This window comes from Chitinibacter fontanus (assembly GCF_013423785.1).
Taxonomy (GTDB): Bacteria; Pseudomonadota; Gammaproteobacteria; order Burkholderiales; family Chitinibacteraceae; genus Chitinibacter; species Chitinibacter fontanus.
Genome location: NZ_CP058952.1, coordinates 1 through 57,671, shown reverse-complemented (window position 1 = coordinate 57,671; position 57,671 = coordinate 1). Strand labels below are relative to the sequence as shown.

Here is a 57,671-nt window from a genome sequence, read left to right as displayed (position 1 = left end):
GAACTAACTGCGGAGTTGCAACAAACTAGGCAAAAAGTCGATTTGCTGCTCACGCGAGCTGATGGATTGTTGGATCGCGAAGCCAGACAAACCCTCACGAGTGCCGACCGGTTGCTAAATCGTGCCGATGTAATTGCTAGTGAAGTGAGTCGCCAATTGCCACCGATGCTCAATGCCGCAGCATCCTCGCTGCAGAGCGCTCAAGCAATCAGTGCTGATGCAAGTATCACTATGCATGTGTTGCGTAACTCGGTTGAGCAAGCTGCTCCGCAAATCCCCGGAATGTTGCGAAACGGCGATGAATTAATCCGTCGCAGTAACGAGACGGTTGAGGCTGTTCAGCACATTTGGCCGCTGAGCCGACAATTGGATCGTGCACCCTTGGCCGCCCCAAGTGTGGAGAGTCGCTGATGAAATCCTCGTTGGTCTTGATTGTTTTGGGGTTTATGTTACTAACTGGGTGTGCAAATTCGACAAAACAAGATGCACCTGCTTTGCGTATTTCTGCTGAGGCTAGTCACGGCAAGGCTTTGAAGGCGATACATGCTGGTGATGTTGAGGGCGCTGCCCTGTGGTGGTCGCAAGCGTTGCTGCAGTATCAGGCCTTGGATGATTGGCCTGGGCAGGGGATGGCGCGTTTGGGGTTGGCGCAGGCTCAGCACAAAGCGGGGCAAGTTGATCGAGCTATCCAAACCTTAAAACCGATGGTGGCGCAAAGTGGCTTTATGGTTGCACAACGTGCACAGGCGCATTTGCAATTGGCACAGTTATGGCTAAGCGATGATCAAAATGCAGGTGTGGCAGCGATGCATCTGGCGCAATCGGAGCAGTTGTGCGCAGCCCCTTGTCAAATGCGCTGGGCACAAATCAATATGGCCGCAAAGATTGCGTTGTTAAATAAGGACTGGCCTCGGGTAATGCAATTGACCGTCAGTGTGCTAGCTGGGGCTGCCGAGGGTGAGGAGAAGGAAGTCGCACATAGCCATCAATTACAGGCTCAGGCTCAGCTGGCGCAGCTGCAGCTTGCCGGTGCGCTGTATTCAATCGATCAAGCCCTAGCCTTGGATCGAAAATTGGCACGCCCAGATTGGTTGCTGGCTGATTATCGAGTGCGATTGCAGATCGTCCAGTTGTTGTCGGATAGTGAGCAAATTACTCTAACAGAGCAAAAAATCAGCAGTTTGTGTGAAGCATTGCGCTGTAATCGCTAAATGTACTTTTGCTTCGTGGCAAAGTTCGGCTTGAAGTTTGCATTATTTCGCGGTTATAATCGTCGACTAGCTGTGCAAATGGTTTGCGCAGTAATTTTCCCGTCCGTATCTCAAGGGTGCTTTGATTAGTTCCTACGGGCGGAAGACCTTAACCCCTGAGACTTTGGAGAAATCAATGTCTGTTAGCATGCGCGATATGCTGGAAGCCGGCGTACACTTCGGCCACCAAACCCGTTACTGGAACCCGAAAATGGGCAAATACATTTTCGGTGCTCGCAACAAGATTCACATTATCAACCTCGAAAAAACACTGCCAATGTTTGAAGATGCACTGAAATTTGTGCGTCAATTGTCTGCAAACAAAGGTAACGTATTGTTCGTAGGTACTAAACGCGCTGCTCGCGAAATCATTGCTGAAGAAGCTACTCGCGCAAATTCACCATTCGTTGATCACCGCTGGTTGGGTGGTATGCTGACTAACTACAAAACAGTTAAGCAATCGATCAAACGCATGAACGACATGAAAGCTGTGTTGGAAAATGCTGAAGGTACTGGCTACGGCAAGAAAGAATTGCTGGACATGAAGCGCGAAGTTGAAAAACTCGAGCGTTCATTGGGCGGTATCAACGAGATGGGCGGCTTGCCAGATGCGATTTTCGTAATCGACACTGGTTACCAAGCTGGTACTATCGTTGAAGCTCGCAAGCTCGGTATTCCTGTAATTGGCGTTGTTGATACTAACAACAACCCAGAAGGTATCGACTATGTAATTCCTGGTAACGATGACTCTTCTCGCGCTATCCGCCTGTACGCACGTGCAGTTGCTGATGCGGTGCTGGAAGGCCGTAACCAAGCAACTCAAGCTTTGGTTGCTGCAGTTAGCGAAGCTGCTGCAGAGTAATCAAAACGCTGAAGTGAATACATCTAAAAAAGGGGCGTTTCGCCCCTTTTTTGTAACATTGACCTAATAGACTGAAGTCCTATATTCAGGAGAAATTCATGGCTGCAATTACTGCAAAAATGGTTGCCGAGCTGCGCGAACTGACTGGCCTTGGCATGATGGAGTGCAAAAAAGCGCTGGTTGAAGCTGATGGCGACATCAAAAAAGCTGAAGAAGTACTGCGCATTAAATCTGGCAACAAAGCTTCTAAAATGGCTGGCCGTACCGCCGCTGAAGGTACTGTGGTTGCTTTCATTTCTGATGACAAGAAAGTTGGCGCGATCATTGAAGTAAACTGCGAAACCGACTTCGTAGGTAAAGATGAGAACTTCGTTGCATTCGCTAAAGCTTGTGCTAAAGCCGTTGCTGTAGCAAATCCAGCTGATGTTGCTGCTTTGGGTGAAGTGAAAACTGACTCTGGCGAAACTGTTGAAGAAGCTCGTAACGCAATCATCGCTAAATTGGGTGAAAACATGACTTTGCGTCGTTTCGTGCGTTACGAAACTGCTGGTCAGTTGGCTGCTTACCTGCACGGTGCCAAAATTGGTGTGTTGGTTGATGTTACTGGTGGTGATGAGCAGTTGGGTCGTGATTTGGCGATGCACATTGCTGCAAGCAAACCAAAAGCATTGGATGCTTCTGGTGTTGATGCTGAGTTGGTTGAGACTGAGCGTCGTGTAGCGATTGAGCGTGCTAAAGAAGCGGGCAAATCTGGTGATATGCTGGAAAAAATCGCAGAAGGTACTGTTAACAAGTTCCTGAAAGAAGTGACTTTGCTGAACCAAGTGTTCATCAAGGCCGAAGATGGCAAACAAACCATCGAACAACTGGTTAAATCTAAAGGTGCAACAATCAACGCATTCACAATGTTCACTGTTGGTGAAGGCATTGAGAAGAAAGTGGTTGATTACGCCGCTGAAGTTGCTGCAGCAGCACAACTTTAAGTCTATATTAGACTGAATAAACGCCGCGCCCTTGGTGCGGCGTTTGCACGACCACGCCCGAGTAAACTGAAAAGGAAAATGCGAATGAGCCAAGTGAAAAAATATAACCGTATTCTGTTAAAACTCTCCGGCGAAGCTTTGATGGGGGATGATAGTTACGGGATTAATCGGGCTACTATTGACCGGATCGTGCAAGAGATTAAAGAAGTAGTTGACCTTGGTGTGCAAGTGGCCGTGGTTATTGGTGGCGGTAATATTTTCCGTGGCGTAGCGCCAGCAGCTTCTGGTATGGATCGCGCTACTGCAGACTATATGGGTATGCTTGCAACGGTAATGAATGCACTTGCTTTGCAAGATGCAATGCGCCATGCGGGTATTGTTTCCCGTGTGCAATCAGCGCTTACGATTCAGCAGGTTGCTGAGCCATATATTCGTGGTAAGGCAATTCGCTACTTGGAAGAAGGTAAAGTGGTAATTTTTGGTGCTGGTACCGGCAATCCTTTCTTCACAACTGATACCGCTGCAGCGTTGCGTGGTATGGAAGTTGGCGCGGATATCGTACTGAAAGCCACAAAGGTGGACGGTGTTTACACTGATGATCCTAAGAAAAATCCTGATGCAGTGCGTTATCAGACTGTGACGTTTGATGAAGCAATTGGCCGTAATTTGAAAGTGATGGATGCGACTGCATTTGCACTGTGTCGTGACCAGAAGATGAATATTTGTGTGCTTAGTATCTTCAAATCAGGCGCTTTAAAGCGTGTGGTGCTTGGGGAAGATGAGGGTACGCTGGTACACTGCTAAGATTGTATCGAACTCATTGCAGCGGGCGGGTATAATCCCGCCTGTTTTTTATTGCGGATGCCATTGCGCAGCCGTCATTATTGCTGAAGTGTTGTGGGGGTTACCAAATGATTGCGGATATCAAAAAAGCAACTGAAGAAAAGATGGTGAAAACTGCCGAGAAGTTGAAAACTGACTTGGCTAAAATTCGTACTGGACGTGCGCATACCGGTTTGCTTGATCATGTGCAAGTTGAATATTACGGCAGTATGGTGCCAGTGAATCAAGTGGCTAATATTACGCTGATCGATTCGCGTACGATTGGTGCACAGCCGTACGAAAAAAATATGGTTGGCAAGGTAGAAAAAGCGATCCGTGATTGTGATTTGGGCTTAAATCCTGCCGCGCAAGGCGATTTGATTCGTGTTCCGATGCCGATGTTGACCGAAGAACGTCGTAAGGATTTGATTAAAGTGGTGCGTGGCGAAACAGAAGATGCTCGTGTGGCAGTACGCAATGTGCGTCGCGATGCGAATGATCAACTTAAACGTGCGCTGAAAGATAAAGAAATTTCTGAGGATGATGAGCGTCGCGGTCAGGATGATATCCAGAAACTCACCGATAAATATATCGCTGATCTGGACCGCCAGTTGGCAGAGAAAGAAAAAGAATTGCTGACGGTTTAATTGATAAAGGCGGTAAAGCGTGGCTTTGTTTAATCGCGGCGGCGAGCAGGATGTTGACCTCTCTAAAGGCGCATTGCCGCAACACATTGCTGTCATTATGGATGGTAATGGGCGCTGGGCTAAAAAGCGTATGATGCCCCGCATCTACGGTCATAAAAAGGGCGTAGATGCACTTCGGGATGTTATACGTGCCTGTGATGAGCTCAATGTGGCTTATTTAACCGTATTTGCTTTTTCTAGTGAGAACTGGCGCCGCCCCGCCGAGGAAGTGTCTTTTTTAATGGGATTATTTCTGCAGGTGCTCGATAGCGAGATCGAGCGCATGATGCGAAATAATATCCGATTGAAAATTATTGGTTGTCGCGAAAAATTTTCTGCGGAGTTGGTTGAGTTGATTATGTCCGCAGAGGCTAAAACGGCTAGTAATACCGGCCTGTGTTTGACGATTGCCGCGGATTATGGCGGTCACTGGGATATCCTTAATGCGACTAGGGCATTGCTGCAGGCTCAGCCAGAATTAGTCGCTGGTTTTGACGAGGACGCAATCAAGCCTTATCTGGCAATGGCATACGCCCCCGATCCTGATTTATTCATTCGCACGGGCGGTGAGCAGCGAATCAGTAACTTTCTGCTTTGGCAATTGGCTTATACCGAACTCTATTTTACTGATCTAGCTTGGCCGGAATTTGGCCGTACACAACTACGTGAATCAATTGCATGGTATCAGCAACGAGAACGCCGTTTTGGTCGAATCAGCGAGCAGCTAAGCGAATAAGCCATGTTAAAAACTAGAATCATGACAGCCGCAGCCTTGCTGCCTATTGTATTGGCGGCACTTTTTTTCTTGCCAGCCAATGGGTGGATATTTTTTTGTGCAGGGCTCTTGGCTTTTGCTGGGTGGGAGTGGCAGCGCCTATCCGCAATGAATGGGGTTTGGGCGCTTTTTTACCCTCTAGTGGTGCCGATGGCCTTTCTTGCGGTTTGGTATTTCTGCCCGCTGGAGATCCGAATTGGACTTATCTTTGCATCAGCAATTTTTTGGTCAATTGGGGTTCCTATCTGGCTTAAATCAAAGTGGTGTCTAAGTCAGGCTGGGAATTTAAATGGTCTGTTAGGCCTTGCCCTTTTAGTGCCTGCTGCAATGGCAATGGTGATTTTGCACCCAGATGGTAAAACCCTGCTGTCGATTATGATGATTGCGTGGATTGCTGACACGTTTGCCTATTTTAGTGGCAAAGCGTTTGGCCGTCATAAGTTGGCTCCAAGTATCAGTCCTGGTAAAAGCTGGGAGGGCGTGTACGGTGGTACGCTAGCCGTAATCGTTTATGTGCAGTGGTTGCCTAAACCATTTCTCCTGTTTCCAAATACGGCATTGGCTACGCCAATTGGCCAAGCTGCAATTTGGTTGCTAATTGCTTTATTGCTTACCGCCGTTAGTGTAATGGGGGATTTGCTGGAGTCGCTCTTTAAGCGGCAAATTAATATCAAAGACAGTAGCAATTTATTGCCTGGTCATGGGGGTGTTCTTGACCGGATTGATAGCCTACTTGCAATTTTGCCAGTGAGTGCTGCAATTTATTTGTCACAATTGCTCTAAATGGCATGTATCCAGGAAGTGGGTCAAAAGTATGCAGCACGCTAAGCAAGTAATCACTATCCTTGGGGCAACAGGGAGTATTGGGCAAAGTACTTTAGATGTAATCGCTCGCCACCCCGAGCGCTACGAGGTTTTTGCTGTATCTGGGGCTACGCAGCTTGAACGGCTGGTTCAAATTGCAGCACAGTTTCTTCCGCGGTATATCGTTGTGTTGGAAGAGGCGAATGCAGCTTTAATAAGGGCACAATTAAAAGATCGAGCACTAAAATCTGAGGTGCTAGTGGGGCAGGATGCTCTCATAGCTATCGCCACAGCGCCCGAGGTCGATGCTGTGATGGCCGCAATAGTAGGAGCGGCAGGTATGCCTGCAACTTTGGCGGCGGCGCAGGCAGGTAAAAAAGTGCTGCTTGCCAATAAAGAAACCTTGGTGTTGGCTGGCCAATTGTTCATGGATGCCGTGAAAGCTTCCGGGGCTCAGCTTTTGCCAATTGATAGTGAACACAATGCTATTTTTCAGTCGCTGCCAGCCATATACCGCGAGCAGCCTTATGCCAGTAGTTTCGATTCGGCTGGAATTGAAAAACTGCTGCTAACTGCATCGGGTGGGCCTTTTCGGACTCGACCGTTTGATACGTTGGCATCCATTACGCCAGCTGAAGCGATCAAACATCCAAACTGGTCAATGGGGCGTAAAATATCGGTCGACTCAGCTAGCCTGATGAATAAGGGCTTGGAGGTGATTGAGGCGTTCTGGCTATTTAATGCTCCGATCGATCGTATTGAAGTGGTGGTGCACCCACAGAGCGTCATCCATTCCATGGTGCAATATCGCGATGGCTCAGTGATTGCTCAGCTAGGCTCGCCTGATATGCGAACCCCTATTGCATATGGTCTAGCTTATCCCGAGCGTATCGAGGCTGGAGTCAAGCCGCTTGATCTCTTCAGTATTGCTCGTTTGGATTTTGAAGCGCCAGACTTGCAGCGTTTTCCATGTTTGGCTTTGGCGTACAGTGCTATCCGTCAGGGGGGGGCGGCACCGGCGGTCTTGAATGCAGCTAATGAAATTGCGGTTGATCGATTCTTAGCGGCTGAGCTGAAGTTCACCCAAATTCCACAGGTGATTGAAGCTTGTCTTGGGCAATTGGCGCATCGTCAAGTTACGTGCTTGCAGAGTTTGCTGGAGATTGATGCGGATACTCGATTGCTTGCCCAGCAGCTTGCTGCTGAGCTTAGGTAAAAAATGATGTTGACTCTTTTTGCATTTGCGTTTGCAATCGCCTTGCTGGTATTTGTTCATGAGTACGGTCATTACTGGGTTGCGAAGCGATGCGGGGTGGGGGTATTGACCTTCTCGATCGGCTTTGGCCGCCCTCTGTGTCAATGGAAGCGGGGTGAGACAACGTGGCAGTTGGCTGCAGTGCCATTGGGGGGCTTCGTGCGCATGATGGATGAAACCGAGGCGCCTGTGGCAGTACAAGCTAAAAATAAAGCATTCAACAATAAGCACCCATTGCAAAAAATGGCAGTGGTGTTTGCTGGGCCTTTAGCTAATTTGGTGTTTGCTGTTTTTGCCTTTTCGCTGTGCTTTGTTATTGGAATACAGGCACTTAAGCCGCAGGTTGCTTCTGTACAGCCTTTCAGTGCCGCATATCAGGCTGGGATTAAAAAAGGCGACCAAATTTTAGCGGTGGGCGATACCACAATCGATAGCTGGGATCAGTTGCAGGTCGAGCTGTTTGATTTTGCTGGCGAATCGGTTGCAGATCTCCGTGTTCAAGATCAAGCGGGTAATGTGAAGCAAATTGCTTTACCGCTTAGCCAATTGTCTTCGGAGCAATTTGATCAACATTTATTAGGGCGACTGGGTTTGTCCCCTTTTGCGAGCTCCCGCAAGATTGGTGCGGTACAAGCACAGAGCCCTGCTGCGCTAGCTGGCTTGCGCGCAGGTGATGAGGTCGAGCAAATAAATGGCAATGTTGTTAGCGATTGGTCCGATGTTCAAAAAGTGGTATTAGCCAGTGATCATCAATCTTTGCAGTTGGTCATCAAGCGCAACGGTCAATTGCAAAATTTGTCGATCACGCCGCGCATTGAGCTTGTCGAAGGCAAACAAGTTCCACGTCTCGGTATTTCACCGCAGGCCGATGACAATCAGAATGCGCAACAGGTCATGACTCAGCAGTATGATCCCGTTTCTGCTGTGGTCATGGGTGTGAAAAAAACCTACCAAATGTCGGTGATGACATTAAGGATGTTTGGCAAAATGCTGATCGGTGCTTTGTCACCCAAGCAAGTGAGCGGCCCATTGGGAATTGCTGAATATGCCGGGCAAAGTGCCGCTATGGGATGGCAGGCGTATTTACAATTTCTTGCCTTGATTAGCATTAGCTTGGGTGTGTTGAATCTGCTGCCTGTTCCAATTTTGGATGGCGGTCATTTGCTGTATCATAGCTACGAACTAATTACTGGAAAGACTGTATCTTTGTGGGTGACTCAATTGCTGCAAAAGATTGGTCTTGCCCTCCTGCTCATGTTGATGGCGCTGGCTTTGTTTAACGATGCCAGTCGTTTGTTGCTGGGTTAATCTATTACTTCCTCTATGCCGATAAAAATGAAATTTAAGCCTATGTACCTGCTGCTGAGTGCAGCACTTGCAAGTCTGAGCGTGAATGCTTTGGCTTTTGATTCATTCACTGTGCGCGATATTCGCGTTGAAGGTCTGCAACGGACAGATGCTGGTACGGTCTTCAATTATCTCGGAGTGAAGGTAGGTGAGCCATTTGATGACGCCAAGGCAAGTCAGGCGATTCGCAACTTATTTGCCACCGGCTTTTTTGATGATGTCCGGATTGAAGCAGATAAAGATGTCATTGTTGTAACCGTTGATGAGCGACCAACGGTGGCGCAGATCAATATCAATGGTTCAAAGCTAATTGAAAAAGACCAAATTAAAGCAGCACTCAAAGCACAGAGTTTAGCTGAGAGCCAAATTTTCCAGCAGGAAACGCTTGATTTAGCGATTAATGAACTCAAGCAGCAATACTATTCGCGCGGACGCTACTCAGTTGAAATTAAGCCAACTGTAACCAAGCTTGATCGCAATCGGGTCGGCATCCAGATTGATATTTCCGAAGGGGATGTTGCGCAAATTAAGAGTATCAATTTCGTTGGCAATAAAGTGTATAGCGAAGATGATCTGCGCGCTGCAATGTCGCTGACGACTAGTAACTGGATGACTTGGTATACCAAGACCGATCAATACTCTAAGCAAAAATTTGGGGCCGATCTGGAAGGAATTAAATCCCTCTACATGGATAACGGTTATATCAAGTTTTCTATTGAGTCGACTACAGTTGCTTTGTCTGAAGATAAAAGCGAAATGTATTTGACGGTCAATATTCGTGAGGGCGAGCAATATAAATTTGCTTCAGTAGATTTGGCGACTACTTTGCCAGAATATAAGGAGCCTTTGCTTGCTTTGGCTTTAATTAAAGCGGGCAATATCTACTCACGCGAAGAGGTGAATAAATCTACCGCTGCAATCTCAAATTATTTGGGTGAGCATGGGTATGCATTTGTCAATGTTAATCCATTGCCTGAAATTGATGAAGACAAAAAGTTAGTCTCAATTAACTTCATGGTTGATCCTGGTAAAAAGACCAGTGTGCGCCGTATTAATATTGATGGAAATAATCTAACTCGTGATGAAGTTGTGCGTCGTGAGTTGCGGCAAATGGAATCAGCTGAATATGATCTATCAAAAATCAAACGATCAAAAGAGCGTTTGCAGCAGCTAGGTTATTTTTCCGAAGTAAATATTGAAACACCAATTGTTCCAGATGCACTGGATCAAGTAGATATGAATGTCTCTGTAGTTGAGCAAAAAACAGGTAATTTCAATTTTGGCGTTGGCTATGGTCAAGGCGAGGGTGTTTTGTTTCAGGCATCGGTTTCTCAGGCTAACTTTTTGGGTACCGGTAAGCGCTTTTCTGCAGAATTGAATACTAGTTCATCGGCCAAAACCTATGCGCTTTCAATGAGAAATCCATATGCGACAGCAGATGGCGTAATGTTTGGTTGGAGTGTCTATGTCCGCTCAACAGATCCGAGTCAAATGGAGTTGGGTGAGTACTCTACCAACTCCAAGGGTGTCAATTTCAATTTTGGCATGCCTACTAGTGATTTTAATAATATCGGCTTGGGTTTGAATTATGAAAATCTCAAAATTACCACTAACTCTTCTTCTCCAAGCTATGTAATCGATCATGTAAAACAATATGGGGATGTGTCAGACACGTTCTCGTTATTGGCAAATTGGGATGCAGATGATAGAGACTCTGCGACATTTCCAACTAAAGGGTGGTATCGCAAATTAAATGCAGAGGTTGCTGTTCCGCCATCTGATTTAACATACTATAAGCTTTCAGCTCAGAGTCAGTTCTTCTATTCATTCAGAGAAAAGTCGCCAATCACTTTTGCGTGGAATATTGAGCTGGGATATGGTTCTGGCTATTCCGGAGATGACTTACCTTTTTACAAGAATTACTTTGCAGGTGGTGTGAATTCTGTTCGCGGCTATAAATCTGGCTCGTTGGGGCCTAAGGATGAAAATGGCGATGCGATTGGTGGTACAACACGATTTGTTAATAATCTTGAGTTGTACATGCCTCCCCCTGGTATGAAAGACGATAAATCGATGCGATTTAGTGTGTTTGCGGATGCAGGTAATATCTGGACTAAAGGTGAAACACCAGATTTTGGCTCATTACGTTATTCGGCAGGCGTTGGTTTTACCTGGATTTCTCCTATTGGGCCACTGAAACTGATTTGGGCAAAACCATTTAATAACAAAGATGGCGACAAAACAGAGAGTATTCAATTTCAGTTAGGACAGGTGTTTTGATTTAAAGGTGGCTTAAATGAAAGCAAAGATACTTGTTAGCGCATTGATTGCTTTTTCTTTACTCGCAGGCAAGGCGGGTGCTGATACGAAAATTGGGTTCGTCGATACGCAGAGAATTCTTCGTGAAGCAGGACCAGCTGTAAAAGCAGCAAAAAAACTTGAAAAGGAATTTGAGCCTCGCCGAATAGAGCTGCAAAAGGTCTCTGTGCAAGGCAAGGCATTACAGCAGCTGCTTGATAAAGGCTCGCTGTCTGAGGCTGATCGACGCGTGAAAGAGCGTGAATTATTAAAGTTGAATCAAGATTTTCAAAGAATGCAGCGTGAAATCAATGAGGATCTAAATTCACGAAGAAATGAAGAGTTGTCAGGTTTACAGGAGCGTGTGAATACTGCGATTCGAAGTATTGCGGATCAAGAAAAATTAGATATTATCTTGCAGGATGCAGTATATCGTAATCCTAAATTGGATATTACCGATAAGGTGTTACGCCAGTTGGTGGATAAATAATGATGCAGAGTATTGATGTTAGATTGTCTGACTTAGCTGAGAAGTTTGGCTGTGAATTGATTGGTGAAAACATCTGCGTTGCAGGCGTAGCATCGCTTTCCTCTGCGGCACACAGTGATTTAGTCTTTCTAAATAATGAAAAATTCATTGATCAACTGATTCACTCTAAGGCAAAGGCTGTTATTGCCAAAAGCAATGAAAAACTACCACTTGATCGTTCGTATCTAATTTGCCGGGATCCGGTGCTACTGTTTGCGTTAATCGCTGATTATTTTAATCCTCGTCCGCTCTCACAAGCGTCTATACATCCAACGGCTGTGATTGCAAGTGATGCCGTGATTGCCCCAGATGTTGAAGTTGGCCCGCATGTAACCATTGAGACCGGTGTAATCTTAAGCAGCGGTGTTCAAATTAAGGCTGGATGTTTTATTGGCGCCAACAGTGTAATTGGAGCTAATTCAATTCTTATGCCGCGAGTGGTGGTTTATTCAGATTCGATGGTTGGGGAGCGATGTGTCATCCATTCCGGGTGCGTTATTGGCTCTGATGGTTTTGGGAATGCATGGGCACGAGATCATTGGGTTCGTATTCCACAGTTAGGTCGTGCCATTATTGAGAATGATGTTGAAATCGGGGCAAACACTACAATAGATCGTGGTGCCTTGGATGATACGGTAATTGGTTCAGGTGCGCGTTTGGATAACTTAATCCAAATTGCGCATAACGTGAAAATAGGGTCAAACACCGCTATTGCAGCATGCACTGGTATAGCAGGGTCTGCGGAGATTGGTGCAAATTGTCTAATTGGGGGTGGTGCTTTAATAGCAGGTCATTTGAAGATCGCAGATAAAGTAACCATTTTGGCTGGCAGCGCCGTACCATCTAGCCTTTCAGAGGCTGGAGTTTACGCTTCAGGTGTGCCAGTAGTACCTCATGGAACTTGGCTTAAGAATATGGTTCATTTTAGAAAACTTGATGAACTTGCTAAGAAAGTGAAGCACATAGAAAAAATGCAAGTTGCGCAACAAACAACACAGGGAGAAAGCAGTGACACCAATTGATATTGTCGGCATTATGGAGCATTTACCACATCGTTATCCGTTTCTCTTAGTAGATCGCGTGCTGGAGTTAGAAGCTGGAAAATCGGTGAAGGCAATTAAAAATGTCACAATGAATGAGCCTTTTTTTCAGGGACATTTCCCTGGGTATCCAGTAATGCCTGGAGTGCTGATTCTTGAAGCTTTGGCTCAGGCTGCTGGGGTGTTAACATTTAAAAGTATTAACCCTCCACCATCAAAAAATACGATCCTGTTCTATGCCGGGATTGATAATGCACGTTTCAAGCGTCAGGTAGTTCCTGGAGATCAATTGATCCTAACCGCTGAAATTACTGCCTCTAAGCGTGGCATTTGGAAATATTCGGCTAAAGCCTATGTTGGTGATGATTTAGCTTGTGAAGCAGACTTGATGTGTGCTCAGCGTGAAGTGTAATTGGGGTTATTAATGGTCGATATTCATCCAACTGCTGTTGTTGACGCTACCGCAACCATTGCGGATGGCGTCACTATCGGGCCTTTCTCTATTGTTGGGCCCAATGTGAGTATTGGCCGAGATACAGTGATTGAATCTCACTGTGTGATATCGGGACATACGCAGATAGGGGCTGGAAATCGCTTTTATCCTTATTGTGCAATTGGTTGCGATCCACAAGATAAAAAATATGCGAATGAACCAACACAGTTGGTGATTGGTGACCGTAATACGTTCTTTCACAATGTGACCGTGTCAACTGGCACTGCGCAAGACAACGGTATTACTACAGTAGGCAATGACAATTGGGTTATGGCTTATGCGCATATTGCTCACGATTGTATCGTTGGCAATAATGTTATTCTGGCCAATGGCGCTACCTTGGCTGGACATGTGAATGTTGGTGATTTTGCTATCTTGGGTGGATTAACTGCGGTTCATCAGTTTTGCGTTATTGGGCAGCATACTATGGCGGGTGGTGGCTCAATTATTGTGCAGGACTTGCCTCCGTTTGTTATTTGCGAAGGCAATCGCGCGGTTGCTCGCGGTTTTAATAGTGAAGGAATGAAACGACGGGATTTCAAAGAGGCAGAAATTAAAGCCGTAAAGTCAGCATATCGGATGTTATACCGCTCTGGGTTGCCGTACGAGGATGTTGTAGCACAAATTTCTGAACAAGCGCAGCAAATGCCGGTACTAAATTCATTCGTAGAGTTTTTTGAGTTATCTAGTCGCGGGATTCTACGTTAGAGCAATGTCTGAATTTAACTTTGAACCACAAGCATGGCCAAAAATTGCAATTGTAGCAGGTGAGGCATCAGGTGATATTTTAGGGGCATCTCTGATTACCGAACTTAAGAAACATTTTCCCCGTGCTCAGTTTATTGGAGTTGCTGGTCACAAGATGCTTGCTGCTGGAGCTCAAACTATCGAGCCTCTTGAAACCTTATCAGTAGGTGGCGTCGTTGAAGTGTTGCGGCATTTACCTGCGTTGCTCAAATTACGTAAGCGACTTTTGTTAGGTTGTAAGCAAGGTCGGCCGGATCTTTTTATCGGTATCGATGCGCCCGATTTTAATCTTGGGCTGGCTCGCAAAGTAAAAAAACTTGGCATTCCGACTGTACATTATGTCAGTCCTTCAATCTGGGCTTGGCGCCCCGAACGGATTAAGAAAATCAAAGCAGCTGTTAATCATATTTTGCTGCTACTGCCATTTGAAAAAGAAATTTATGATCGAAATGGAGTCCCTGCCACATTTGTTGGGCACCCATTGGCAGATCAAATGCCTGTTGCTGTGCCCGCCACCACTTATCGCGAGTTGCTGAATTTGCCTGCTGACTCGCAAGTACTTGCTATTCTGCCTGGTAGTCGCCAACGTGAAGTTTTGGCACTTTCAGGCTTATTCATTGATACGGCATTAAAGCTGGCAGAAAAATATCCTCGAATGTTTTTTCTCGTGCCATTTGTGACTCGGGAAACTCGTGTTTTATTCGAACAGGAAGTGTGGCGACGGGAGGCTCAGTCTCTAAATTGGCGTTTAATGTTTGGCCATTCTCACGATGCGATGTCTGCCTCTGATGTGGTTTTACTGGCTTCTGGTACTGCTGCACTGGAATCTATGTTGGCTAAGCGTCCAACCGTAGTGGCCTACCGTGTGTCTGAGCTAACCTATAAAATTGTAAAGCGAAAATATTTACTGCCATTTGTAAGTTTGCCCAATATCATTAGCAACCAGTTTCTCGTTCCTGAATTTTTACAGCATGATGCACAGACTGAAAACTTAGTGAATGCGGTTAGTAATTATTTAGATGATAAAGTTTTACGTGTCGAAATTGGCGATAAATTCACTGAAATTCATATTGGCATGCGCTGTTCCGCTGGTGAGCGTGCAGCAGAGGCAATTCAACAAATGTTAGTACAGAGGGCTCCATGCTAATTTGCGGTGTGGATGAGGCTGGCAGAGGCCCACTGGCTGGCTCTGTTTTTGCTGCGGCTGTGATTTTGCCGGATGGTTGGAGTTGTTCTGGGTTGACTGACTCAAAGAAATTATCAGCCAAAAAACGTACTCAATTGGCTACGATTATTAAAGCTGAATCACTAAGTTGGTCTGTGGCAAGTGCTACAGTTGAAGAGATTGACCAGCTTAATATCTTGCAGGCAACCATGCTCGCAATGCAGCGGGCTGTTAAGGGCTTAGCCATTGCTGCTGAATATGCGCTAATTGACGGAAATAAAGTTCCTGTGCTTGATATCCCTGCCAAGGCAATTATTGGCGGTGATGCTACTGAGTTGGCAATTTCTGCAGCCTCTGTTTTAGCAAAGGTGTACAAAGACGCGGAAGCTGATGAGCTAGAGGCGCAATACCCAGGATATGGGTTTGCAAAACATAAAGGCTATGGCACTGCTTTGCATTTGGCTCAGCTTAAATTACTCGGTGCCAGCCGGTGTCATCGGAAGTCATTTGCACCCGTACGTGCAGCATTAATACAAACAAGCTTGTTTTAGTTTGATTTTGGTTGTTAGACGTTTTATCAGTCACTAAGATGAGCAATTGGTACTGGTATTCAGCATCTCTTTATAACGATAAATAGGGCGCGGACTTATGTTCGTCATTATTGGCTATATTTTTATGTGCGCATGTATTTTGGGCGCATATGCAGCACACGGGGGGCACCTCGGCGTTCTCTGGCAGCCATCCGAGATTGTTATTATTTTTGGTGGGGCTGTTGGGGGCATGATTGCCGCTCAAGGCGGCAAGGGTATGAAGGCGTTTGTTAAGGCCTTACCCACTATTTTCAAAGGTTCTGCCTACTCCAAGGCATTTTATATGGATCTTTTTGCCTGCCTTTTTGAGCTGCTTGCCAAAGTGCGCAAAGAAGGTTTGATGTCGATTGAGGGGGATGTAGAAGATCCTCACGCCAGCCCGATATTTTCCAAGTATCCCAAAATTTCTCACGATCATCATGTCACAGAATTCATCTGTGATTATTTGCGACTTATGGTTGGTGGTAATCTCAATGCGTTTGAAATTGAGAACTTAATGGATGTAGAGATCGATACTCACCACCATGAAGCAGAAGGACCTGCCTCTGCCATGGCGAAACTAGCGGATGGCTTGCCTGCATTCGGTATTGTTGCCGCGGTAATGGGTGTAGTGCACGTTATGGGGTCATTGCATTTGCCTCCATCAGAACTAGGTAAACTCATTGGTGCGGCGCTGGTAGGGACGTTTATGGGGATTTGGCTGGCTTATGGTTTTGTAGGGCCGCTTGCGCAAGTACTTGAAACCAAAAATGCCGAAATGCACCAAGTTTTGGTAACAATTAAAGTGACGCTTTTAGCCAGTTTGAATGGGTATGCACCACAAGTAGCAGTTGAGTTTGGCCGCAAAGCTTTGTCTTCTACTGAGCGACCATCGTTTAAAGAGCTTGAAGAGTTTGTTAAGAGCGCTAAAGGCAAATAAGACCTAACTGGCATAGCTAATTAGATATTGGACATAGTATGAGTGACGACTCCCAACGCCCCATAGTCGTAAAAAAAATCAAAAAAGGCGGCCATGGTCATCATGGCGGAGCTTGGAAGATTGCGTATGCGGATTTTGTAACCGCGATGATGGCTTTTTTCTTATTGATGTGGCTGCTGGGCTCGGTGTCTAAAGGTAATCTAAAAGGTGTTTCGGATTATTTTTCCAACCCTGTCAAAATTGCTAATGCGGGTGGTTCTGGAGCAGGTGAGTCAGATACGGTGATTCAAGGGGGGGGAAATGATCTGACTAAACAGGCAGGTCAAGTAAAAAAAGGTGAAACTCCTACTCAAACCGAAGCTGCTAAAGATAAACGTAGGCTATCGGAGTTAAAACAAAAGGTTGAAGCCTTGATGGATAATAAGATCAAGGAAGATTCAACACTGGCTAAATATCGTAATCAACTTAAACTCGATATGGTTGCAGAAGGCTTACGCATCCAGATTGTAGATGAGCAAAATCGACCGATGTTTAAATCTGGTAGCTCCGAGTTAGAAACGTTTGCTCACGGAGTTTTGCAGGAAATTGCTCAGCTTTTAAACGAAGTACCAAATGCAATTTCGCTCTCTGGCCATACTGACAGCAGTAAATTCGCAGGTGGCGCAGCTGGGTTTACCAACTGGGAATTATCCTCCGAGCGGGCAAATGCTTCACGACGCGAGCTGATTTTGGGTGGCTTGGATCCAAGCAAAATTCTCCGTGTTAATGGTTTCGGTGATGTGATCCCGCTTGATCCCAACAATATCTACAATCCAATTAATCGCCGTATCAGCATTGTGGTTTTAAATAAAGAAGCCGAATCTGATATACGTGCTCAAGCAGGGCAGCAGCCTGAAGAAACTAGTTCTGATGTGCCATCAGCTAGCCAGTAATTTTAATAGCTTTCATGCTTTCTATACTTAAGCCTTGGCGGCTATTTGTCCTCATTCAGTTTATTGGCGCATTGGTTTTTGCCGTTGTTTTGTTGTTTAACAGCGATATGCTCTTAGCAATGTGTGTTGCAACATTCTCTGCTGTATTACTGTCTTGGCACTGGCACCGGGAAAGTTGGTGGCGCTTGATTCACCTAGGTTTTTTACCACTAGTGCTATTTGCGCAGCAATTGAATTTACCGAGTTATTTGTACCTAGTTGCTTTTATTCTCTGTTGGATCATTTTTGGGCGTATTGCTCAATCTCGTGTGCCTCTGTTTCTTTCTGAAACTGAGGCTCTCGAGCATTTGGCCGAACGCTTACCGCATGGTGCTTCGTTGCTAGATGTTGGTGCAGGTACTGGCAGAGTGCTTGCCTATTTGCAACGAGTCCGGCCTGATTTGATTTTGCATGGAACAGAAATCGCATTTGTGCCTTGGCTCTATGGTCGTTTGACTCTTGATCAACGGATCAATTGGGGCCGTACTGACTATAATAAAATCGATTTCTCAGGGTACCAATGTGTCTACGCTTATCTATCCCCAGCCGTAATGTGCGATTTATGGCATAAAGCCACATGTGAAATGCAGCCTGGTACATTATTGATAAGCAATAGTTTTGAAATCGAACAGCAAGAACCCGATGAGGTCATACCGCTCAATGATTGGAAAAGTGGGAAATTATTGATATGGCACATGTAGCCAGTGGCAATCAGCATTGGTTAAGCAAACCTCTGCCGATTTTGCAAAGCTCACGCAATCATATTATTGGTATGGTGCGTCGTGCTGACCGGATCAAACCCGCTGAGATTGCTGAAGTAGTCCTGCAAGATCCTCTGCTGGCCGCGCAGTTATTGCGAGTGGTGAATCACCGCAATAAAACTAGTCTGAGTGCCGATATTTCTTCGATTGAAAGTGCTATCCTTTTAATTGGTGTAGTGCCTTTTCTTGACCGATTTGCTCGGCATCAGACGATTGAAAGCATCATGCTGCCTGCAATGCAGCAAGAGTATTCTGTTTTGCTAAAATGGCTTTTTCATGCCCAGTTACTGCGCCGCTTAGCGAAAGATTTTGCTACTCAGCGCTATGATTCCAAAGTCGATGTGGTTCAAGTCTCCGCATTAATAAGTCCATTGGATCAAATTTTAGCTCTGCTAAATAAAGCCTCCAATCTTGCCTTGTCTGATTCAACTTCAGACACATTAAAATTATTCCAAGCTTGGGATTATCCGACTGCCATTCTCGATTTACTCAGCGTGATGGCCGAACCAACTCCACGCTATGCTTTGCACAAAGCCCTCGTGTCGTTAATGTCGAGCCTAGATAAAGGCTGGTGGCAGCCTGAAATTCCAGCGTATTTGCAAACAATTGCGCTGATTCTGGGGCAGGAAGTAGGGGACGTCTGGCGCACCGTTACAAAATTTATGCTCCGCTTAACCCATCAATTGGGTGATCAATCGGCGTTCTACAGCTCTGCACGTTGGTTGGCAATGCAGCCTGGCGATTGGCCTGTGCCACACGTCGTTGTCGCGAAGCCGGAGGCCACTCCCGTGGTGATTGGCAAAGATGTGTTGGTAGAGCGTATGCAGGCATTGCATTTGGCCGGAATGCAAGGTGCACCAACCAATCAAGTGATGTCACTGGCAATTAAGGCTATTGCTGATGGATTGGGTATGCAGCGCATTGCGTTTGCACTGTTTATTGCTGCTGAAAACAGCCTGCGATCTCGTTATGTGCAAGGCCGTGATGCTGATGGGCTGCGACAGTTGATTCTACCGCTAGAAGAAATGCATCTGTTTACCCGTTTACTGCAAAAACCAAGCAGTATTTGGCTCAATTCGGGTAATGCCAGCCAATACCAAGCATTGTTGCCATCAGAATTTCGTGAACAGGTGCAAACTGATAGTTTTTGTGCAATGTCGATTTTTGTTGGCGATAAACCGCTTGGCATCTTATACGCAGATGTCGGTGATCAAGCCCAAGTTTCCGACTATCAATATCAGCATTTTAAGCAAATTAGTACGCTAACGAGCCGTGCTTTAGCGCATAATGCACGCCGCAAACTGGCAATCTGATGGTGGTATGGAAACAATTACTTCGCAGCAAAACCCGCATTTCAAACTGGCACTGAAATTAAGCCAGTCAAAACGTGAGCGTAACAAATCAGGACTAACGCTACTTGATGGTAGCCACCTCATTTTGGCTTGGCTTGATGCTGGCCGCGCAATTCAAACGCTCTTACTTACCGAACGGGGAACACAAAAGCCTGAAATTGCGACCATCCTGGCGCGCACTAATGCCAAAAAACTCATTCTCAGTGATGAGTTATTTGAAGCCCTGAGCGAGCTACCCAGCGCAACCGGAATTTTGGCGCAGGTACAAATTCCGCATCCGCCGGTTCCACAATTGCATGGACGATGCTTATTGCTTGATGGTGTGCAGGACCCGGGCAATGTTGGTGCTATTTTGCGAACCGCTTACGCCGCTGGGGTTGAGCAAGTCTGGCTCTCTGCCGCTTGTCCCGACATTTGGTCACCCAAGGTGTTGCGTGCTGGGATGGGGGCTCAAGTGGTTTTGCCGTGCATTGAAAATGCTGATCTATTGCAGCTTGCGGCGCAGTATTCCGGAAAAATAATTGCTACTTTGCTAGATCAAAACGCCATTGATTTATATGCCAGTGATTTACGGGGAGATGTTGCACTCGTCGTCGGCTCAGAAGGGCAAGGGGTGTCTACCGAACTGGCTGCCATGTGTAGTTTGAAGGTGCTGATACCAATGCAGCTTGGGATCGAGTCTTTGAATGTGGGCCATGCAGCCGCTATTTGTTTGTATGAGATATATCGCCAGAATAACTAGGGTATCTGCCTGAAGGCTTTTCCTTAAAATGCTTTCACGCTGATACCTGCTAGTTATTTAGTTTTCCATCGCTCATATGAATCACACGCTGGCAGCGTTGTGCCAATGATGCGTCATGAGTGACCACAACAAAGCCAGTGCCTAAGTCGTGCGCTAGTTCAATCATTAAATCAAATACCGCCATGGCATTGCTGCGGTCTAAATTGCCTGTTGGTTCATCGGCAAGTACGCAGTTGGGTTGAGTAACCAAGGCACGTGCAATCGCCGCACGTTGGCGCTCGCCCCCCGAGAGTTCTCCTGGTTTGTGTGTGCTGCGATGCCCCAGTCCCACTCGCTCAAGCATTTGCTGAGCTTGTTGTAGCGCATCTGCTTTTTTTACTCGACGAATCAGTAGCGGCATCGCTACATTTTCGGCCGCGGTGAATTCTGGCAGCAAGTGATGAAATTGGTAAACGAATCCCAGATGCCGATTGCGCAGTTGACCTCGTTCATTTTCATTGAGAAGAAAGGGGTTTTTGCCCATTAAACTAACACTGCCCGAGCTTGGCTGATCGAGTGTGCCTAGGCAGTGTAACAGGGTGGACTTGCCCGAGCCCGATGCGCCAACCAGCGCCACGATTTCGCCACGGTTTAATTGAAAATCGATACCGCTGAGTACCGGAGTGCTGACCTTGCCCGATTGGTAGCTTTTGCACAGCTGATTGGCTGATAAGATGATGGAGTCAGATGACATAGTGTGCCTATTCGTACCGTAAAGCTTCGGCTGGGTTGACGCGTGAAGCACGCCAGCTTGGATAAAGAGTGGCCAGTAAGGCTAGCAGCAAAGAAATCACACCGATGCTCACGACATCAGCTGGAATCACGCGGCTTGGCAGTTCACTGATCAGGTAAACATCAGCGGACAAGATTCGGCTGCCGATAACACGTTCGATGAATGGCACTATCGTGCCTATATTCAGTGCAATAAGCACGCCGCCCACTACGCCACTTACGGTGCCAATCACGCCTGACATAGCGCCTTGCACCAGAAAAATTTTCATAATCGAGCTTGGTGAGGCGCCCAGTGTGCGCAGAATCGCAATATCAGCTTGCTTATCCGTAACGACCATCACTAATGTCGAGACTAAATTAAATGCAGCCACTGCAACGATAAGCGTCAAAATAATGAACATCATGCGTTTCTCAATTTCTACTGCTCTAAAGTAAGTTGGGTTTTCCTGACTCCAGTCGGCCACGAGTAAATCGGGTAAGTCACGGTTGATTTGCCGAGCAACCTGACGGGCTTGGAATAAATCGTCCAGCTTGATGCGCACACCTGTGACCGCCAGCCCTGTTCGGTAGAGCTTTTGTGCATCGGACAGGTGAATTAGGGCCAAATTCGCGTCGTAAGGGTAGTAATCTGCTTTAAAAATACCCACAACAGTAAATTGGCGTAAACGAGGAATTAGGCCGGCGGGCGTTACTTGTCCTTGCGGGGTAATTAGAGTGACTTTGTCACCCAGAGTGACGCCTAATTCTTGAGCCAGGCTCCAGCCAAGAACGACCGAGAACTCATCGGCTTTGAGTGCACTGGCAGAGCCTGCCAGCATTTTTTCGGTGATTTCACTGACTTTGGGTTCTTCGGCGGGTTCAATGCCGCGTACTAAAACACCTTTGACCTGGCTGCCGTTGGTAAAGAGCCCTTGACCTAGTACATAGGGGGCAGAACCTTTGACGTGAGGGTTTTGGCTGGCCACCTTGGCCGCAGTTTGCCAATCCGCTAGCGCATTACTTGGGCTAGAAATGGTGATATGTGAAGCCATGCCCAGAATACGGTTGCGTACTTCTTCCTGAAAACCATTCATTACGGAAAGCACAATAATCAGCGCTGCCACGCCAAGGGCTATGCCAACGATTGAAATCAAGGAAATAAACGAGATAAAACCGTTTCTGCGTTTGGCACGGGTATAGCGTAAGCCAATCAGTAATTCGTACATGTCTGCCGCCTTTGTCAGGGTGACGGCAGTGTAGCACAGCCGGCAATTAGATTACGACGTGCAATATTGTTGCCGCCAGATCGTTGAGTATGGGATCAGCGTGCTGGTTTGGGTTGCACCGCTGCTGGACGTAGCGGTAAACCATACACATTGCGCAGGTTGGCGGGGCGGCAAAACTCTGGATCCCGATTGGGGTTGTCGACACTGCAATTTTCCGTTGCGCTTAGATCAGGGTTGACTTTGGGCTTGGTCGGCGTCGGCGATGGGCTCGGCATCTGAGTTGGGCTGGGGGGGGTGTTGAGGTTGCGTTGCTCACAGCGGGTAAGGGTTTCGCAGCTTGTGCTCCAAAAGTTTTAAGCTCTTTGACTACAGACTGAGTACCTGTCAAGCAGGGGGTATCTTGATATGACGTCTTCCCTTGTTGGGTTTGGCACTTATACACCTGCTCAGCATAGAGCGGGCTTAGGAGGCCGCAAAGCATTAAGCCTGCAAGTCTGTGCATGGCGATGTTTCCATTTCAATGCTGCAAGTGCGGGGTGCTGTTTGCGAAGTGTTACCAATTAGCTGCAGCGATCTAAGCAAAAACCTGTATTTAAGCATTTGCTACTTGACTTATACGAGGCTGAGATTTAATTTTCAAACACTCGTTTGAAATTGATTTAAGTCAACTACAAAAATGGATGCCGGAGTAGACGATGGAAGCTGTAAAAAATCTCGATACATCCACTCGCATATTAAATGCTGCTGAGTTGCTATTTATCGACCACGGGTTTGATGGCACCTCGATGCGGCAAATTACCGCAGCAGCCGAAGTGAATATCGCCGCTGTAAATTATTATTTTGGGTCGAAGGATGGTTTGTTTCAAGCCGTTTTTGAGCGGCGTGCAGAGCCATTTGTGCGGCTTTCGCTGGCTAAACTCACCGAGCTCGAGGCAACCCCACAGGCCAATAACCCCATTGCAATTGCTGAATCATTTTTATCTGCCGCCTTGGAGATGGGAAGTAATCCTGAATACGGTGGTTTGGTGTTTGTGCGACTTTTGGCGCGCACCTATGTTGAACCACGTTCAATTTTGAAGGAAAAAATTCCACAGCGCTATGGTGAGTTAACCCGTCGCTATCAGGATGCGCTTGAGCGTGCGCTGCCAGATTTATCGTCCACTGAGGTGGCTTGGCGTTTTCACTTTATGACCAGTGCCATGTTTAACGCATTTGCCGGTAACCATGTGTTGCGACTTTTTACCGCTCAACCGATGGTCAATGCGCGTGATCCGCAACGCGTGGCACAAATGTTACTTCCGTTTATTTCTGCGGGCCTCACCAGCCCAGCAGCCGTTCAGGCCTAGGAGGCTAAAATGACCCTCGTTATTTGCATTGCAAGCGTAGTGTTGCTGTTGGGGGCTTTGGCGTATTTACGTGCGCCTCTCTGGCTCAGCTCCAGCATGATTTTGGCTGGTGCCGCTTATGGAGTTTTGATACAGGGGGCGTCGCCGATCTACTTATATGTATTGGTGACGCTGGCAATTATTTTGAATGTGAAGCCCTTGCGTCAGATTATTTTAACTGGCCCATTGTTTGGCATCTTCCGCAAAATTACACCTCCGATGTCACAAACTGAACAGGAAGCCATTGATGCTGGTACGGTGTGGTGGGATCGTGAGTTGTTCAGTGGCAAACCTAACTTTGCCGAATTGCATAATTACCCTGAACCGAAGCTAAATGCCGAAGAAGAAGCTTTTTTGAATGGCCCAACTGAGACTTTGTGCCAAATGCTTAACGATTGGGATATTACCCAAAATCGCAAAGATTTGTCGCCCGAGGTTTGGGACTACATCAAGCAAAATGGCTTTTTGGGCATGATTATCAAAAAAGAATACGGTGGAAAGCAATTTTCAAATTACGCCCATGCACGCGTGGTGACCAAAATTGCTACTCGCTCAGGAAGTGCAGCCGTAACGGTAATGGTGCCTAATTCCTTGGGGCCGGGTGAGTTGTTGCAGCACTACGGTACTACAGAGCAAAAAAACTACTATTTACCGCGTTTAGCCAAAGGTGAGGAAATTCCTTGTTTCGCACTGACCAGCCCTGAGGCCGGCTCAGATGCTGGCGGAATCCCCGATTATGGGGTGGTGACTCGTGGCAGCTATACCGATAAACGCACTGGGCAACGCCATGAAAACGTGCTGGGTATTCGGCTTAGTTGGGAAAAACGCTATATCACGCTCGGTCCGGTGGCGACGATTCTGGGGATGGCGTTCAAGCTGTACGACCCAGATCATCTGATCGGCACTAAGGATGATGTGGGTATCACTTGTGCGCTGATCCCGACTGATCATGATGGTGTGCATATTGGCCGTCGTCACTATCCCGGCACCAGCACTTTCCAGAATGGCCCCAACTGGGGTAAAGATGTCTTTATCCCTATGGATTGGGTGATTGGTGGGCAAGATTATGTCGGCCAAGGCTGGAAAATGCTGGTGGAATGCCTGTCGGTCGGCCGCTGTATTTCCTTGCCTGCGATGTCGGTCGCTTCCGGTAAATTGGCATCCTACACCACTGGTGCTTATGCACGGATTCGTAGCCAGTTTGGCTTGTCGATTGGCCGCTTTGAAGGGGTAGATGAAGCGCTCGGTCGGATTGGTGGCTATACCTATCAAATGGATGCCGCGCAACGCTTGGCGTTAACAGCGCTGGATATGGGGGAGAAGCCGTCAGTTTTGTCCGGTATTTTGAAATACCACAATACCGAGCGCATGCGTAAAACCATCAATGATGCGATGGATGTGCACGCCGGAAAAGCGGTATGTATCGGCCCGCGTAACTACTTGGCTCTTGGTTATCAGGCTATACCCGTCGCGATTACGGTCGAAGGCGCGAATATTCTGACCCGCAGCATGATTATCTTTGGTCAAGGTGCAATTCGCTGTCATCCGTTTGTACTCAAAGAATTACGAGCGGCTATGAACAAAGATTTGGCGGCATTTGATGCTGCAGTGATTGGCCATATTGGTTTTGCTATCTCAAATGCAGTGCGTGCCTTGTGGCTAGGTCTGACGGGTGCGCGTTTGGTTTCATCACCGAAAGATGGCCCGACGGCGCAAAATTATCGCGATATCGTTCGTTTTTCTAGTGCATTTGCCTTCCTGGCTGATTTAGGGATGGGTACGCTGGGCGGTAGTTTGAAATTTAAAGAGAAACTCTCGGCGCGCTTGGGCGATATGTTGTCCAACCTCTATATTGCCACCGCCGCTTTGAAAAAATTCCATGACGATGGTGAGCCTAAAGAAGATCGTCCACTGGTGCGCTGGGCAGTTGAGACCGCGCTTTATGATTGTCAGGAGGCGATGAATGGCTTTTTGGCTAACCATCCAAACCGCTTTATCGCTTGGTGCGCGCGGCGAATCGCATTTCCATGTGGCATGAGCATGAAAGCGCCCGCCGACCGGGTTGGGACGCGCATTGCTCGCACGCTGATGGAGCCATCTGTTGCGCGTGATCGTTTAGTTAAATATATGTATCGCCCCAATGATGAGCACGATTCGGTTGGCGTACTCGAGTTTGCGCTTAAAGCCGTCATTGAAACTGAAGGCTTGGAAAGCAAGTTGCGCCGAGCGCAGCGTGAAGGGCAGCTCAAGCAACTTACTGCATGCGCGCGTTTGCAAGAAGCATTGGCATTAGGCTTGATTAATGATGATGAGTTTGCCGCCGTGACGCGTGCACGGCGACTAAAGCGTGAAGTCATTATGGTCGATGATTTTGATGCCAATTTGGCTAACCCAGATCCTGATGCAATCCGTCGCAGTATTGTTTGATGAAGTCCCTTGGACGAGATAAGTACCAGACTAAGAGCTGGTTGATTGAAGCAGCACCACTTGGAGATACGATAATGATACAAAGCGCATTTACTCTCAAAACCACCGTTCGTTCTTTGAAAATGATTGGCTTAATGGGCGCGATGCTCAGTTCAGGCTCGGTCTTCGCTTCTGGTTACCACTTTGGTACACAAAGTGCCAGTAATCAGGGCGTGGCCAATTCTGGTGCTGCAGAAGTAATGGATGCTTCAACCATTTTTTACAATCCGGCGGGTATGAGTCGCCTAGAAGGTACACAGGTATCAGGTGTACTCAATGTCATCATGCCTGATGGTGAATTCACCAATACCAAAACAACCACTGCTTTAGGCAAAGCCACTGGTGGTAGTAATGGCGGTAATTTTGGCGTTACCACTGCCGTGCCACATGCGTATCTGACCCATCAGATTAATGATCAGTTGCATGTCGGGGTGGGTATGTTTGTGCCCTTTGGTTCGCACACTGATTACGACGCGGGTTGGGTGGGGCGCTACCAAACCCTTGAGAGCCAAATCAAAACCCTTAATCTGAATCCGTCCATCTCATATAAGTTTAATGACACCGTGTCAGTCGGTGCCGGTGTAAGTGTGCAATATATTGATGGCTTATTGAGCAAAGCGCTAGATTTAGGCACTGCTACGCGTAACCCCGCCTTGTCAGGCAACCCAGCTTACGATGGTAAATCGGAAGTGACTGGCGATGATATTGGCTATGGTTTCAATTTGGGCGCGCTATTTAATATTAATGAAGCGACGCGGGTGGGGGTTGCATATCGCTCAGCCATCAAGCACAAGCTTAAAGGCGATTTAAAATTTACCGTACCGGCTCAATTACAAGCCACTGCGATTGGTGCTTCACTGAAAGACACCGCCGCAACGCTAGACGTGGAAACACCTGAGTCGTTTTCGATTAATGCGTTTCATCAGCTCAATCAAGAATGGGCACTTACTGCTGATTACACATGGACTGGTCACTCGCGCTTCGATGAAATTCGCATCAAAGCGACCGGGCGTACTGATTCTGTGACCGTTACCAATTGGAGCGATACCAGCCGCTACTCAATTGGCGCTACCTACACGCCAAATCAAACTTGGTCTTTGCGCTTTGGTCTAGCTTACGATCAATCGCCTGAATCAAACGCGGCGGAGCGAATTGCGAGTATTCCAGATAGTGACCGCATCTGGTACGCGCTGGGCGGACGTTATAACTTTGACCAGAATAACTCGATCGACTTGGCCGCTATTTATGTTCAACTGAAAGATTCCAATATTGATCGTAAGCCACTACATCCTAGCGAAGCGGCGGCCGGCAATATCAGCGGCAATTACAGTGTTAGCTCGATCACGTTGGGTATGCAATACAACCATCGTTTCTAAGTCTCACCACTGCCCACTGCCGAGCGACGCACTCGCTCGGCATCAGTAAACCTCACTCGAGGCCTTAATAATGACTGCATTGAATCAAAAATCGACGACCCAAATTCGCCGAGTCGCCGTGCTGGGCGCGGGCGTGATGGGCGCGCAAATCGCGGCACATTTATCTAATGCTGGTATTGCCACGGTGCTGTTCGATTTGCCTGCACCGAACGGTGATGCGAACGGCATTGCGCTTAAAGCCATTGATAACCTGAAAAAACTCAAGCCAGCCCCGCTGATGTCGGCGGGCCGCGTTGATGGGATTACGCCAGCCAATTACGGTAGCGATCTGGCGCTGCTGGCCGATTGTGATTTGGTGATCGAAGCGATTGCCGAACGCCTCGACTGGAAATCAGACCTGTACGCCAAAATCGCGCCGCATCTAGCACCACATGCGATTTTAGCGACCAATACCTCGGGTCTGTCGATTGAGAGTCTGGCGCAAGCCGTGCCTGCCGAGTTGCGCGCGCGTTTTTGCGGCATCCATTTTTTCAATCCGCCACGCTATATGTATCTGGTTGAACTGATTGCTACACAAGGCGTACATGGCGATACCCTGGGTGCGCTGGAAACTTTCCTGACGCTGCGGCTGGGCAAAGGCGTTGTACGCGCCAAAGATACGCCCAATTTTATCGCCAACCGCATTGGCGTATTTTCGATGCTCACCACCATCAAGCATGCGCAAGACTTTGGCATTCGCTTTGATGTCGTCGACGATTTAACTGGCCCGCGTTTAGGGCGCCCTAAATCGGCGACGTTCCGTACTGCCGATGTAGTGGGTTTGGATACTTTTGCACATGTGGTCAAAACCATGACCGATACGCTGGCGAGCGATCCTTGGCACAGCCTGTTTACTACGCCCGATTGGTTGCAAAAGCTGATTGCGGCTGGTGCGCTGGGGCAAAAAACTCGCCAAGGCATTTATAAAAAAGTCGGGAAAGAGCTGCTGGTGCTGGATGTGAGCAGCGGTGAGTATGTCGCCGCTGGGCAAAAAGGCAGCGATGCAGTCAAGGCCTTGCTCAAAATTGCCGATCCAGCCGAACGGATCAAGGCCTTGCGTGAATCGGAATTGCCCGAGGCGCAATTTATCTGGGCTTGTCTGCGCGATGTTTGGCATTACATCGCCGTGCAGCTTGAGCACATTGCCGATAACGCCCGCGATGTCGATTTTGCGATTCGTTGGGGTTTTGGCTGGGCGCAAGGCCCGTTTGAAATGTGGCAAGCCGCAGGCTGGAAGGCCGTTGCTGAGGCGATTGCCGCCGATATCGCAGCAGGTCAAACGCTGAGCAGCACGCCACTGCCTGCTTGGGTATTGCAACGTGATGGCGTGCATGCCGCGAACGGCTCGTTGAATGCCGCGACGGGTGAGCTGGTGGGGCGTTCTACATTGCCGGTGTATCAACGTCAGCTCTATCCGCCGCAAGTGCTCGGCGAAGTCGCGCCCGATTTTGGCCAAACCATTTACGAGAACGACAGCGTACGGATGTGGTTGCCGCCCGCCGCTACGGGCGGTAATGATGTGCCGGTACTGTCATTCAAAACCAAAGCCCATTGCATCGGTGCTGGAGTATTGGCTGGGGTGCAAGAATCCATAAAGATTGCAGAGCAATACTATCAAGGCTTGGTAATTTGGCATCCGGAAGCGCCATTCTCGGTCGGTGCTGATTTGATGAGCATGGGTCCCGCGTTTATGACCGGTGATTTTGCCGCGATCGAGCAGATGGTGGCGGAATTTCAAAACACCTCTCAAGCGATTAAGTACGCCAAAGTACCCGTGGTTGGCGCAGCGCAAGGCTACGCGTTTGGTGGCGGTTGCGAGTTTCTGATGCATTGCGCCCGTGTGGTGGCGCATGTTGAAACTTATATCGGTCTGGTTGAAGTCGGTGTTGGCTTGTTGCCAGCCGGTGGCGGTTGCAAAGAGTTCGCGCTGCGTGCCTCCAAACTGGCCCGTAACGGGAATATTCTGGAAATCCTAAAAGACTATTACCTCGCCATGGCAACAGCCAAAGTCGGCACCAGTGCTGAAGAAGGCCAGCAGATTGGTTACTTGAAAGAGTCGGATATTGTCGTGATGAACGCCAATGAATTGCTGTTTGTGGCGCAAGCCCAAGTGCGTGCAATGGCCGCGACGGGCTACCGTGCACCAGTGCCGCCGAAGGCATTTGCTGTGGCAGGGCGCTCGGGTGCGGCGACGATCCGCGGCCAGCTCGTGAATATGTTGGAAGGTGGTTTTATTTCCAAATACGACTACCACATCGGCATGCAAATCGCCGAGGTGGTCACCGGCGGCGACGTTGAGGCAGGTACGTTGGTTAACGAGGACTGGATCTTGAAGCTGGAGCGTGAGCGTTTTATGGGGTTGCTGAAGAAAGGCAAAACGCAGGAGCGCATTATGCACATGATTGAATTCAACAAGCCCCTACGCAACTAAAAAATGGGCTTAAACCGGCTGCGCATCCCTTTATAGCGAGTCGTGCGGTACGCGGAATCCTCATGGACTTGATGTCCACTCCGGTTCCTGTGTTCCGTACTCCTGGCTCTAAATGGCGCTCGCTCGGGTTTAGCTTCATTTTTGGCTATTGATTAGCTCAGTAGTATTCATTTTGAGGAGCTCGGAATGAGCAAACAAATTCAAGAAGCTTATGTCGTTGCCGCAGTGCGCAGCCCGGTGGGTAAGGCACCGCGCGGTATGTTGAAAAATGTTCGCCCCGATGATTTGCTCGCGCATGTGCTCAAAGCAGCGATGGCGCAAGTACCGGGTCTTGACCCTGCACTGGTTGAGGATGTCGTGGTGGGCTGCGCGATGCCGGAAGGCGAGCAGGGCATGAATGTGGCACGCATCGGTGCGCTGCTGGCGGGGCTGCCCAATACGGTGGGCGGTATCACGATCAATCGTTTCTGCTCCAGCGGTATTAATGCGGTGGCGCTGGCGGCCGACAAGATCCGCCTTGGCGAAGCCGATGTGATGATTGCGGCCGGTACTGAATCGATGTCGATGGTGCCGATGGGTGGCAATAAATTGTCCTTGGGTAGCTCGATTTACGAGCGCGATGAAAACGTTGCGATTGCCTACGGTATGGGTTTGACGGCAGAAAAAGTAGCTACCCAGTGGGGGATTAGCCGCGAAGACCAAGATGCATTTGCCCTGCAGTCGCATACCCGTGCTTTGGCTGCCGCTGCCAATGGTGCATTCAGCGATGAAATCGCGCCACTGGATGTGACGTATCGCGTGCCCAATCTGGCGACGGGTGAAGTTGAGTTGGTCAGCAAAACGCTGACACAAGACGAAGGCCCGCGTGCGGATACTAGCCTTGAAGGCTTGGCAAAACTGAAAACCGTGTTCTCCGCCAAGGGCTCGGTGACGGCAGGCAATAGCTCGCAAATGTCTGATGGTGCTGCGGCACTGATTTTGGTGTCGGAAAAAATACTTAAGCAATTTAATCTGACGCCAGTAGCCAAGTACGTGACCTTTGCAGTGAAAGGCGTGCCACCAGCCATCATGGGGATCGGGCCGAAAGAAGCCATCCCGGCTGCGTTGAAGCAAGCAGGCTTGGGTTTGCAAGATTTGGAATGGATTGAACTCAATGAGGCATTCGCTGCACAAGCGCTCGCGGTGAGTCGTGATTTGGGGCTGGATATGAGCAAGGTCAATCCAAATGGTGGCGCGATTGCCTTGGGGCATCCGCTGGGCGCTACCGGCGCGATTCGTGCCGCCACGCTGATTCATGGGCTGCGTCGGCAAGGCAAAGCGGGCAGCTATGGCATGGTGACGATGTGTATTGGCACCGGTATGGGGGCTGCTGGTATTTTGCAGGTGCTCTAAGGCTGCTAATTGCTTGAATACTCAACCCGCCTTGTGCGGGTTTTTTATGCGCGAAAGCGCTATCGATGGAGATGAAGATGCCAAACAAATTGTTGATCGCAATGCTAGTTGCTGTGTTGCAGTTGGGTTCGGTTGGATATGCCGCAGAGGTGGAAGGGGTAAAGCTTGCAGACCAGCTTGAATTGGCGGGGCAGACTTTGCAGCTTAATGGTGCCGGTTTACGCAAAAAAATGGTGTTTGATGTGTATGTCGCTGCGCTGTATGGCGTGAATAAAACCTCTGAGGCGCAGCAGATACTCAGCGCTAAATCACCTAAACGCCTGCAATTGACTATGCTGCGCAACGTTGAAGGTAAAGCGCTGGCGGAGGCTCTGCGTGACGGGCTGCAGGAAAATCTGAGTGCTAGTCAATTTGCAAGCCATGTCTCACGCATTGCGGAGTTGGAGAAAATTCTGCTCGATACCAAGCAAGCCAATAAAGGTGATGTGATCAATCTAGATCTGATTGCGGGGCAAGGCACACGCATTCAATTTCGCGGTCAGGTGATTGGTAGTATTCAGTCTGATGAGTTTGCCCGTGATCTGCTGCTAATTTGGCTGGGTAATAAGCCGGTTCAGGATAGCCTTAAGGCCAAGCTACTAGGGCGTTGATCTGTAGTTTAGCTACAAAAGTATGCTGCCGTTGTTTTGTTGTCGTTACAGTGTTGTTACGTATTTATTGGTGTTTATGCTTTTATTTGTAGTAAATGTGAATAGTTGTTACAAATATGTACGTAGCAATACTACAAAAATGCTTGCGTTAAGTATGTAGTTTTGTTAAAGTTCACTCATCGAAAGAAAAGACAGCCACCTCAGTGTGAGGTGACTCAAATGCAAGGAGATAGACCATGCGTTCAATGATGAAATTTTCCAAAACTGTTGAAGCGTTTCAGCAACTGCTCGTTAAATCGTACGGTTGGCAACTGACTCTGCCACGCTAAGCTTGGTGCTTACAGTTCCGAATTTGTAGTACCCGGTAGTGTGTTGTAGGTAGTAAATGTAGTGTGTGTTTTGTAGTACCCGCGACGAAAGTTGCGTTATCGACTCCATCCTCCTGTGCCCGATTCAGTAGACATCGCAAGATGTGATACTAATCGGGTTTTTTTTGCGCCAGATTTACAGCCAATGCGTGTTGCGGTACGGTTTTTGGTAAAGTAACGTCTTTATCTGGTGGGTTGCTGTTTTGCGTGTGATTCCTTTTTTCTTTGCTATAGCGCTCGCCACACCTGCTTGGGCTGCACCTGAGTCATTTCGCTATGATATTCGGCTTGACGCTTCGTCAGCTGCGCGTGACTTGCTGGAAAAGCATCTCAATATTTACAAATGGCAAAAAAAGAATCGTTTTACGCCAGAGCTATTGCTGCGGGAAATTGATGCGCTACCGGCTGCAGCAACCGACCTCTTGGCGACTGAAGGCTATTTTGATGCTAAGGTCACCGCAAAATATGCCGTGGAGAACAATACCCATACGGTGTATGTCAATGTGGATCTTGGTGAGCAGACCTTTGTGGCCAATACATCTGTTGTATTACAAGGGCCAATTGTTGAAGATGCCGAGCGCTATGATGTATTGATGCAGCGGTTTAACCGCCGAGGTGGGCAGCTTGAGAACCATCCGTTCAGTCAGTCTGCGTGGGACGATTTTAAAAAGCGCACGCTGCAAACCGTGCAAGCACGTCAATACCCAGCGGCCAGTCTGCTATCGAGCGAAGCACTGATTCACCCTGAGCGCAAAGAGGCCGATTTCAATTTACTGATTGAAAGTGGCCCAGCTTACGTGTTTGGGCCATACAGCATCCATGGCTTATCACGCTATCCAGAAACCCTGATTACCGAGCGGATTAAAATCGAAGAGGGTCAGCCGTATAGTCGTACTGAATTGAGCGATCTGCAGAGCGAAATACAAAATATGCCGCAGTTTGGAACGGCGTTGGTCGATGTCGAGCTAGCCCAAGAGCCTCCGTATATTGCGCCAATCCGTATTGATGTGCAGGAAGTGCCATTGCACCGCCTTAATGGCAGCGTTGGTTATAGCACCAACACCCGCTTTAAATCTGAAGCCGCGTATCGCTACCATAATTTGTTCAATCGCGGATGGGTATTTGATTCCCAGTTGCGTTTGGAGCAGCTGGAGCAGGCCGCTGAGGTGAGTGTGATCTTGCCCAAAGCCCGTAGTGATTGGGAGCATCGTGTGTGGGGCTCTTTTTTGGCACAAGACTTGCAGGGGATGGATTCGCATCTGTACAAGATCGGTGTCTCGCGTGGCAAAAAGGGGGATGAAATTGAGCGAGTGTTTGACCTGCAGTATCAGGTCGAAACGCGCAAATTTCAAGACGGGAGCGAGGAGCAGCCCCAGTCTCTTACCCTGAATCATATCTGGACACAACGTAAGCTGGATAATCGCCGCAACCCACGCAATGGCTATATGGTGCAAGCAGAGATGGGCGGGGCGGTGAAGTCCATCCTTAGTGACGCTACCTTTTTACGTTTGTATGGGCGCGGAGCCTATTACTTGCGCATGGGGCAAGATAGCCAGTTAATTGCTCAGGCCAGCTTGGGGCAGACATTCTCCAAAAGTCCGGAAGGGATTACCAGTGACTGGTTATTCCGCGCAGGCGGTTCAGGAAGCGTACGGGGCTACGACTATCAATCGCTTGGTGTGAAAAGCAATGGCTCGACCATTGGTGGTCGAGTAATTGGGACTGCATCAGTCGAGTATCAGCATCCAATCATTCGTGATTGGCGCGCCGCTGTGTTTGTCGACTATGGTGGTGCAGGCGCCAATTGGCAAAGCCTAGACCCCGTTACTGGCGTTGGTGTGGGGGCGCGCTGGAATAGTCCAGTTGGGCAAATTGGAGCTGACCTAGCGTATGGGGTTGATTACCAGCAAGTTCGTTTTCATTTCGCAATGGGGTTGGTATTTTAATGGCTGAGCAGCTCACCCCAGAACCAACCAATACAACTAATACGTCAGCGCCCGTTAGCAAAGCTCCGCCGCTTGCGCCTAAGCGTTATGGTTTAATTCGCCGGGTTTTACGCGCCGTATTTTGGAGTGCCCTGCTCACATTTAGCACGGTGGCGCTACTGTTATTTGCTGCGCTGAGTTGGTTTAATTCGTCGACTGGTCGCTATTGGTTGGTCGATGCCATTAACCGTAGTCAAGTCATGCATATTGCGGCGATTGATGGCTCATTTTGGTCTGAGTTACAAATCAAGCAGTTCAATATCAAGACCAGTGCCATGAGTGTCACGCTTGATTATGGGGTATTGCGCTGGGAACCTTATTTGTTAATGGTTAGAGATTTAAGCCTGCCGGTAGTATCGCTGGGTGAACTTGTCATTAACACCCCGCCGAGCCCGCCAGATCAGCCGCCGAGCCCGCCACCGAGTAGTTTGAGCTTGCCCTTCGGTATTCATCTGGATGAGTTAACCATTGCCAAATTGCGGATTAACGGCACTGAGTTGAATGATATTGCGGCCAATATTTCCAGTAATGGTCGCTTTCATCGTTTGCACCTGAAGCAATTACGCCTGCCACAGGGTAATTTGGCCGCAGCCTTGAATATCACCGGCAAAGCACCGTTTATCAGTGCGGGCTCATTTATTTTTTCCGGTCAGCTTGAAGGTAAAGATATTCGCGCCTTTGGCAAAGTGGAAGGCCCGCTTCGCCAATTGCAGATTGAGGCCACAGCCGAGCACGCCACATTACAGGGGCGTGCGCAATTGCAGGCTGATTTGTTTGCACCTTATGCCTATCAAATGGTGCAGCACGGTCAATTAGAACTCAACGGATTAAATCCTCAGCAATGGCATTCAGCGGCACCCAATGCCTTGCTCAACATGAAAGCCAACTTTACCCCGACCAAGGATGGTCTTCGTGGTCAAATCAAGGTGAGCAATCATAACCCCGGGGCTGTTGATGTCCATAAAATTCCAGTACAAACCACCGCGCTTGATTTTGCTTTGCAGGGCGAACGATTCAGCATTTCACGCTGGGAAACCCAGTTTGCCGGTCAAGCACGGCTTAGTGCGCAAGGTTGGGTTGAACAAGGGCAGCTGAAATTAAATTTGAATGCAGAACATCTGGACCCTAAACACTTCTGGTCTCCGCAGCCCAGTGGCGATATGAGCGGGCAGGTAGTTTTGAACGGCCCGTGGCTCTCGCCAGGCATTAAAGGGCAAATTAGTGATCTGCAGCGTAAGGCGAATTTAACGCTTGATCTAGCGTGGATCAACCCAGCCAAGGAGCGCCGCTTAGCCATTCGCGAAGCGCGGCTTCAGCGTGGCTCAAGTACCTTGCATGCCAAGGGTGAGTTTAACCTAGGGGGCAAAAACGATTTTAGTGCGGATTTACAACTGCAAAATGTTAATCCTGCTGAGTTTGCGGCAATACCTAGGGGAAGTATTGCTGGGAAGATCAATGTAAAAGGCTCTTTGCAGCCAAAACCTCAGCTTGATCTACGCTATGTATTCGACGATAGCCAGTTTAATGGCCAAGCCTTGGCCGGTGCGGGGCAATTGAAGCTAGATGCTCAGCGTCTTAGCCAAAGTGAATTCTGGTTGAGTTTAGGGGCCAATAAACTGAGTGCAAATGGTAGCTTAGGGGGGCGCAGTGATAGCCTGAATTTGGCATTGCAAATGCCTAACCTAGCGCAAATTGGCCCACAGTTTCGCGGAAAACTTTCCGGCTCGGCAACACTAAGTGGTGCAATGACCCAGCCGCATATTCGGGCCAATTTGGAAATTGAGCAGCTCGATACCCCGTTTGATTTGCGTTTGAATCATGGCCATATTAATGCAGCAATTTCCAGCGATTTGAGTGGCCCCGTATTGCTAGAGGCTCAATTGCAGAAATTGACACTAGGGCAAACCGTGCTCGATAGTCTCATATTGCAAGCACAAGGAAGTGTACAGGCACATGAGCTAACTCTTGTGGCGCAAGGCCTGCACGAGCAATGGCCGCTTAAAGTGGATCTGCGCGCGAAAGGTGGTCTAAACGCTCAGCAGGTATGGACCGGGGTCGTGCAGTCTTTGGCAGGGCAGGCCGTAGTGCCATTTAAGTTGCTCAATGCACCGCAAATCAAAGTGGGCAGCCAGCAGTTTGACTTAGGTGCCAGCAATTTACAGCTAGGGCAAAGCCAGTTGCAGCTGTCGACGACGCGCTGGCAGCCGGGTTTATTAGAAACGCAGGGACAAATACAACGCCTGGCGGTGGCAGAATGGCTTGCCGTGGCCAAAGTTGCTAATCCAAGTAGCGATTTAGTGTTAGCTGGTGAATGGAATTTACGGCAAAGCGCAGTGTTGAATGGTGATTTCAAGCTCAATCGTGTATCGGGTGATGTGCAGTGGAAAGATGAAGCGCTCAAAGCACAGCCGCTTACGCTAAGCAAGCTTAACTTAAGCGGCCAATTTGCTATGAATCGTTTTGCTATGCAGTCTCAACTGCTTAGCCAGCAATTTGGGCAGCTGGCTGTTTCTGGTGATACTTTGCTCGATCTTGCCCGCGGCGGCATGGCAGACAATGCACCGCTTAATCTTGCGATGAAAGGGAGTTTGCCTAATTTGGCAGTATTTGCGCCCTTTTTGGGGCGTGATGTCAAACTAAGCGGCAAGGCTGAGCTGGATGTGAAACGTGCTGGCCCACTGAAAGCGCCTCAGATGTCAGGTTATTTGCGTGCCAGTGACTTGGGCTACAGCGATAGCAATACCGGGGTGAAGCTACAGGATGGTTTGCTCGATATCGCAATGAGTAATCAGCAAATTACCTTGCAGACATTCCGTGCCCGTGGTGTTGCGGGTGGCGAAATCAGCGGTTCCGGTGCGCTCGACTTTTCTAATGGTAAAGCCAATGGCAGCTTAAATTTGCTTGCCAAACGATTCACGTTGGTGAGTAAGCCGGATATGTTGCTGGTCGTTAGCGGGCAAGGCGCAATGGCTTTTAAAGACAATGATCTGGCGGTAACGGGTGCTTTTAAAGCAGATTCGGGCGATATTCAGTTTCAAGCCAATGATGTGCCTAGCCTATCTAATGATGTAATTGTGCTGGGGCGTGAGAAAAAAGAGGCTAAGCCTTTGACCATGAAATTACATATGCAGCTTGATATTGATCTGGGTGATAACTTGATGTTCCGCGGTTATGGCTTGGAAAGTCGGCTGGCTGGCAAAATTCGTTTGCGAGCGACGCCCAATATGCTGCTTGCCGCATCAGGGACAATTAATACCGAGGAAGGTGAATATAAGGCTTATGGGCAAAAGTTGGAAATCGAGCGCGGAGTATTGTCATTTCAAGGCCCGATCGATAATCCCAAGCTAGATATTCTTGCGATTCGACGAAATCAGGCCGTAGAAGCAGGGGTACAAGTTAAAGGCTCGGCCTATTCGCCACAAGTTAGTTTGTATTCAGACCCGAATGTGCCCGATGCTGAAAAAATCTCTTGGCTACTGTTTGGGCACGGCGCCGACAGTATGGAAAAATCAGATGGCGCTCTGGCTTTGCAATTACTCAACTCATTGGCTGCCAATGGTGGCAATGGCCAAGGTTTGACTGATGAGATTTTCGGCAACCTTGGTATTGATGAGGTTGGTTATAAATCGAAGGAAGAAGCCAATGGCACGACCACCCAAGTAGTGACGGTGAGTAAACGCTTAACGAAATCTTTGCGAGTAGCGCTGGAAAAAAGCTTTAACGGTCTTAGCGATGCAGTTAATTTTACGCTGCAGTTATCCCGCAACTGGTCTGTCGTATCACGGATTGGCGTTGATCAAAGCAGTGTGGATGTTAAATACACCTTGAGTTTCGATTAAAAATCGCGGTTATCCCCGCGCGGGTGTGCGGGCGATCACAAGATTAATCACCTGCTCTGCCCCAGCTGCTTTTAAGGTTTTGGCTGCTACTTGCAAACTTGCACCGCTGGTCATGACATCATCGAGAACCAAAATACGTTTACCGGTGCAATTGGTGTTGCAACTGAATGCGCCGCGTAAATTCTTCCAGCGTGCTCTCGCGCTCAAGCGAGCCTGATGCTCAGTATCCCGTATACGCTGTAAAAGGTTGCGCTGTAGCGGTATGTGCCATTGCGAGCTCAATATTTGCGCTACTTCTAATGCTTGATTAAAGCCACGCTCTGCCAAACGCGCGCGATGCAATGGCAGCGGAATTAAGTAATCAACACGTGGTGGGGCAAGAGTCTGAGCTAATTGCTCGGCTAATAACTGAAAAATGGGCCATTGCTGGCCAAACTTACCTGCATGGATGAGTGCTTTAATCGGCTCCTGAAATAAATACAGTGCTACGGTGCTATCAAATGCCGGGGGTGATTGCAAGCAGGCCCCGCAGTGATAACCATCGGTGCCGGGTAGCCCGCATTGCGGACAACTTTGGCTGGCCTGCCAGTAAGGTAGGCTCTGCTGGCAGGCAGTGCAGAGGGCTTGCTGGCGCTCTTGGGTTTGCAAGATGCCAGCGCATAAGAAGCATTGACTGGGTAAATACTTGTTCAAAAAATGGCTGAATAAATTTGACAAGTAGGCACTCCGCTCGGACAATCCATCCCAGCATAGAATCTACTGGAACCGACTGCCACATGACACAGACTCAAACCATCGAATTTAAGCGCCATACCCCACACCCAGAGCAAACCTTGTGGTCGGCTGAAGCGATTCAGGCTTTATTTGATTTGCCATTTAATGATTTACTATTTCAGGCACAGCAAGTCCATCGCGAAAATTTCGATGCAAATCGCGTGCAACTGTCGACGTTGCTGTCGGTAAAAACCGGTGGTTGCTCGGAAGATTGTGGCTATTGTTCGCAATCTAAGCGTTACGATACCGGTTTGGAAGAGCAGAAACTGATGGATGCCGATGATGTGATCGCTGCTGCCGCGATTGCGAAAGAAAACGGCTCTTCGCGCTTCTGTATGGGGGCCGCGTGGCGTGGCCCTAAAAATCGTGATTTGGAAGAAGTGAAGAAAATGATTGCCGGCGTGAAAGCATTAGGTTTAGAAACCTGTGCCACGTTTGGCATGCTCAAAGATGGACAAGCTGAGCAGCTTAAAGATGCTGGTCTGGATTATTACAATCACAATCTAGATACTTCCGAAGAAAAATACCGCGATATCGTGAGCACGCACAGCTATGCCGATCGCTTAGATACATTGGGCAAGGCGCGCAAAGCGGGTTTGAATGTGTGCTCGGGCGGTATTGTTGGCTTGGGTGAGACGCGTCTGGATCGCATTGGTCTGATTGGCCAATTGGCGAACTTAGATCCACAACCAGACTCAGTGCCAATTAACAATTTGGTTCAAATTGACGGTACGCCGCTTGATGGCTCAGAGAAAGTGGATTGGACCGAGTTCGTCCGCACCATCGCAGTTGCGCGCATTACGATGCCTAAATCGTTTGTTCGCTTGTCTGCCGGTCGCCAGCAAATGCCAGAAGCGATGCAAGCTCTATGTTTCTTGGCGGGCGCAAATTCCATTTTCTATGGCGATAAACTACTCACCACTGGCAACCCTGAGGTTGAAGGTGATAAAGCGCTGTTCCGTAAATTAAATCTACAACCTCTTTGATGGGGGTATTAAGATTAAGGTCATGCCAGGTCTTGATCTTGGCGAGACACCTAAAAATAAAAAACCACGCAAATTAGCGTGGTTTTTTATCTGCTGGCGGTGTGGCTTAGCCGCGAACTTTCTTGATGACTTGCAGCAATTGCGCAACGGCATCATCACCTTTGCCTGATTTCAAGGCTTGTGCAATGCAGTCTTGAGTTTGTTGTTCAAGCAAGATCAGGCCCAAAGCGTCGAGTGCTGAGCGAGCGGCAGCGACTTGATTGAGTACTTCGCTGCTAGTGCGGTCTTCTTCGATCATGCGGGTGATGCCCGAAACTTGGCCAACGATGCGGTTTAGGCGTTTGATCAGTTGGTCTTTATTTGGGCGCTCTTGCTTAACGGTTGATGTCATATCCAGCTTCCTCTATCGATGTTTCCAGCACTGCGCGGCTGGTTTGCGTGGCGTCGAACACGATCCGTGCTTTGCCGGGGTTTAAGGTGACGGTGGCACTTTGCACCCCCGCAACCGCTTCTAAAACACGGGTTACCGACGCAGTGCAGCCGCCGCAACTCATGCCTTCGATCTCAATTTCAATGGTTTCCATCTTGTACCTGCCATTTAAAGCGTTTCAGTAATAAGGCATTGCTAATGACCGACAGCGAAGACAAGGCCATTGCTGCACCAGCTAACATTGGGCTTAATAGGCCACAAGCAGCTAGCGGAATCCCGAGTGCGTTATAAATAAAAGCAAAAAACAAATTTTGTTTGATTTTTCGCACCGTCGCTTTGGAAAGCGCCAGCGCCATCGAGATATGCGATAAATCATTTTTCATGAGCGTCACGTCGGCCGTTTCCAATGCCGCACTTGCGCCACTTTGCATGGCAAAACTCACATCTGCAGCCGCTAGTGCTGGCGCATCATTTATACCGTCCCCAACCATGGCCACTTTATGACCGGCCTGCTGCAAGGCAAGTAGGGTTTGGTATTTTTCGCTGGGGGTGCATTGCGCTTGAAAACGCTGAATGCCAAGCTGCTTGGCAAGCTCGGCTGCGGTGGCAAGATGGTCTCCTGTGAGCATGACTACTTGAATGCCTGCCGCCTGTAGCTGGCGAATTGCCGCCGGTGCATTGGTGCGGATTTGATCTTGCAGAACGCATAGTGCTGCGGGCTGGGTATCTACCGCAATGGCAATGACTGTATGGCCTTGCTGTTGATACTTCTGGACGATGCTGGAAAATTGTTGCAGGTATGTGGACTCTAGCACCCAGTCGGGGCGGCCAATTTGAATATGCTTACCGGCTACAGTGCCAGTAATGCCTTGGCCGATGCTGGTTTGTACATCTTGGCTGCTGAGTGGGGGCTGATCTTGTAGCGCGGCTTGAAAAGCATGTGCAAGTGGATGCTGTGTGGCAAGTTCTAAACTGCTAGCCCACAGAATAATTTCATCTTGCGAGTATGTTCCAGCTTGTAGTAGCTGGGTTTCAATTAATTGTGGCTTGCCTAGTGTCAGGGTGCCGGTTTTATCCACGATCAGGGTATCTATCTGGCTGCTGTGTTCCAGTGCACTGGCGTTGCGAAATAAAATACCATGTTGCGCCCCAAGCCCGACTCCAACCATGACAGCAGTGGGGGTGGCTAGGCCTAAAGCGCAGGGGCAGGCAATAACGAGAACCGCCACTGCATGTAATAGAGCTTGCCGACTATCTAGGCTTAGAGCATAGGTTGTCAGCAGGGTGAGGAGCGCAATAATCAAAATTGTTGGTACAAAAATGGCAGATATTCGATCGGCCAATTGCTGTATCGGCGCCTTGCTACCCTGCGCCTGACTAATCGTGGCAATGATGCTGGCCAATTGAGTTTGCCCGCCGGTGGCTGTGGCTTGAATTTGGCAGCTACCTGCTAAATTGCGTGTGCCTGCAAAAATCGAATCGCCGATTTTTTTCGTGATGCTGTGCGATTCGCCGGTGAGCATGGCCTCATCGACTTCAACTGCGCCTTCGATGATCACGCCATCAATCGGTACCGTTTCACCGTCGCGCAGTAAAACAACATCGTTGACGGTGATGCTACTGATCGGTGCTTCAATCCAAGAGTCGGCACGGCGCACTTGCGCAGTTTGTGGCTGGAGTGCGAGTAATTTGCCTAACGCATCCCCTGTTTGCCGTTTGGCTCTAGTTTCAAGCCATTTTCCCAGTAGAACTAAAGTGATTACACTGGCGCTCGACTCAAAATAGAGCGTGTGTTGACCGGTGCTAAATGCCCAGATGCTGTACCCCCACGCTGCGCTAGTGCCTAGTGTAACCAGCACATCCATATTTGCACTGCCATTGCGCAGTGCAAACCAAGCGCTACGATAAAAGCGCGCACCACTTATAAATTGCACCACGGTAGCCAGCACAAGCTGAATTGTGCTCGGTAGCAGGCCGTGTTCACCGGTTAGCATACCCAGCATTTCCAAGCCAAACGGCAGGCTGCAGAGCACAGCAAGCAACAAATCCCAGGGGGATGTGTTGACTGATTTACTAGCAGGTGTGGCTATGGGTTTTGCGTCGTAGCCCGCTTGCCGGATGCAATGCTGAATTTGTTCAAGTGATACTGTTCCTTCAATTGCGGTGATATTGGCTGTTTCACTGGCGAAGTTAACGCTAGCAGACTCAATGGGGAGTTTTTTGAGTTGGCGTTCAATGCGGTTGGCGCAGGCTGCGCAGCTCATACCGGTTAAATTGAGTGAAAACGTCTGTTTGCGAGTGCTAAAGCCCGTTTTTTCAATTGCGGCCAATACATGTGATAGCTGTTCTGGACCAGAAATAATTGTGGCTTGCTCAGTGGCAAAGTTCACCGTGGCCGTTACGTTGGGCAAACGGTTGAGCACTTTCTCAAGGCGCTGGGCGCACGCAGCACAAGTCATGCCCTCAATAGGTATATTGAAGGGGGTTTGGTCGGCTTCAGAGTGCGTGAGATTACCCATAGGGGTATGTTAGCGACAATACCCAATACCCGCAAGGGGTATCTGTATTTGTCGATGCGATTGTGTCTACTTGTATTTGCCGGGTGATGTGAGTGATATTTTCCTAGTGCACTAGGATGGGCGCAGGGCTATAAATAATCGGTTGCCAACTGCTGCGGTTGCTAACAGGCCTCGCTGGCGGGGGAAACTCTCGACTGTTTGATGTGTGTCGTTTTGGCTACGAAAATGGCTAGACGGAGCTTGTTTCCTTACAGTCTAGCGATTATGCTGACTGCGGCGATGTGTTTTTACTCTTTTACTTGAGCTTATATTTAGTGATTGTTTCTTTTTTTCAGCGGATCGGGCGGTTTTACAGTGCAAATCGCCTCGCATGGCACTTGATCATTGCTGTATTTGCTACAGGCCTAGTGGTCACGGTTGCCATGACTTTGTTTTTGCTTAAGCTTGAGTATGACCGCAGTTTGTTACAAACTCAGGCGGACCTACAAACGCTGGGTCGAAGCGCGACACCGCAACTTGCTAGTAACTTATGGCTGGTTAATACCGATGCCATCCATGGCCAGCTCAACTCAATGCTGCAAACCCGTGTGGTGCAACATGTATCGTTGGTTGAGAGTGATGGGCAGCAATATAGTGCTGGTCAGCCGCTGGAGCATGCTCACAATGTGGTTACTGAAGTTTTTCCTGTTGTCTATTTGCATCCATTAACCAATAAAGAGGTCACACTCGGCGAGCTTAAAATTAGCACAACCTTATCTGAGGTTGAATCGAGGTTATTTGCCCAGTTTTTGCGACTGCTTATTCTGCAAGGCTTGGGTATGGCTGCCGCAGCGATTTTCTTTTTAATTTTGTATCATCGCCTTATTGCACGGCATTTAAGCCAAATTGCCCACTACACTCGCCACTTTAATTATCAGCAACTTTCTGAGCCGCTCCGTCTCTTGCGCAACAGCAATAAGCCCGATGAGATGCAGACCTTAGTTGATGCCATTAATGAAATGCGGCGTAATATTCGGCGGGGGCACGAAGAGCGGGAAGAAGCGCAACGTGCGCTATACGTTGAAAAAGAGCTAGCTGAAGTTACGCTAATTTCGATTACCGATGCAATCTTAACTACTGATGGCGAGTTTAAAGTCAAGCTGATCAATCCGGCCGCCGAAGCCTTAACTGGCTGGTTGACCAATGATGCTCGGGGCCGTGATATTGCCGATTTGCTATGTCTTGGTGGTGATTTAACCCCTACTGAACTTGAGCGAATTTTGCTGAAGTCGCGCGATAAATTAAAGTCCATCGGTGGGCAGAAGGCGATGCTCCTCAATCGTGCTGGGGCTAAATTGAATGTCGAGTATGCTGTGGCGCCCATTTCAGACCAAGATGGTCATGTGGTGGGGATGGTGTTGGTATTGCATGATGTTACTGAGTCCCAAGCGCTAACAGAAAAGCTGGCCTACCAAGCCGAGCATGATTATTTGACCGGTTTAACTAACCGGCGCGGGTTTGAAGCAGCGCTCAATGACGCACACCAGCAGGCTTTGAATGGTGCCCCTCAGCAAGTGCTGATGTTATTAGATTTGGATCAGTTCAAGCTCGTGAACGATACCTGTGGGCATTTGGCTGGCGATGAATTGCTAAGGCATGTAACTGCGCTATTGCAGGGGTTAATGCTGCCTGGCCGTTCGGTTTTGGGGCGGCTTGGTGGCGATGAATTCGGAGTACTGCTTTCAGATACCACAGATGCCGAAGCGCAAGTTCTGGCTGAGCGTATTTTGCATTCATTAGCTCAATTTCGTTTTGTGTGGCAAGAGCGGCCACATGGCGTGACGGTGAGTATTGGATTGGTGAAGCTAGATCATCGCTGCGCTAGCCCGCAGGAGGCGATGAGTCAGGCTGATGTGGCGTGCTTTGCCGCAAAAGACGCCGGTCGAAATCAACTGAGTTGGTACAGCAGTGATGATCAAGATCTTCAGGAGCGGCATAACGAGATTCAATTGCTGGCCACGCTGAAAGAAGCGATCGAGCAAAATCGCTTTCAGCTTTACTGCCAGGCTATCGTGCCGATGAATGCACAAGCGCATGATGTGCATCATTTGGAAATTTTATTGCGCCTGATCGATGGTCAGGGGCGTGTGGTTGCGCCGGGGGCGTTTATCCCTGCGGCAGAGCGCTATGACATGATGACCCAAGTGGATAAATGGGTAATTGAGCACAGTATTGCCCACTTGGCTATGTGTATGAAGGATTCTAAGCCGATACCCCATATTGCAATTAATCTGTCGGGCAAATCGCTTAATAAGCAAACCTTGGCGTTTATCTTGCAACAACTCGATTCAACACAGGTGCCGCCTTATACTATCTGCTTTGAAATTACCGAAACCGCCGCGATTTCTAATCTCAAAGAATCATCAATTTTCATCGAAACTCTACGTACCCGCGGGTGCAAGTTTGCGCTTGATGATTTTGGGAGTGGCTTTTCTTCATTCAATTACCTGAAAACCTTGCCCGTCGATTTTCTGAAAATTGATGGCAGCCTGGTTACCGATATTGCTGAAGACAAAGTGAGTAGGCAAATGGTGATCGCAGTCAACGATATTGCCCATAGTTTGGGCTGCAGAACGATTGCTGAATTCGTTGAGGATGAGGCTATTTTGGCGGAGTTAGCCGCTGTTGGGGTGGATTACGCGCAGGGCTATTTCTTTGGTAAGCCAGTCCCCTTGGTGTGATGTGGGATATGGTTTGCAAAAAAGGCAGCTTAAGCTGCCTTTTTTGTCCTTAAAATTTAGAATTTGATGTCTACCGCTGTTGTACCTAGCCAGTTGCGTAGCTCGGCAATCAACTCATCGCGTAACAACACGCGCCATTGATAACCTAAGCGAACCTCGCAGCTTGCTATGGTGTTTTGATACGAAACTTCTACGGCACAACCTTCATCGGCACAATGCGGGGAAAGTAGCGCTTTCAGTTTTTCGGCATCATCGTTGTTGCCTAAACCCAGTTTGATGGCACGTGCAAAGTGGCTGCGGGTTTCAGCGATATCAAAAACCCGATCCGCGATTATGCGTTGCCCGCCCGAGAAGCGATCTTCAGATACTTTAGCTTCGATTACCAGTAATGCATCTTCTTTGAGCTTAGTGCGATTAGCTTCAAACGAGTCTGAGAATAAAGAAACCTCGACTTTTCCTTTGCCATCATCCAGTTGTAGGAAGCACATCCGACCTCGTTCACCATTTTTGACGCGCATGCCAGCAACAATGCCGGCAATAAACTGGGGTTCACGCTGATTTTGCAGTCGATCCAGCCGAGTTTTAATTAGGCCTTTAATCGCTTTGGCATGTGCATCAAAAGGGTGGCCTGATAGATAAAAGCCAATTGCGGTTTTTTCTTCCGCTAGCTTAATTTTATCGTCCCAGCGTGGTGCTTCCAGTATTTCAATTTGTGGTGCAGCTGCCGGTTCGAGCATGTCAAACAGACTAATTTGATTTGCATTTGCAGCTTCCGCTTCGGCAACCGCCATAGCCTGCTCGACATTGGCCATTAACCGGGCGCGATGATCATCAATAGCATCAAAAGCACCGCCTCGAATTAGTGCTTCGAGTACGCGTTTATTAACTTCTTTTTTGTCAGTGCGGCGACACAGATCGTATAAATCGCTGAATGGGCCGTTCTTTTCTCGCTCGGCCACAATCATATTGACGGCACTTTCGCCAACACCTTTGATGGCGCCTAGGGCATAGCGGATTTGCCGTTTGCCAACGGGGACAAAGCGATAGAAGCTTTGATTGACATCCGGCGGCAGGAGTTCGAGCCTATTTTTTTCGATGCAGTCATCGTAAAAGACTTTCAGCTGATCGGTGTTATCCAGCTCGGATGACATCGTGGCAGCCATAAAGGCGGCCGTGTGATGGGCTTTGAGCCATGCGGTATGGTACGACACTACTGCATAGGCGGCCGTGTGTGACTTGTTAAAACCGTATTCGGCAAACTTGGTCATCAGGTCGAACAGTTGCTCGGCCAGTGCCGGGTCATAGCCTTTCTTGGCCGCACCTTCGGCAATGGTCGCCCGGTGTTTGGCCATTTCTTCTGGCTTTTTCTTACCCATCGCGCGGCGCAGCATATCGGCGCCACCGAGGGTATAGCCGCCGATAATCTGCGAAATCTGCATCACCTGTTCTTGGTAAACGATAACGCCGTAAGTCGGCTCAAGACATTTTTCCAAGTCAGGGTGGAAGTAATCGGGCTGCTCGATGCCTTTTTTACGATTAATAAAGGTATCGACCATGCCAGAGCCCAGCGGGCCGGGACGGTAGAGCGCCAATACCGCAATAATGTCTTCAAAACGGTCGGGCGCAAGCTTTTCCAGCAGTCGTTTCATACCATCCGACTCGACCTGGAATACGCCGGTAGTGTTGGCGTCGCGAAATACCTGATATGCAGCTTGGTCTTCAAAGCCCAAGCTCATCAAATCCAGATATTCTCCAGTCTGGTCTTTTATGTATTGCAGCGCTAATTCAATAATCGTTAAGTTACGCAGGCCCAAGAAGTCAAACTTAACCAGACCGACTTGCTCGACGTCATCTTTGTCGAGCATCGAGACGGGGGAGGCATCCTCGCCTGCAGCTTGGTATACCGGACAAAAGTCAGTGATCCGTCCTGGTGCAATCAGAACCCCACCTGCGTGCATACCAATGTTGCGTGTCAAGCCCTCAAGCTTTTTGGCTAGATCCCAGAGTTCTTTGAGTTCTTCTTCACGCTCGATTCGCTCGGCAAGCTCTGGCACCATTTCTACCGCATCATCGAGGCTGTATTGCTTGCCCGGTGCTGCAGGGATCAGTTTTGAGACGCCATCGCAAAACATGTAGGGCAAATCCAGCACCCGACCCACGTCGCGCACCACGGCCTTGGCCGCCATCGTACCGAAAGTGGCAATCTGGCTGACCGCTTCGGCGCCGTATTTTTCCCGCACGTATTCAATCACACGCCAGCGGTTTTCCTGGCAAAAATCGATATCGAAGTCGGGCATCGATACCCGCTCAGGATTGAGGAAACGCTCGAACAGCAGGGCGTAGGCAGTGGGATCAATGTCGGTAATGCCAAGGCTGTAAGCCACCAATGAACCCGCACCTGAGCCGCGGCCAGGGCCAACCGGGCAGCCGTTGACCTTACCCCAGGCGATGAAGTCCGCAACGATCAGGAAGTAGCCGGGAAAGCCCATCTGGATAATGGTGTCGGTTTCGAATTTTAGTCGTTCATAATAGCGTGGGCGCTCAGCTTCGCGTTTCGCCTCATCGGGGTATAGCTGCGCAAGGCGCATTTCTAAACCACGCTTGGCCTCATACACCAGGAAATCATCTAGTGTCATGCCATCCGGGGTCGGGAATAAAGGCAGGTAATTTTTTCCCAGAACGATCGATAGATTGCACCCCTGGGCGATGCTAACTGTATTGGCTAATGCTTCGGGTAAGTCACTGAAAAGTGCGTGCATTTCAGTGGCTGATTTGAAGTACTGCTCCTCGGTGAAACGTTTGGGGCGGCGTTTGTCAGCCATCACAAAGCCTTCCGCAATACAGGTGCGGGCTTCGTGCGCTTTGAAGTCATCCGCGTCCATGAACTGAATCGGATGGGTTGCTACGACAGGTAAGGTCTGCTGCTCGGCAATATCTAGGTGCCCTTGCAAGCTTTTCTCACTGGCTGCTGAGCCTGTGCGTTGCAATTCAAGGTAAAAATTATTTGGGAATAGCTGCGACCACCACGCAGCCGCTTCACTTGCGCGCGCCGGATCGTTAGCGAGAATATGTGCTCCAATTTCACCCAGTTCTGCGCCTGATAAGCAAATTAAATCGGCGTTGCTGCCCGTGCTAAGCCATTGTTTCTTCAGCTCGCCATGGCCGCGGTATTGATTGTGTTTGTAGGCTTGAGTTAGCAGCTCACACAGCCGGCCGTACCCTGCGCGGTTTTTACATATCAGTAATACGCGATAGGGCTTGTCGCGATCTTCTTCATTTTCAACCCATGCGTCCAATCCTACGATAGGTTTTAACCCGGCATTTCGGCAGGCTTTATAGTGTTTCACCATGCCAAAAAGATTCATTAAATCGGAAACGCCGAGTGCTGGCATTTGCTCAGCTTTGGCGCGTTTGACGGCTTCATCCAGACGAACAATACCGTCGGTCACGGAAAATTCAGAATGGAGACGTAAATGGATAAAGGAAGGAGCATTCATGCCGATATTTTAACATCTGCATCTGTTTGCAGTGAGGCAATTGCGCATCTAAATCTGCGCAGATGCGGGTATGATGTTCTGCAAGTACTTGCTGAAAGGAGTAGTTATGGATGCTGGACTAGTTAATGCAGCGAGCAATGCAAGCGCGCAAGATGTTGCACCATTGTTGATGTTGAAAAAGGCGCTTAATATTCAAGCAAATTCAACGCTGAGTTTGTTGGATGCGTTGCCGCAGGTCTCTGCTACGAATAACCCACCTAATCTTGGGCAGAATGTGGATGTAAAGGCTTAAGTGGTGCGCCATAAAAAAGCCCCATCATCTGATGGGGCTTTTTTATGGGTATCACTTCAGGGGCTTTATTTCAATTGCTTCTCCGGGCAATACCTGCCATTCCTTTACAAGACGCCATGTTGATTTCTGGTCGCTTAGTTCTATTTGCCAGCGCTCAAGTGCTAAGGGGTGGGCTAGCTTTCCCGCGTACATGCGATTGCCGATTGCTTGAAGTTCCAGGCTTTGATCAACGCCAACCCGGGTTGGATGAGATAATTTCAGCTCTAGCGGCCCGTTCACTTCTTTGTTTAGCATGATGCGGATGCTTTGCTGGTCATCACCGAGGATCACTTGCGCGTTTAGACCTTGATTTGCCGCTTGGCTATCGAGCGCAAGGCGCTCGTTGATACGTTGACCATCTTTGTAATAGCTATCACTGACTAAGCCATCTTTATTGGTGTACGCAAGGTAGGCCATGTGAATGCCAGAAACAATGGCAAGTGCCGGAAAGCCGATCAGCAGCCAAACAAATGGGTGCTTATACCAAGGCTTATTTTCTTTTGATTGCATCAATCTTTCCCAATAAATGTGGCTTTTTCACGCACATGAATGTTTGCATCATCCAGTGATTTTACCGTGATATGAACTTCGTGGCTGCCAGCTTTGGCGTGCTGAGGCGCAACTTGCAATCGTACTGAGACATCGGTCGTGGCCGTTGGTTCCAAACGATAGCGCCCTTTGCCTTCTGCCTCAACTTTGATGCCTGTTAGCCCGTCGGCACTGATCACGTAGGTGTGCGCTTTCTCGCTCGCATTTTGAATCTGCACGCGGTATGTGTTTTCAAGCCAGCCATCTTCAACCTCGCGCACTAGCGCGACGCGGTCACGCTGAATGTTGACTTTAATCGGTTGACGGTTAATCAGCGAGTAGACGGTTATCCCGAAAATCAGGCTCAGCAGTAGTGCATACATAATTACCCGTGGACGTTTCAATTGTTTAGCAATGTCTTTTTCGGGGTATTTATGCTCCAACGCATTTTCAGTGGTGTAGCGAATTAGTCCGCGTGGATAATTCATTTTATCCATTACTTCATCACAGGCATCGATGCAGGCTGCACAGCCAATGCATTCGTACTGCAGTCCATTGCGAATATCAATACCGACGGGGCATACTTGTACGCAGATCGAACAGTCGATGCAATCACCCAGTCCTTGAGCTTTATAGTCGCTGCCTTTCTTGCGCGTACCACGTTGCTCGCCGCGCTCTTGGTCGTAACTAATAATCAGTGTGTCTGCGTCAAACATGGCACTTTGGAAGCGTGCGTACGGGCACATGTATTTGCAAACTTGCTCGCGCAGCCAGCCGGCATTGCCGTAAGTGGCAAAACCATAGAATAAAATCCAGAATGCTTCGGTAGCGCTCACGCTAAGGATAATCAGTTCCGCCCATAAGTCGCGAATTGCGGTGAAGTAGCCGACAAATGTAAAGCCAGTCCAGAGGGCAAACACAATCCAGAGGCTGTGTTTAGTAGCTTTGAGGCGAAGTTTCTTTGCTGAGAGCGGTGCGTTGTCAAGTTTGATGCGTGCCGCGCGGTCTCCCTCAACCCATTTCTCTATCCAAAGAAAAATTTCGGTATAAACCGTTTGTGGGCAGGCATAACCACACCATAGGCGACCCCCAATAGTGGTCCATGCAAAAAGTCCAAACGCTGATAGCAGGAGTAGGGCGGTCAAATAGATAAAGTCTTGCGGTAAAAAAACAAAACCAAAAATGTAGAACTTGCGTTGTACTAGATCGAACAAGAGAGCCTGACGACCATTGATTTGAATCCATGGTACGCAGTAAAAAAACAGTTGTGTGGCAAATACAAAGAAAATCCGCCACTTATTCCAGAAGCCATTAATCCAGCGCGGATATACTTTTTTATGAGCGGCATAGAGTAGAACTTCTTCTAGCTCCCCGTCTTCTTTGACGTTCACGACGTTAACTGGAATTTCATTGAGTTTTTGGCTCATTTTTCGCTCCGATCAGAACATTCATCAAACAGCTGTCTGTGTGATCAAGGCTCTGTAACAAAAACGGGCAGGTTTCCCTGCCCGCAGCTGTAACTTTTAGCTAATTACTTTTTATCTTGATTTAGGCTGTACACATATGCCGCAAGCAAGTGAACTTTGCCGTCGCCCAAGAATTCCTTCCAAGCTGGCATTACGTTTGCACGTCCATTGGTGACTGTTTCAACGATGGTTGCTTCGGAACCACCATACAACCAGATTTTGTCGGTTAAATTTGGTGCACCAATGTCTTGATTGCCTTTGCCTTCCGCTCCATGACAAGCCACGCATACTTGTTTGAAGGTTTCAGCTCCGCGAGTTGCACGTACATCGTTAAATGCCGCGCTGCCAGAGATTTTCAAAACATAATTGGCAACATCACGAACTTTTTCTTCACCAAATGCTGCGCCGAACGCGGGCATTTGACCATGACGGCCTTTGTTGAGTGTTTCCTGAATTTTCTCAGGTGTGCCGCCATACAGCCAGTCGCCATCAGTCAGATTTGGGAAGCCTTTTGCGCCGCGAGCATCAGAGCCATGACATTGCACGCAATAAGTCTGGAATAGACGTTTGCCCATATCATTGGCTTCTTGGTTTTGAGCAAGAGCAGGAATCGGCATCGCAAGATATTTATCGTACAGTGCCTGATATTTGGCATCTGCCTTGGCGACTTCTTCTTTGTGCTGACCTTCTTGTGACCAACCCTTGGCGTTGCCCAAAACAACTAGGCCAGGGTAGAGCCACAAATAGCCTAGCGCAAAAATGATTGTGCCGGCAAACATGCCAACCCACCAGCCAGGCAGAGGGTTGTTATACTCTTCCAAGTCGCCGTCCCATTTGTGACCAGTAACCTGTGCTTTCTCGCCTTTTTTAAGCTTAATTTTCATTTGCGTTAGCAATAAATACGCGCAGAAGAAGATGCCTAAAATCGACACTGCGGCAATAAAGTAGCCCCAGAAACCGCTAGTAAAGTCTGTCATTCTCTATTCTCCGTTAGCCGATCAGGACTGCTTGCCCGACGATGGTAAATCATCGTCGAGGAACGGTTGTTGTGCGGCCTCTTCAAAGTGTTGCTTGGTGTTTTTGCTGTATGCCCAAACGCATAGAACAACAAACAAAATGAATCCCAATACAGTCACAATGATCCGAACTTCGTTCTGCAAGTCCATCGTGCTTACCTTTTGTTTTTCAGTGCGAGACCAAGGCCTTGTAGGTAGGCAATAACTGCTTCCATCTCAGTTTTGCCTTCTACTTCTTTGCTTGCATTGGCAATGTCCGCATCCGTGTATGGAACGCCCAGTTTACGCAAGGCTGCCATTTTTTTCGGGGTTACTGTCGGGTCAATCGTGTTAACTGCAAGCCATGAGAAGGCAGGCATATTTGACTCTGGCACCACGTCACGTGGGTTCATCAAATGCGCGCGATGCCATTCATCCGAGTAGCGACCACCAACGCGTGCCAGATCTGGTCCGGTGCGTTTTGAGCCCCATTGAAATGGATGGTCATACACTGACTCGCCTGCAACAGAGTAGTGGCCATAGCGTTCAGTTTCTGAGCGGAAAGGGCGAATCATTTGCGAGTGGCAGTTGTAGCAGCCTTCGCGAATGTAGATGTCGCGGCCTTCTAGGCGCAGTGCACTGTAGGGTTTAACCCCAGCAATGGGTTGTGTGACCGATTTGCTAAACATGAGCGGCAGAATCTCAACCATCATTGCGACGCTAATGGTGATTAGCGTCAAGATTACGAGAGCCGCTACATTTTCCTCAATCAGTTTCTGAATTTTATTCATTGTTATTTATCCTTCCCAAATCAGGCGTGTGTTGCAACGGCTGGGATTTTTGCATCAACAGCTTTGCCATCGAATACAGTTCTCAGTACGTTGTACAACATCAAGATCATGCCTGATAGGTACATCAGGCCGCCCAAGAAGCGGATGAAGTAGTAAGGGTACGATGCTTTCACTGCATCAATAAATGCATAGGTCAAAGTGCCGTCTGCATTGATTGCGCGCCACATCAAGCCTTGAGTTACCCCAGAAATCCACATTGAAGCGATGTAAAGTACTACGCCCAAGGTCGCAATCCAGAAGTGAACTTCAATCAATTTCACTGACCACATTTGTTCGCGGCCAAATAGGCGTGGAATCAGGTAGTAGATAGAACCGATAGAGATCATTGCTACCCAGCCCAGTGCGCCAGAGTGTACATGGCCGACAGTCCAGTCTGTGTAATGGCTCAGTGCATTCACTGATTTGATGGCCATCATCGGGCCTTCAAAGGTAGACATGCCGTAGAACGACAGCGCAGTTACCATGAACTTCAGGATTGGATCTGTGCGCAGTTTGTGCCATGCGCCAGACAGCGTCATGATGCCGTTGATCATGCCGCCCCAGCTTGGTGCCAGCAGAATCAGAGAGAACACCATGCCAAGTGATTGAGTCCAATCAGGCAGGGCGGTGTAGTGCAGGTGGTGCGGGCCGGCCCACATATAAGTGAAGATCAGCGCCCAGAAGTGCACGACGGATAGGCGATATGAGTAAACCGGACGGCCAGCCTGTTTTGGAATGAAGTAATACATCATGCCCAAGAAGGCAGCAGTCAGGAAGAAGCCCACGGCGTTGTGGCCGTACCACCATTGCACCATGGCATCTACTGCGCCAGAGTAGGCAGAATAAGACTTCATTGCCGTTACAGGCATTGCAGCGCTATTAACCAGGTGTAGTAGTGCTACCGCAAGAATGAATGCGCCGTAGAACCAGTTCGCCACATAGATATGTTTTACTTTGCGAATCGCGATTGTGCCAAAGAATACAATTGCGTAAGCAACCCAAATGACAGTGATCAGAATATCAATTGGCCATTCCAGTTCGGCATATTCCTTGCCGCTGGTGTAGCCCAGGGGCAGGGTGATTGCCGCTAGCAAAATGACTAGCTGCCAGCCCCAGAAGGTAAATCCGGCGAGCTTGTCGCTGATCAGGCGTACATTACAGGTTCTTTGTACAACGTAGTAAGACGTCGCGAACAACGCACAACCACCGAATGCAAAAATAACAGCATTAGTATGTAGTGGACGCAGGCGACCAAAGTGAAAATAAGGCCCGATGTTTAATTCTGGCCAGTACATTTGGGCGGCGCAAATTACGCCAACCAGCATGCCGACAATGCCCCAGACGACCGTCATGATGGCAAATTGCCGCACCACTTTGTAATTGTATGTGGCTTGGTTTTCCATTACAGCGCTCCGATTGATCTCCAACTGCTTGGAATTAAAATTAAAATAAAGTATTGAAAAATAGAATCAAACGCCACATATATTCTTTACTACAAATATTGCGGGTTTAATTCCTCTGGGGGAGAGCACCCCCAGATTAGGTACAAAAGTGCCTACTGGACTATACGCAGACTTGCTGCTTTGTTTCTTGATGGATATCAAGTAGAACCATCGGCAATCTTGGTTATTTTACCGCTTTGTCTGTGCTCAGTCAGGGTTTTTTTCGTTTATGTCATTTGCATTGCTTGGTTTGCTACGAATTGCGTCATCATCCTGCAAAATGCGCCAGGCGGGACCTTCTAAATCATCGCTTTGACCGCTGCGAATAAACCACCAAAATATCACGCCAATTCCTAGGGCAATTAAAAGTGACATTGGAATAAGTAAATAAAGACTTTCCATTGATTTTATTCAGTTTTTTGTGGTTTTTTGTTGCGAAGTAAGCGCAGCGCATTTGCCATAACGAGTAGTGAGCTCAGTGCCATGCCTAAGCTTGCTAACCATGGGGTTACCCAACCAAGTAATGCAACAGGTAGCGCTGCTAGATTGTAACTTAGTGCCCATGCAAGATTTTGCCGGATGATTTTTCTGCACCGTTTTGCAAGCTCAACTGCGTGCGGAAGGGCGTTGAGCTGATTGTTCAGCAAAATCATATCGCCAGCAGCTTGAGCAATGTCGACGCCACCTCCCATGGCGATCGACACATTGGCCAGTGCCAATACAGGTGCATCGTTTACTCCGTCACCAAGCATCAAGACCTGTCTGCCTTGTGCTTGTAGTTGGCGAATGTAGGTGACTTTGGCTTCTGGGGTTGAGCTCGCCTGATAGTGTTCAATGCCCAGTTGTTTAGCAACATGGCGGACGATGCGTAGCTCATCACCAGATACTAAGTGTAATCGGTAGCGCTGATTGGTCAATTGTTTGACGAGGTTGTATGCCTCTGGGCGAATCTGATCGCTTAGTATATAAGCGGCCAGAACCTGTTGCTGATCGGCCAAGTAAATAGTGCTCCCAATTGCATCTTGGGTGGGAGAGGTGGGGATTTCATGTCCTAGTTCGCCGAGGATAAAGCCTGCTGAGCCGAGCCAGTACTGCGCATTGTCTATTGTTCCTGTAATGCCGCCGCCCGGATGGTTTTTGAATTCTTTGACAATTTTGCTGCAGGATTCCGTGGCGATTGTTGTGTCGCTGGATTTAAAAGCTTTTGCAATAGGATGCTCTGATTGTTGTTCGAGCAAATTGGCTATATGAAGTGCATGCGTTGAGCTGCAGTTAAATGGAATAAGTTGTGCTACGCGAGGCTCACCAAAGGTCAGTGTGCCAGTTTTATCAAACACGATATCTGTAACGCTCGCAAGGTTTTCAACACAGTTTCCCCGCGTAACCAGCACGCCTAATTGTGCTAAATGCCCCGTAACTGCAGTCAGTGCCGCTGGGGTTGCCAGTGAAAGAGCGCATGGGCAGGAAATCACCAGCACTGCCACAGTATAGGGCAGGGCATGTATGGGGTCGTGCAGGTGCCAATACAGATAGCAGAGTGCGGCGATGATCAGTAATGCCACCACAAACCATCCGGCCACCCAGTCTGCTAATTGGGCAAGACGTGGTTTTTGCTGTAATGACTGATCAAGCAGACGTACCATACTACCAAGTCTGGTGTCATGGCCTACTGATTTCACTTCAATTGTCAGTGGCGAGATTAGGTTCATGCTGCCTGCGATTACCTGGCTACCTGACTGCTTGCTAATTGGGCGGCTTTCGCCGCTCAGCATGGCCTCGTTGACTTCACTGCTACCCTCAAGCACGATTCCATCAACCGCGATGGTTTCTCCTGCTTTGCTTAGAATGCGATCGCCCACCGCCAGGCGATGCACAGGTGTTTCTCTTAAAGTCTGGTCCTCTTCAAGCTGGTGTGCAAAAGCTGGGATTAACTTGACCAGCATTTCAGCTGCTGCACCTGCCCGACGTCGAGCTTTAAATTCTAAATAGCGCCCGCCGAGCAGTAAAAATACAAACATCGACACTGAATCGAAATAAATCTCACCGTGACCTGTGATGAGTGAATAGGTGCTGGCGCAGAATGCAGCAATAACCCCAATGCTGACGGGGAGGTCCATGCTGGCACGACCGTGTTTTAGCTCGCGCCAACTGTTCTGATAAAACGGCCAGCATGAATACAGTACAACAGGCAAGGTTAGTAACGCGCTGCCCCAGTGCATCATGCTAAGCCAAACCGCTTCGATCTCGCCGTCTGGCGCCATATACATTGGCACAACAAACATCATGACTTGCATCATCGAGAGACCGGCTACCCAGAGGCGTAACAGAGCGCTTTTGCGCTGGGATTGCCATTGCGCTTCATTGCGTTCGTGATCGTAGGGGTGGGCACGATAGCCGATTGCGGTGATATGTTGCAGTATGGTCGTTAGCTTGACTTGCTGATCATCCCAGCGCACACGAGCTCGGTGTGTGCTGTAGTTGATTGATACAGATATCACCCCTTTCAGTTGTGACAGATGTTGCTCGTTCAGCCAGATGCATGCAGCACAGGTAATGCCCTCAAGGATTAAGGCAGCCTCGCGGATATCATCTGAAATGTGGTGTACAAAGTCGCTTTGCAACAATGCATCATCGTAATGCTGCAACTGTTCCCGGATTTCTTTGGGGAGCGGTTCTGTACGGCTGGCACTTTCGGTACGTTGTGCATAATAGCTTTCTAGCCCACTCGCCAAAATGGTGTCAGCAACCGCTTTACAGCCGGCACAGCAGGCGGGCTCGGTATGCTCACGGTATTGAATAGTAAATTCGGCTGGATCAGGGCAGGCACTGCCGCAGTGAAAGCATGGGGTTGTCAT

At 48.6% G+C, this 57,671-nt stretch carries 50 protein-coding genes (1 of these 50 running past the window's edge); 33 read left to right on the top strand and 17 right to left on the bottom strand.

What is annotated here, in order from left to right:
- The 22 genes from HZU75_RS00250 to HZU75_RS00145 form a co-directional block, all read left to right on the top strand.
- Positions 1-411 carry the end of an MlaD family protein gene (locus HZU75_RS00250; protein ID WP_180307238.1) on the top strand. 564 nt of this gene lie to the left of the window's left edge, so only the last 411 of its 975 coding nucleotides appear in the window; the start codon falls outside the window, past its left edge; its stop codon occupies positions 409-411.
- Positions 411-1,211, top strand: a complete 801-nt coding sequence (locus HZU75_RS00245) for a tetratricopeptide repeat protein (protein WP_180307237.1) — start codon at positions 411-413, stop codon at positions 1,209-1,211. Before HZU75_RS00250 ends, HZU75_RS00245 begins: the two co-directional genes overlap by 1 nt.
- A gap of 175 nt (positions 1,212-1,386) precedes the next feature.
- Positions 1,387-2,112 carry a 30S ribosomal protein S2 gene (gene rpsB, locus HZU75_RS00240; RefSeq protein WP_180307236.1) on the top strand — a complete coding sequence of 242 codons (726 nt, stop codon included), beginning with the start codon at positions 1,387-1,389 and terminating at the stop codon, positions 2,110-2,112.
- A 98-nt stretch (positions 2,113-2,210) separates the two neighbouring features.
- Positions 2,211-3,095 (top strand): translation elongation factor Ts, encoded by an 885-nt coding sequence (gene tsf, locus HZU75_RS00235; protein WP_180307235.1) that lies wholly within the window; start codon positions 2,211-2,213, stop codon positions 3,093-3,095.
- An 84-nt stretch (positions 3,096-3,179) separates the two neighbouring features.
- Positions 3,180-3,899: a UMP kinase gene (gene pyrH, locus HZU75_RS00230; RefSeq protein ID WP_180307234.1), complete on the top strand. Its 720-nt coding sequence runs from the start codon at positions 3,180-3,182 to the stop codon at positions 3,897-3,899.
- 107 nt (positions 3,900-4,006) lie between these two features.
- Positions 4,007-4,564 (top strand): ribosome recycling factor, encoded by a 558-nt coding sequence (frr, locus tag HZU75_RS00225; protein WP_180307233.1) that lies wholly within the window; start codon positions 4,007-4,009, stop codon positions 4,562-4,564.
- A 19-nt stretch (positions 4,565-4,583) separates the two neighbouring features.
- A complete protein-coding gene (gene uppS, locus HZU75_RS00220) occupies positions 4,584-5,339 on the top strand; it encodes an undecaprenyl pyrophosphate synthase (protein WP_180307232.1) in 756 nt (251 codons plus the stop codon).
- Positions 5,340-5,342: 3 nt separating this feature from the next.
- The gene (locus tag HZU75_RS00215; RefSeq protein WP_180307231.1) at positions 5,343-6,161 is read left to right on the top strand and encodes a phosphatidate cytidylyltransferase; all 819 of its coding nucleotides are present in this window, start codon (positions 5,343-5,345) and stop codon (positions 6,159-6,161) included.
- Positions 6,162-6,192: 31 nt separating this feature from the next.
- Complete coding sequence (ispC, locus tag HZU75_RS00210; RefSeq protein WP_180307230.1) at positions 6,193-7,398, top strand: 1-deoxy-D-xylulose-5-phosphate reductoisomerase; 1,206 nt, start codon at positions 6,193-6,195, stop codon at positions 7,396-7,398.
- A gap of 3 nt (positions 7,399-7,401) precedes the next feature.
- On the top strand, positions 7,402-8,745 hold the full coding sequence (rseP, locus tag HZU75_RS00205; RefSeq protein ID WP_180307229.1) for an RIP metalloprotease RseP: 1,344 nt from the start codon (positions 7,402-7,404) through the stop codon (positions 8,743-8,745).
- A 27-nt stretch (positions 8,746-8,772) separates the two neighbouring features.
- On the top strand, positions 8,773-11,064 hold the full coding sequence (bamA, locus tag HZU75_RS00200; RefSeq protein ID WP_180307228.1) for an outer membrane protein assembly factor BamA: 2,292 nt from the start codon (positions 8,773-8,775) through the stop codon (positions 11,062-11,064).
- Positions 11,065-11,080: 16 nt separating this feature from the next.
- A complete protein-coding gene (locus HZU75_RS00195; RefSeq protein ID WP_180307227.1) occupies positions 11,081-11,572 on the top strand; it encodes an OmpH/Skp family outer membrane protein in 492 nt (163 codons plus the stop codon).
- Positions 11,572-12,633: a UDP-3-O-(3-hydroxymyristoyl)glucosamine N-acyltransferase gene (gene lpxD, locus HZU75_RS00190; protein WP_228028129.1), complete on the top strand. Its 1,062-nt coding sequence runs from the start codon at positions 11,572-11,574 to the stop codon at positions 12,631-12,633. The genes HZU75_RS00195 and lpxD overlap by 1 nt, the downstream gene beginning before the upstream one ends.
- A 13-nt stretch (positions 12,634-12,646) precedes the next feature.
- Entirely contained in the window at positions 12,647-13,063 is a 417-nt protein-coding gene (gene fabZ / locus HZU75_RS00185) for a 3-hydroxyacyl-ACP dehydratase FabZ (RefSeq protein WP_265575748.1), read from the top strand.
- 12 nt (positions 13,064-13,075) lie between these two features.
- Complete coding sequence (gene lpxA / locus HZU75_RS00180) at positions 13,076-13,852, top strand: acyl-ACP--UDP-N-acetylglucosamine O-acyltransferase (RefSeq protein WP_180307226.1); 777 nt, start codon at positions 13,076-13,078, stop codon at positions 13,850-13,852.
- A gap of 4 nt (positions 13,853-13,856) precedes the next feature.
- Positions 13,857-15,038, top strand: a complete 1,182-nt coding sequence (lpxB, locus tag HZU75_RS00175; RefSeq protein WP_180307225.1) for a lipid-A-disaccharide synthase — start codon at positions 13,857-13,859, stop codon at positions 15,036-15,038.
- On the top strand, positions 15,032-15,607 hold the full coding sequence (rnhB, locus tag HZU75_RS00170; protein WP_180307224.1) for a ribonuclease HII: 576 nt from the start codon (positions 15,032-15,034) through the stop codon (positions 15,605-15,607). Before lpxB ends, rnhB begins: the two co-directional genes overlap by 7 nt.
- A gap of 97 nt (positions 15,608-15,704) precedes the next feature.
- On the top strand, positions 15,705-16,565 hold the full coding sequence (motA, locus tag HZU75_RS00165) for a flagellar motor stator protein MotA (protein ID WP_180307223.1): 861 nt from the start codon (positions 15,705-15,707) through the stop codon (positions 16,563-16,565).
- Between the two features lie 38 nt (positions 16,566-16,603).
- Positions 16,604-17,497, top strand: a complete 894-nt coding sequence (gene motB / locus HZU75_RS00160) for a flagellar motor protein MotB (RefSeq protein WP_180307222.1) — start codon at positions 16,604-16,606, stop codon at positions 17,495-17,497.
- A gap of 14 nt (positions 17,498-17,511) precedes the next feature.
- Complete coding sequence (locus HZU75_RS00155; protein WP_180307221.1) at positions 17,512-18,237, top strand: class I SAM-dependent methyltransferase; 726 nt, start codon at positions 17,512-17,514, stop codon at positions 18,235-18,237.
- On the top strand, positions 18,225-19,610 hold the full coding sequence (locus HZU75_RS00150; protein ID WP_180307220.1) for an HDOD domain-containing protein: 1,386 nt from the start codon (positions 18,225-18,227) through the stop codon (positions 19,608-19,610). Before HZU75_RS00155 ends, HZU75_RS00150 begins: the two co-directional genes overlap by 13 nt.
- Before the next feature lie 7 nt (positions 19,611-19,617).
- Positions 19,618-20,391, top strand: a complete 774-nt coding sequence (locus HZU75_RS00145; RefSeq protein WP_180307219.1) for a TrmH family RNA methyltransferase — start codon at positions 19,618-19,620, stop codon at positions 20,389-20,391.
- Between the two features lie 49 nt (positions 20,392-20,440).
- On the opposite strand, the gene lolD is transcribed toward HZU75_RS00145, so the two are convergent.
- The 4 genes from lolD to HZU75_RS17680 form a co-directional block, all read right to left on the bottom strand.
- Positions 20,441-21,124, bottom strand: coding sequence for a lipoprotein-releasing ABC transporter ATP-binding protein LolD (gene lolD / locus HZU75_RS00140; RefSeq protein ID WP_180307218.1), 684 nt, complete (start codon positions 21,122-21,124; stop codon positions 20,441-20,443).
- A gap of 7 nt (positions 21,125-21,131) precedes the next feature.
- Entirely contained in the window at positions 21,132-22,367 is a 1,236-nt protein-coding gene (locus HZU75_RS00135) for a lipoprotein-releasing ABC transporter permease subunit (protein ID WP_180307217.1), read from the bottom strand.
- Between the two features lie 95 nt (positions 22,368-22,462).
- The gene (locus HZU75_RS00130; RefSeq protein ID WP_180305655.1) at positions 22,463-22,642 is read right to left on the bottom strand and encodes a hypothetical protein; all 180 of its coding nucleotides are present in this window, start codon (positions 22,640-22,642) and stop codon (positions 22,463-22,465) included.
- Positions 22,591-22,848: a DUF4124 domain-containing protein gene (locus HZU75_RS17680; RefSeq protein WP_228028287.1), complete on the bottom strand. Its 258-nt coding sequence runs from the start codon at positions 22,846-22,848 to the stop codon at positions 22,591-22,593. The genes HZU75_RS00130 and HZU75_RS17680 overlap by 52 nt, the downstream gene beginning before the upstream one ends.
- Positions 22,849-23,062: 214 nt before the next feature.
- Here HZU75_RS17680 and HZU75_RS00120 point away from each other — a divergent pair, with 214 nt between their 5' ends.
- From HZU75_RS00120 to HZU75_RS00085, 8 genes are all read left to right on the top strand, one after another.
- Positions 23,063-23,713 (top strand): TetR/AcrR family transcriptional regulator, encoded by a 651-nt coding sequence (locus tag HZU75_RS00120; RefSeq protein WP_180307215.1) that lies wholly within the window; start codon positions 23,063-23,065, stop codon positions 23,711-23,713.
- Between the two features lie 9 nt (positions 23,714-23,722).
- Positions 23,723-26,179 carry an acyl-CoA dehydrogenase gene (locus HZU75_RS00115; RefSeq protein ID WP_180307214.1) on the top strand — a complete coding sequence of 819 codons (2,457 nt, stop codon included), beginning with the start codon at positions 23,723-23,725 and terminating at the stop codon, positions 26,177-26,179.
- Between the two features lie 74 nt (positions 26,180-26,253).
- Positions 26,254-27,594, top strand: coding sequence for an OmpP1/FadL family transporter (locus HZU75_RS00110; RefSeq protein WP_180307213.1), 1,341 nt, complete (start codon positions 26,254-26,256; stop codon positions 27,592-27,594).
- A gap of 70 nt (positions 27,595-27,664) precedes the next feature.
- Positions 27,665-30,064, top strand: coding sequence for a 3-hydroxyacyl-CoA dehydrogenase/enoyl-CoA hydratase family protein (locus HZU75_RS00105; RefSeq protein WP_180307212.1), 2,400 nt, complete (start codon positions 27,665-27,667; stop codon positions 30,062-30,064).
- A 186-nt stretch (positions 30,065-30,250) separates the two neighbouring features.
- Complete coding sequence (locus HZU75_RS00100) at positions 30,251-31,456, top strand: acetyl-CoA C-acyltransferase (RefSeq protein ID WP_180307211.1); 1,206 nt, start codon at positions 30,251-30,253, stop codon at positions 31,454-31,456.
- A 77-nt stretch (positions 31,457-31,533) separates the two neighbouring features.
- The gene (locus tag HZU75_RS00095; RefSeq protein ID WP_180307210.1) at positions 31,534-32,106 is read left to right on the top strand and encodes a chalcone isomerase family protein; all 573 of its coding nucleotides are present in this window, start codon (positions 31,534-31,536) and stop codon (positions 32,104-32,106) included.
- A 577-nt stretch (positions 32,107-32,683) separates the two neighbouring features.
- Positions 32,684-34,420 (top strand): autotransporter assembly complex protein TamA, encoded by a 1,737-nt coding sequence (locus tag HZU75_RS00090; RefSeq protein ID WP_228028286.1) that lies wholly within the window; start codon positions 32,684-32,686, stop codon positions 34,418-34,420.
- A complete protein-coding gene (locus HZU75_RS00085; RefSeq protein ID WP_180307208.1) occupies positions 34,420-38,298 on the top strand; it encodes a translocation/assembly module TamB domain-containing protein in 3,879 nt (1,292 codons plus the stop codon). Before HZU75_RS00090 ends, HZU75_RS00085 begins: the two co-directional genes overlap by 1 nt.
- 9 nt (positions 38,299-38,307) lie before the next feature.
- Here HZU75_RS00085 and HZU75_RS00080 read toward each other — a convergent pair whose 3' ends face one another.
- Complete coding sequence (locus HZU75_RS00080) at positions 38,308-39,015, bottom strand: ComF family protein (RefSeq protein ID WP_180307207.1); 708 nt, start codon at positions 39,013-39,015, stop codon at positions 38,308-38,310.
- A gap of 59 nt (positions 39,016-39,074) precedes the next feature.
- On the opposite strand from HZU75_RS00080, the gene bioB reads away from it, so the two are divergent.
- A complete protein-coding gene (gene bioB, locus HZU75_RS00075; RefSeq protein ID WP_180307206.1) occupies positions 39,075-40,058 on the top strand; it encodes a biotin synthase BioB in 984 nt (327 codons plus the stop codon).
- A 106-nt stretch (positions 40,059-40,164) separates the two neighbouring features.
- Here bioB and HZU75_RS00070 read toward each other — a convergent pair whose 3' ends face one another.
- Genes HZU75_RS00070 through HZU75_RS00060 form a run of 3 tightly spaced genes read right to left on the bottom strand, consistent with a single transcriptional unit; the run spans position 40,165 to position 43,007 of the window.
- Positions 40,165-40,449 carry a metal-sensitive transcriptional regulator gene (locus HZU75_RS00070; RefSeq protein ID WP_180307205.1) on the bottom strand — a complete coding sequence of 95 codons (285 nt, stop codon included), beginning with the start codon at positions 40,447-40,449 and terminating at the stop codon, positions 40,165-40,167.
- On the bottom strand, positions 40,433-40,642 hold the full coding sequence (locus HZU75_RS00065; protein WP_180307204.1) for a heavy-metal-associated domain-containing protein: 210 nt from the start codon (positions 40,640-40,642) through the stop codon (positions 40,433-40,435). The genes HZU75_RS00070 and HZU75_RS00065 overlap by 17 nt, the downstream gene beginning before the upstream one ends.
- The gene (locus tag HZU75_RS00060; RefSeq protein ID WP_180307203.1) at positions 40,629-43,007 is read right to left on the bottom strand and encodes a heavy metal translocating P-type ATPase; all 2,379 of its coding nucleotides are present in this window, start codon (positions 43,005-43,007) and stop codon (positions 40,629-40,631) included. Before HZU75_RS00060 ends, HZU75_RS00065 begins: the two co-directional genes overlap by 14 nt.
- Positions 43,008-43,429: 422 nt before the next feature.
- Here HZU75_RS00060 and HZU75_RS00055 point away from each other — a divergent pair, with 422 nt between their 5' ends.
- Complete coding sequence (locus HZU75_RS00055) at positions 43,430-45,727, top strand: EAL domain-containing protein (RefSeq protein WP_180307202.1); 2,298 nt, start codon at positions 43,430-43,432, stop codon at positions 45,725-45,727.
- A 56-nt stretch (positions 45,728-45,783) separates the two neighbouring features.
- Here the strand turns inward: HZU75_RS00055 and dnaE are convergent, their stop codons facing one another.
- Positions 45,784-49,224, bottom strand: coding sequence for a DNA polymerase III subunit alpha (gene dnaE / locus HZU75_RS00050; protein ID WP_180307201.1), 3,441 nt, complete (start codon positions 49,222-49,224; stop codon positions 45,784-45,786).
- 106 nt (positions 49,225-49,330) lie between these two features.
- On the opposite strand from dnaE, the gene HZU75_RS00045 reads away from it, so the two are divergent.
- Positions 49,331-49,516 (top strand): YjfB family protein, encoded by a 186-nt coding sequence (locus HZU75_RS00045; RefSeq protein ID WP_180307200.1) that lies wholly within the window; start codon positions 49,331-49,333, stop codon positions 49,514-49,516.
- 51 nt (positions 49,517-49,567) lie between these two features.
- Here HZU75_RS00045 and HZU75_RS00040 read toward each other — a convergent pair whose 3' ends face one another.
- From HZU75_RS00040 to HZU75_RS00005, 8 genes are all read right to left on the bottom strand, one after another.
- Positions 49,568-50,065, bottom strand: a complete 498-nt coding sequence (locus tag HZU75_RS00040; RefSeq protein ID WP_180307199.1) for a FixH family protein — start codon at positions 50,063-50,065, stop codon at positions 49,568-49,570.
- The gene (gene ccoG, locus HZU75_RS00035; RefSeq protein ID WP_180307198.1) at positions 50,065-51,510 is read right to left on the bottom strand and encodes a cytochrome c oxidase accessory protein CcoG; all 1,446 of its coding nucleotides are present in this window, start codon (positions 51,508-51,510) and stop codon (positions 50,065-50,067) included. Before ccoG ends, HZU75_RS00040 begins: the two co-directional genes overlap by 1 nt.
- 104 nt (positions 51,511-51,614) lie before the next feature.
- Positions 51,615-52,526: a cytochrome-c oxidase, cbb3-type subunit III gene (gene ccoP, locus HZU75_RS00030; protein WP_180307197.1), complete on the bottom strand. Its 912-nt coding sequence runs from the start codon at positions 52,524-52,526 to the stop codon at positions 51,615-51,617.
- A gap of 21 nt (positions 52,527-52,547) precedes the next feature.
- On the bottom strand, positions 52,548-52,715 hold the full coding sequence (locus HZU75_RS00025; protein ID WP_180307196.1) for a cbb3-type cytochrome oxidase subunit 3: 168 nt from the start codon (positions 52,713-52,715) through the stop codon (positions 52,548-52,550).
- 5 nt (positions 52,716-52,720) lie between these two features.
- Entirely contained in the window at positions 52,721-53,335 is a 615-nt protein-coding gene (gene ccoO / locus HZU75_RS00020; RefSeq protein ID WP_180307195.1) for a cytochrome-c oxidase, cbb3-type subunit II, read from the bottom strand.
- Between the two features lie 20 nt (positions 53,336-53,355).
- Positions 53,356-54,777, bottom strand: coding sequence for a cytochrome-c oxidase, cbb3-type subunit I (ccoN, locus tag HZU75_RS00015; RefSeq protein WP_180307194.1), 1,422 nt, complete (start codon positions 54,775-54,777; stop codon positions 53,356-53,358).
- 246 nt (positions 54,778-55,023) lie between these two features.
- Positions 55,024-55,218 carry a cbb3-type cytochrome oxidase assembly protein CcoS gene (ccoS, locus tag HZU75_RS00010; protein ID WP_180307193.1) on the bottom strand — a complete coding sequence of 65 codons (195 nt, stop codon included), beginning with the start codon at positions 55,216-55,218 and terminating at the stop codon, positions 55,024-55,026.
- 5 nt (positions 55,219-55,223) lie between these two features.
- The gene (locus HZU75_RS00005) at positions 55,224-57,671 is read right to left on the bottom strand and encodes a heavy metal translocating P-type ATPase (protein WP_180307192.1); all 2,448 of its coding nucleotides are present in this window, start codon (positions 57,669-57,671) and stop codon (positions 55,224-55,226) included.

Coding starts and splice junctions, on each gene's coding strand:
- tsf (WP_180307235.1), top strand. CDS start 2,211: ATGGCTGCAATTACTGCAAAAATGGTTGCCGAGCTGCGCGAACTGACT.
- HZU75_RS00055 (WP_180307202.1), top strand. CDS start 43,430: ATGACTTTGTTTTTGCTTAAGCTTGAGTATGACCGCAGTTTGTTACAA.
- rnhB (WP_180307224.1), top strand. CDS start 15,032: ATGCTAATTTGCGGTGTGGATGAGGCTGGCAGAGGCCCACTGGCTGGC.
- fabZ (WP_265575748.1), top strand. CDS start 12,647: ATGGAGCATTTACCACATCGTTATCCGTTTCTCTTAGTAGATCGCGTG.
- HZU75_RS00155 (WP_180307221.1), top strand. CDS start 17,512: ATGCTTTCTATACTTAAGCCTTGGCGGCTATTTGTCCTCATTCAGTTT.
- bioB (WP_180307206.1), top strand. CDS start 39,075: ATGACACAGACTCAAACCATCGAATTTAAGCGCCATACCCCACACCCA.
- HZU75_RS00005 (WP_180307192.1), bottom strand. CDS start 57,671: ATGACAACCCCATGCTTTCACTGCGGCAGTGCCTGCCCTGATCCAGCC.
- HZU75_RS17680 (WP_228028287.1), bottom strand. CDS start 22,848: ATGCTTTGCGGCCTCCTAAGCCCGCTCTATGCTGAGCAGGTGTATAAG.
- HZU75_RS00085 (WP_180307208.1), top strand. CDS start 34,420: ATGGCTGAGCAGCTCACCCCAGAACCAACCAATACAACTAATACGTCA.
- ccoN (WP_180307194.1), bottom strand. CDS start 54,777: ATGGAAAACCAAGCCACATACAATTACAAAGTGGTGCGGCAATTTGCC.
- HZU75_RS00115 (WP_180307214.1), top strand. CDS start 23,723: ATGACCCTCGTTATTTGCATTGCAAGCGTAGTGTTGCTGTTGGGGGCT.
- HZU75_RS00150 (WP_180307220.1), top strand. CDS start 18,225: ATGGCACATGTAGCCAGTGGCAATCAGCATTGGTTAAGCAAACCTCTG.
- HZU75_RS00045 (WP_180307200.1), top strand. CDS start 49,331: ATGGATGCTGGACTAGTTAATGCAGCGAGCAATGCAAGCGCGCAAGAT.
- HZU75_RS00215 (WP_180307231.1), top strand. CDS start 5,343: ATGTTAAAAACTAGAATCATGACAGCCGCAGCCTTGCTGCCTATTGTA.
- HZU75_RS00105 (WP_180307212.1), top strand. CDS start 27,665: ATGACTGCATTGAATCAAAAATCGACGACCCAAATTCGCCGAGTCGCC.
- HZU75_RS00145 (WP_180307219.1), top strand. CDS start 19,618: ATGGAAACAATTACTTCGCAGCAAAACCCGCATTTCAAACTGGCACTG.
- lolD (WP_180307218.1), bottom strand. CDS start 21,124: ATGTCATCTGACTCCATCATCTTATCAGCCAATCAGCTGTGCAAAAGC.
- HZU75_RS00095 (WP_180307210.1), top strand. CDS start 31,534: ATGCCAAACAAATTGTTGATCGCAATGCTAGTTGCTGTGTTGCAGTTG.
- ccoG (WP_180307198.1), bottom strand. CDS start 51,510: ATGAGCCAAAAACTCAATGAAATTCCAGTTAACGTCGTGAACGTCAAA.
- HZU75_RS00130 (WP_180305655.1), bottom strand. CDS start 22,642: ATGCCGAGCCCATCGCCGACGCCGACCAAGCCCAAAGTCAACCCTGAT.
- ccoS (WP_180307193.1), bottom strand. CDS start 55,218: ATGGAAAGTCTTTATTTACTTATTCCAATGTCACTTTTAATTGCCCTA.
- HZU75_RS00040 (WP_180307199.1), bottom strand. CDS start 50,065: ATGCAATCAAAAGAAAATAAGCCTTGGTATAAGCACCCATTTGTTTGG.
- ispC (WP_180307230.1), top strand. CDS start 6,193: ATGCAGCACGCTAAGCAAGTAATCACTATCCTTGGGGCAACAGGGAGT.
- ccoO (WP_180307195.1), bottom strand. CDS start 53,335: ATGAATAAAATTCAGAAACTGATTGAGGAAAATGTAGCGGCTCTCGTA.
- HZU75_RS00195 (WP_180307227.1), top strand. CDS start 11,081: ATGAAAGCAAAGATACTTGTTAGCGCATTGATTGCTTTTTCTTTACTC.
- HZU75_RS00245 (WP_180307237.1), top strand. CDS start 411: ATGAAATCCTCGTTGGTCTTGATTGTTTTGGGGTTTATGTTACTAACT.
- bamA (WP_180307228.1), top strand. CDS start 8,773: ATGAAATTTAAGCCTATGTACCTGCTGCTGAGTGCAGCACTTGCAAGT.
- HZU75_RS00135 (WP_180307217.1), bottom strand. CDS start 22,367: ATGTACGAATTACTGATTGGCTTACGCTATACCCGTGCCAAACGCAGA.
- HZU75_RS00100 (WP_180307211.1), top strand. CDS start 30,251: ATGAGCAAACAAATTCAAGAAGCTTATGTCGTTGCCGCAGTGCGCAGC.
- HZU75_RS00110 (WP_180307213.1), top strand. CDS start 26,254: ATGATACAAAGCGCATTTACTCTCAAAACCACCGTTCGTTCTTTGAAA.
- motB (WP_180307222.1), top strand. CDS start 16,604: ATGAGTGACGACTCCCAACGCCCCATAGTCGTAAAAAAAATCAAAAAA.
- lpxD (WP_228028129.1), top strand. CDS start 11,572: ATGATGCAGAGTATTGATGTTAGATTGTCTGACTTAGCTGAGAAGTTT.
- lpxA (WP_180307226.1), top strand. CDS start 13,076: ATGGTCGATATTCATCCAACTGCTGTTGTTGACGCTACCGCAACCATT.
- lpxB (WP_180307225.1), top strand. CDS start 13,857: ATGTCTGAATTTAACTTTGAACCACAAGCATGGCCAAAAATTGCAATT.
- HZU75_RS00060 (WP_180307203.1), bottom strand. CDS start 43,007: ATGGGTAATCTCACGCACTCTGAAGCCGACCAAACCCCCTTCAATATA.
- pyrH (WP_180307234.1), top strand. CDS start 3,180: ATGAGCCAAGTGAAAAAATATAACCGTATTCTGTTAAAACTCTCCGGC.
- ccoP (WP_180307197.1), bottom strand. CDS start 52,526: ATGACAGACTTTACTAGCGGTTTCTGGGGCTACTTTATTGCCGCAGTG.
- rseP (WP_180307229.1), top strand. CDS start 7,402: ATGATGTTGACTCTTTTTGCATTTGCGTTTGCAATCGCCTTGCTGGTA.
- rpsB (WP_180307236.1), top strand. CDS start 1,387: ATGTCTGTTAGCATGCGCGATATGCTGGAAGCCGGCGTACACTTCGGC.
- HZU75_RS00120 (WP_180307215.1), top strand. CDS start 23,063: ATGGAAGCTGTAAAAAATCTCGATACATCCACTCGCATATTAAATGCT.
- dnaE (WP_180307201.1), bottom strand. CDS start 49,224: ATGAATGCTCCTTCCTTTATCCATTTACGTCTCCATTCTGAATTTTCC.
- frr (WP_180307233.1), top strand. CDS start 4,007: ATGATTGCGGATATCAAAAAAGCAACTGAAGAAAAGATGGTGAAAACT.
- HZU75_RS00065 (WP_180307204.1), bottom strand. CDS start 40,642: ATGGAAACCATTGAAATTGAGATCGAAGGCATGAGTTGCGGCGGCTGC.
- HZU75_RS00070 (WP_180307205.1), bottom strand. CDS start 40,449: ATGACATCAACCGTTAAGCAAGAGCGCCCAAATAAAGACCAACTGATC.
- HZU75_RS00025 (WP_180307196.1), bottom strand. CDS start 52,715: ATGGACTTGCAGAACGAAGTTCGGATCATTGTGACTGTATTGGGATTC.
- motA (WP_180307223.1), top strand. CDS start 15,705: ATGTTCGTCATTATTGGCTATATTTTTATGTGCGCATGTATTTTGGGC.